Raw genomic sequence first — 56612 nt, forward strand, 5'->3', positions numbered from 1 at the left:
CCCGCCTCCAGCGCGCCAAGACCCAGACCGCCGGGCTCATCGTCCCCGCCTGACGCCCCGCCAGACAACACCCGGCGGGCGAGCACGCGACTGCTCCCCCGCCACAACGAGGTTGGTCCCGTTATCCGATGGATAACGGGACCAACCTCGTTCTCGGCGCCCTTCCGGGGCCGCAGCCGGCTCAGTCCGCCGTGACGAAGAGGTGGCGCGCGACGTCGTCCGGGAGGTCCAGGACCGTGTCGGCTCCGTCGCCCGAGACCGTGACGACGCCGTCGTTCACCGCGACGACGAGGGTCTGGCGCGGGAAGACGCCCGCCTCGGCGAAGCGCGCGAGGAGCTCCACGTCGACCTGGACCGGCTCGGCGATGCGCTGGAGGAGGACGCGCACCTCATCCCCGGCGGTCGCGCCGCGCGCGGCCAGGTGCACCGGGAGGGAGACGACGCCGTCGAGGTACTCGACCTCGGGCAGGTCCTCGCCCAGCTCGCGCAGGCCCGGGATCGGGTTGCCGTAGGGGTCGTGCGCGGGGTGGTCGAGGAGCGCGACGAGGCGCTGCTCGACGAGGTCGCTCATGACGTGCTCCCAGCGGCAGGCCTCGGTGTGCACCTGCTCCCAGTCGAGCTTGATGACGTCGGTGAGCAGCCGCTCGGCGAGGCGGTGCTTGCGCATGACGCGCACCGCCGTCTGCTGCCCGAGCGTCGTGAGCTCGAGCTGGCGGTCGCCGCCGACGACGACGAGGCCGTCACGCTCCATGCGCGCGACGGTCTGGGAGACGGTCGGCCCCGAGTGCCCGAGGCGCTCGGCGATCCGCGCGCGCAGCGGAGGGATCCCCTCCTCCTGCAGCTCGTAGATCGACTTCAGGTACATCTCGGTGGTGTCGATCAGGTCGGTCACTCGGCCTCCCGCGGCAGGTACGCACTCTTCTCTGGAACCGTTCCAGTCTAGCGCTCTCGCGTCGACACGATGATGTGCGCCTTGCGCATACTGTGCGACACACACTATGGTGTGAGACATGACCGATCCCGAGATCTTCGCCGGGCACAGCCAGGAGGTGCGTCGCGGCTCCGTCGTCGTCGCGAGCCTGCTGCTGCTGCGCACGCCCGGCTACGGCTACGGGCTCCTCGAGGCGCTCGCCGCGGCGGGCGTCCCCGTCGACGCCAACACGCTCTACCCGCTCCTGCGCCGGCTCGAGAAGCAGGGCCTCCTCGTGAGCGAGTGGAACACCGACGAGGCGCGGCCGCGCAAGTTCTACCGGACCTCCCCCGCGGGCGAGCGCTTCGCCCGCGACCTGCTCGACGAGTGGCTCGCGATCGCGCGGAGCCTCCGCACCCTCGACTCCCAGGAAGGCACGTCATGACGCTCACCGACCGCTACGTCGCCGCCACGCTGCGCCGCGTCCCCGCCGACCAGCACGCCGACCTCGAGCAGGAGCTCCGCGCGTCCGTCGCCGACGCCGTCGAGGCCAAGGTCGAGGCCGGCACCGACCCGGCCCGGGCCGAGACCGACGTCCTCAACGACCTCGGCGACCCCGACCGCCTCGCGGCCGACCTCGCCGGTCGCCCGCTGTACCTCATCGGGCCCACGCTCTACCTCGACTGGCTGCGCCTCCTCAAGGTGCTGCTCTGGGTCGCCCTCATCCCCGGGGCGATCGTGCTCATCACGGACCTCGTCGACGGCGGCCCCGTCGGGTCGGCCATCTGGAGCGGCATCTGGACGACCGCCTCGGTCGCCCTGCAGATCGCGTTCTGGACGACGCTCGTCTTCGTCCTGCTGGAGCGCTACGGCTCCCCGCGAAGCCAGGACGAGCTCACCGGCCCCTGGACGGTCGACCGCCTCCCGACCGAGCGCGCTCCCCGCGAGGTGACGCTCGTCGACACGGTCGTGTCGGTCGGCCTGCTCGTCCTGGTCGCCGCCGTGCTGCTCCTCCAGAACGTCGCGACCTACCATGGCCCCGACGGCACCGCGGTGCCCGTGCTGCACCCCGACCTGTGGCCGGTCTGGACCGGCGTCCTCGTCGCGCTCGTCGCGGCCGAGATCGCCCTCACGATCCTCGTGTACGCGCGCGGCCGGTGGACCGTCGGGCTCGCCGCCGTCAACACGGTCATCGGGGCCCTGTTCGCCGGGGTGGTCGTGTGGCTCGCGAGCGCCGACCGCCTCGTGAACCCGGCGTTCCTCGAGGTCACGGGCGGCGACTCGCTCACGTGGCTCTCGAACGGGATCATCGCGGCGACCGTCGTCATCGCGGCCTGGGACGTCATCGACGTCTGGGTCAAGACCCTGCGTGGTCGCCGCGCCTAGGCTGACCCGGTGACCAGCCGCCGCCTCGACCGCGTCCGACGCGCGGTCGAGGCGGCGGCCGCGCGTGAGGGGTTCTCGCTCGACCCGGACCAGTCCGCGCTCCTCGATCGGCTCGCCCGGCTCGGCGACGAGCTCGCGGGGGCCCGACGGCGCCCCGTCCGCGGGCTGTACGTGTGGGGCCCCGCGGGACGCGGGAAGTCGTGGCTGGCGGGGGCGTTCTTCGCGGCCGTCGCGGCCGGGCTCCCCGCCGGCGCGACCAAGCGGGTCCACGTGTACGACCTGTTCCGCGCGCTGCACGCGGCGATCCACGCCCAGCGGGTGAGCGCCCTCGCCAGGCCGCGGTCCGCCGTCGGGCAGGGTGGCCCGACACGCGGGTGGCGCACCCGGGCGACCGCGCCGGTCGCGGAGCCGACGCCGCCCGGGCCGCCCGAGGAGTCGCCGGAGCCACAACCTGGCGCCGTCGACGCCGCGATCGACGACCTCCTGCGCGGGACGAGGCTGCTCTACCTCGACGAGCTCCACCTCCACGACACCGGCGACGCGACCCTGCTCACCCGGCTCCTGCGACGGGCGTTCGCGTCGGGGGTCGTCGTGCTCGCGACGTCCAACTACGAGCCGGGCACGCTGCTGCCGAACCCGCTGTGGCACCACGTCGCCGAGCCGGGGATCGCGCTCCTGCGGGCGCACCTCGACGTCGTCGAGCTCGCCGGGCCGACCGACTACCGGACGCTCGGCGGTCGCGGGCGCGGAGGGTTCGCCGCGGGCGCGTGGCTCCGCCCCGGCACGACGGCGCAGCTCGCCCACCGCGGGCTCGTCGCCCCGGCCCAGGAGGCGCGGGCGGTCGTCCGCACCGGGACGCGGTCGTTCGAGGTGACCGCCGCACGGGTCGACGGCGAGGGCCGCGAGGGCGAGCTGTGGGTGACGTTCGACGACCTGGCAGGACGCCCGACGTCGACCCTCGAGTACCTCGACTGGGCCGCGCGGTTCCGCCGCTGGGTCGTGACCGACGTCCCGCTCCTCACCGACGTGGACCGCGAGGCGCAGCAGCGGTTCATCGCGGTCGTGGACGTGCTCGTCGACGCCGACGTCGAGCTCGTCGTCACGTCGCACCACTCCCTCGACGCGTTCCGCACGACGATGCCGGACCGGCCCGACGCCTTCCGGACGGCCAGCCGGCTCCAGCTCCTGGCCGAGGTCGTGGACGGCCCTCGCCCGTCCGCGGGCACCCCGCCCGGCTGAGCCCGGCACGCCCGGACCCGGCAGAGCGGTCCCGGCGTGTCGTGGGCGGCGGCTACGATCGGCCGCAACCGACTGGACTGGAGGCACCCGGTGGCACGCACCGACGGCACCGACGACACGCGCGGACAGCGCGGTCCGCGCGCGGCGGACGCCCTCACGTGCTCGTTCTGCGGCAAGTCCCAGCGCCAGGTGAAACGGCTCATCGCCGGGCCCGCGGGCGTCTTCATCTGCGACGAGTGCGTGGCGCTGTGCCTCGAGATGGTCGAGGAGGACCGCGAGGCCGAGAGCGCGTCGCAGGACGTCGTGACCGGTGACGGGCCCCTCCCGACGCCGCACGAGATCTTCGCGCACCTCAGCCGCTACGTCGTGGGGCAGGACGGCGCCAAGCGCGCCCTGGCCGTCGCGGTGCACAACCACTACAAGCGCGTGCGTGCCGCCGCTGCCGCCGAGGAGGCGGGCGAGGCCCTCGCCACCGACGACCCGGACTACGTGGAGCTGGCGAAGTCGAACATCTTGTTGATCGGTCCGACGGGGACGGGCAAGACGTATCTGGCGCAGACGTTGGCGCGGATGTTGAACGTGCCGTTCGCGATCGCGGACGCGACGGCGCTCACCGAGGCGGGGTATGTCGGTGAGGACGTGGAGAACATTCTGTTGAAGCTGGTGCAGGCGGCGGACTTCGACGTGAAGAAGGCGGAGACGGGGATCATCTATATCGACGAGATCGACAAGGTGGCTCGTAAGGCGGAGAACCCGTCGATCACGCGTGATGTGTCGGGTGAGGGTGTGCAGCAGGCGTTGTTGAAGATCATCGAGGGCACGTCGGCGTCGGTGCCGCCGCAGGGTGGTCGGAAGCATCCGCATCAGGAGTTCATCCAGGTGGACACGTCGAACGTGTTGTTCATCGTGGCGGGGGCGTTCGCGGGGTTGGACGACATCGTGGCGGCGCGGGCGCGTAAGCGGGGTGTGGGTTTTGGTGCGCCGATCGAGTCGGGTGCGGGGGAGGATCTGTTCGCGCAGGTGCGTCCGGAGGATCTGCATCGGTTCGGGTTGATCCCGGAGTTCATCGGGCGCCTTCCGGTGATCGCGTCGGTGTCGGCGTTGGACTCCGAGGCGTTGGTGCGGATCTTGACGCAGCCGCGCAATGCGTTGGTGAAGCAGTATCAGCGGATGTTCGCGATCGACGGGGTGGAGCTGGAGTTCACCGAGGGTGCGGTGGAGGCGGTCGCGGAGCAGGCGTTGTTGCGTGGGACGGGGGCGCGGGGGTTGCGCGCGATCATGGAGGAGGTGTTGCAGCAGGTGATGTTCGACGTTCCTTCGCGTGATGACGTGGAGCGTGTGGTGATCACGCGTGAGGTCGTGCTGGACAACGTGAACCCCACGATCGTGCCGCGCACGTCGACCGCGCGCAGCCGTACCCCGCGGGAGAAGTCCGCCTGACCGGCCACCCACCGGGGTCGAAGCGTCGTCGCGCGAGGCCACGTTCCTACGTCGGCAGCACCGGAGGGCGGTAGGCCGGGCCGGCGAAGTGGCGCAGGGCCGTGTCGAGGTCGCGCCCGACGGGGACGTCGAGGTCGGCCGTGAACGGGACGGTCGACAGCAGGCGCTCGTGCGTGAACGGCTCGGGGAGCACGAGGTGGGCGAGGGTCGCCAGGTGGTCGGCGTCGTCGCTACCGGCGCGCGGGCGCCACAGGAGCGAGACCGTGACGGAGCTCGCCGGGCCCTTCGGCATGAGGTGGGTGCTCGCGGGCCGGACGGCGGTGACGTGGACCGCGACGGCCTCCAGGTCGGCCCAGTCGAGCCGCAGGGTGCCTGCGCCGAGCGCCAGGCCGTCGGGTCCGACGGTCACGGTCTGGCGCGGCGCCCGCACGAAGGCCCAGACGGTCGCGGCGCCCAGCCCGCCGAGGAACGCGACGACGAGCGTCACGAGCACCACCGCGACCGGGAGGGGCACCCGCACCGACTCCGGGTAGAGCACGACCTGGCGCAGGACGAGCACGGCCGCGGCGATCAGCCCGAGCCCGAGGACGAGGAAGAACGGCCGCCGCCGGGCGAGCGGCAGGACCAGGGGGCGGTCGCCGTCGGGCACCCAGGCACCCTGCCCCCGCGCGCCGCCGGCGGCCGGGGACGCCGCGCTCACGGACGGGCGTCGCGGTCGTCGCCGGCGAGCCACTCGCGCGCCGCGCCGACGAGCAGGGCGACGCCCAGGTCGAGCGTCGGCTCGGGGACGGGCGCGAAGAACGGGGAGTGGTTCGGCGCGACGCCGTCGGGCAGGTTGCCCATGCCCGTCGCGGTCGCGAGGTCGAACGCGGCGAACAGCGCCGGGTCGAACCCGCCGAGGTTCCAGTAGACGAGCGGGACGTCCGCCGCGGTAGCGAGGTCGCCGACGTCCTCGGAGCCCGGCAACGGGGGCAGCGCGACGACGGCGGGCCGGCCGCCGGCAGCCTCGATGCGCTCGCGCTGCTCGTCGAGCGTGCGCGCGAGGACGACCCGCGTCCGCTCGGCGGCGACAGGGTCGTTCACCATGAGGTCGAACGTCGAGACCTCCTCGTAGTCCGGCGCGGCGGGCGCGCCGGAGGCCGCCGCCTCGGCGTCGACGATGCGGTGGATCGCGGCGAGCACGCGGCGGCGGACGTCGGGCGTGAACGACCGCACGTTGACCAGCAGCTCGGCCGAGCCGGGGATGATGTTCGCCTGGGTGCCGGCGCGCAGGGCACCGACGGTCACCACAGCCGACTCCCCCGCCCCGACCTCGCGCGACACGACGCCCTGGAGCCGCATGACGGTCGCGGCCGCCATGACGACGGGGTCGACCGTCGACTCCGGGCTCGACCCGTGCCCGCCCTTGCCGTGCAGGGTGACGCGGAACGAGTCGGTGGCGGCCATCGCCGGCCCGGCCGTGAGGTTGACGACGCCGACCGGGAGCGGCATGACGTGCTGGCCCAGGACGACGTCGGGCCGCCCGCCCGTACGGTCGAACAGGCCGTCGGCGACCATCGCGCGCGCTCCCCCGCCCACCTCCTCGGCGGGCTGGAACACGACGACGAGGGTGCCGCGCCAGGTGTCGCGGTGGGCGGCGAGCTCCGCGGCGGCGCCGAGCAGGCACGTGACGTGCACGTCGTGCCCGCACGCGTGCATCGTCCCGGACTCGTGCCCGTCGGGCGTGGTCGCGGTGTCCGTCGACGCGTACGGCAGGCCGGTGCGCTCGGTGACGGGAAGACCGTCCATGTCCGCGCGGAGCAGGACGCGCGGGCCGGCGCCGTTCGCGAGGACGCCCGCGACGCCCGTCCCGCCGAGGCCCTCGTAGACCTCGTAGTCCCATCCGCGCAGCCGCTCCGCGACGATGCCGGCGGTGCGGTGCTCGGCGAACGCGAGCTCGGGGTGCCGGTGCAGGTCGGTGTAGACGTCGGTGAGCTCGGCGGTCGTGAGCGGGGTCGCGGTCATGCACGCATGATCGCGCGCCGGGCCGCCCGGGGCGAACCCGGGCCCGCCGCCGCACGACGCTGCGGCAGGTCCAGGGTCAGCACCGAGCAGACGCGCCGTCAACCCACGAAGACGCAGAAGGGGTGGCCCGCCGGGTCGGCGTAGACGCGCAGCGGCTCCTCGGGGTCGTCGGACCGGTCGTGGAGCAGGCGCGCCCCGAGCGCGAGGGCGCGCTCGTGCTGCCGGTCGAGCTCCGCGACGTCGGGCACGGTGCAGTCGAGGTGGAGCTGCTGCGGCACGCCGTCGTCCGGCCACGTCGACGGAGGCAGCGCGCCGACCTGCTGGAACGCGAGCTGGACCCCGCCCGGCGTGGAGCGCAGCACGAGCCAGTCCGCACCTGCCGGGTCCGGCTCGCCCGCCGGTGGCGGCTCGTCGCCCGCGCGGTACTCGAGCCCGAACAGCGCGCGGTAGAACTCCGCGAGCGCACGGGCGTCGGTCGTGTCGAGCACGACCTGGGCGATCCGGGGGAACACGTCGGCCACGGCGACCACCTCCGCTCGCCACCGTCGCCCGGCGCGCGGGCGCTCGCAAGCAGGTCGACGCCGCGCGCGGGAGGATGGGCCGGTACGAAGACTGATGACCATCCGGCAGGAGGCGACGTGACCGACCAGGACGCGCGGCTCGCGCGGCACGTCGCCGAGGCGGCGGACGCGTGGCTCCGCGACCCGCTCGACGCGGGCGTGTACCGGCGCCTCGTCGACGCGACGCTCGCCTGGCGTGCGGGCGGCGGCCGCGTGGTGCCGGGCACGACGGCGGCGCCCGCCCCGTTCCCCACCGCCGCCCCGCGAGCGGGACCGGCGCCGGCGCGGCGACCGGCGAGGCCGACGACCCGGATGACGACGCGCGCTACCTCCGCCCCGAGCGCGCGCCGCGCGCGGTGGGCAGCACGCTCGCGGACGTCGCGAGCATGCTCCGCGCGAGAGCCGGCGCCGCCATCTCGGAGAGCAAGACCTCGACAGGCAGCCCGCAAGAAGACGACGACCACCCCTGACGGCGACGTAGGGTGAGGTCATGACGCGCATCCTCGTCACCGGTGCCGACGGCGGCATCGGCCGCGCGACGGTGCGCCACCTCCTCGACCGCGGGTACGAGGTCACGGCGCTGTCCACCGCGTTCGAGCACCCGTGCCCCGCCGACCGGATCGTCGTCGGAGACGCCCGCTCCGCGCAGGACGTGGGCCGCGGGCTCGAGGACGCGGACGCCGTCGTGCACCTCGCGGCGATCCCGCACCCGAACCTGGGCACCCCGCTCGAGGTGTACGCGACCAACACGACCGCGACCTGGGCCGTGCTCTCGCTCGCGGGCGAGCGGGGCGTGCGGCGCGCGGTGGTCGCGAGCAGCATCAACGCGTTCGGCGTGCCCATGAACCCGCACGACGTCCGTCCCGCCTACTACCCGCTCGACGAGGACGTGCCCGCCGACGTCGCCGACGCGTACTCGCTCTCGAAGCAGGCGGACGAGGCCGCGGCCCGGGCGGCGTGGCGGCTGTGGGGCATCGACGTCGTCGCGCTGCGCTTCCCGCACGTGCGCGACGCCGCCGGCCTCCGGGAGACCGCGGCCGCCGTCGCCCGCGACCCGCGCGTCATGGCGCGCGAGGGCTGGGCCTACCTGGACCTGCGCGACGCGGCCGGGGCGATCGAGGCCGGGCTGACGGCCGACCTCACGGGCGCGCACGTCGTCGGGCTCGCCGCCGACGACACGCTCCTGGACGCCCCGACCCCCGAGCTCCTCGCCCGGTACGCGCCGGAGGTGCCCCTCGCCCGCGCGATCGGCCCGAGCGACGGCCTCGTCGACACCCGCCGCGCGCGCGAGCTGCTCGGCTTCCGCCCACGGCACTCGATCCACCGCCCCGACGCCCGACCCACCCCGGAGACCCCGTGACCGACGTCCCGCTGCCCACCGTCGACCCCATGGACCCGGCGTTCGCGAACCCGTGGCCCGCGCGCGACGGCACGCGCATCACCGGCGTGCGCGCGATCGTCACCGCCCCGGACGGCATCCCGCTCGTCGTCGTGCGCGTCGACACGAACGTGCCCGGCCTGTACGGGCTCGGGTGCGCGACGTACACGCAGCGGTGGCACGCCGTGGCCGCGTACGTCGAGCAGCACCTGGAGCGGATCGTCGTCGGTCGCTACCCCGGCGACATCGGCGACCTCGTGCGCCTCGCGCGGCTCGCGCCCTACTGGCGCGAGGGGCCCGTGGGGAACAACGCGATCTCGGGCCTCGACATGGCGCTGTGGGACATCGCCGGCAAGCGCGCGGGCATGCCCGTGCACGAGCTGCTGGGCGGCAAGGTGCGCGACGCCGCCGACACCTACCTCCATGCGAGCGGGCGGACCGTCGAGGAGACGATCGACGACGCGGCGCGGATCGTGGACGCCGGGTGGCGGCACGTGCGGATCCAGACCGGCCAGCCAGGCCTCGGGCACTACGGCACGGCCGCGGACCCCGAGCCCGGCTACCCCGCCGCGCCCAACCCCCACGGGTGGAGCGTCGAGGAGTACCTGCGCCGCACGCCGCGACTCTTCGCGGCGGCGCGCGAGGCGCTGGGCGAGCAGGTCGAGCTGCTGCACGACGTGCACTCGCGCCTCACGCCCAAGCATGCCGTGATGCTCGCCCGGGCGCTCGAGCCGTACCGCCCGTTCTTCCTCGAGGACGTCCTCGCGCCCGAGCACTGGGACCGCCTGCCCGAGGTGCGTGCCGCGTCCCCCGTCCCGATCGCGGTGGGGGAGCTCGCGACGTCGTTCCCCGACGCCGCACGGCTCGTCCTGGGCGGCGGCGTCGACCTGATCCGGTGCCACATCAGCGCGATCGGCGGGCTCAGCGCGGGCCGGGCGCTCGCGACGGCCGCCGAGCTGGTCGGGGTGCGGACGGCCTGGCACGCCCCGGGCGACACGTCTCCGGTGGGTGCCGCGGCGAACGTCGCGCTCGACGTCACCTCGACCGCGTTCGGCATCCAGGAGGGCCACGTGTACTCCGACGCCGTGCACGAGGTCTTCCCCGGCACGCTGCGGATCGTCGACGGATGGCTGCGCCCGCACGACGCGCCGGGCTTCGGCGTCGACCTCGACGAGCGCGCCGCGGCGCGCTACCCGGCAGATCTCGCGGGGCACGACGCGTGGGCAGCGGGCGTCCGCGCGCCCGACGGCGGCCTGGTCGCCCCCTGAGGGATGGTCACCCCGCGGCGCACGTGGGGGTCGGGGGCTCGCCCGCCAGGCGCGCCTCGGTCCACCGCACGAGGTCCGGGGCGAGCGGGGATTCGGCCTGGACGAGCCCGACATGGTCCCGCTCCGGGTACACGCGGTAGTCGACCGGCTGCCCGGCGGCGCACCGCGCGCCGACGTACGCCTCCTGCGCCGTGGGGAGGATCAGCGTGTCGGACGCCCCCTGGGCGACGAGCAGCGGCGCGGCGACCGGACCCGTCGGCACGTTCTCGGCCAGGCGCTCCCCCAGCGGGCCGGTCGTCGGGTCGGTGGTCCACAGCGGCTGGTCCATCGACAGGGCCTCGGCGACCGAGACGAGCGCGCTCGGCTCCGACAGGCAGCGCGACGCCATCTCCCGCACGACGAACCGCGCACCCGGGCGGACGTACCCCGCCGCGTCGCTGTCCGGGTAGATCGCGTCGTACGCCTCGACGACGAACGACGCGAAGACGCTGCCGCCGGTGACGCTCTCCAGGTGGGACACGAGGCCGGTGAGGTCGCTCGCCGGCGCGAGCGCGGCGACGCCCGCGAGCGGGACGTCGGGCGCGTACTCCGGGGCGACGGCCCCGGTCCACAGGGCGGCGTGGCCGCCCTGCGAGTGGCCCCAGACGACGGTCTGCTCACCGAGCGTCGCGCCGTCCAGCTCGCGCGCGGCGCGCACGGCGTCGAGGACGGACCGCGCCTCGCCCTGGCCGACGAGGTACGGGTGGGGGCCGTCGGTCCCCAGGCCCACGTAGTCCGTGGCGACGAGCGCCCAGCCGTGCGCGAGGACGTCGTCGAGCAGGAAGAACGCACCGGACTCGAAGGGCTCGTCGAGGACCGACGGCGCGCAGCCGCGCGCGGAGCCCGTCGTCCCGTGGGCCCACGCGATCACGGGCGGCGCGGCGTCGTCCCGGAGGGCGTCCGGCACCACCACGATCCCGCTCGCCACCGCGGGCTCGCCCTCGTCGCGGGTGGTCGTGTAGAGGATGCGCCACGCCGTCGCGCCGTCGGGGATCTGCCGCGTGAACGGCTCGGCGCGCACGAGGCGGCCGGGCTCGTCCGGGACCGACGCGGGCGGGTCGTAGAACGCGTCGACCTGCGGCGCCGCACGATGCAGGCCGACGCTGACGGACGCGAGGGCCCCGGCCGCGACGACCGCGAGGACCGCGCCGACGAGCGCGACCCGGCCGTGGCGTCGGGGCCCGGACGGGTCGGGCGCTGCGGAGGTGCTTCCCGGAGCGACGGCGCGGGCGGCTTCGTGATGGGTCCGGCTCCTGCGGACCCCGGCGACGAGGAGGCGGACACCGAGGATCACGACGCGGACGCCGAAGACCACCGCGACGACGAGCACCGTGACGTCCGGCCACACGAGCGCCAGCACGCCCAGCACCACCGAGGCCACGCCGAGCGCGAGGCGCGTCCAGCGGTCGGCACCGGACGAGGGCACCCCCTCGACCCCGTCCAGGACGCCCGCGACGACGAGCCCGACGCCGACGAGGACCGCGACGACGACGATCGACGGCGCCGGCCACACGACGACCGCGACCGCGAGCGCCAGGAACACCAGGCCGCGCGCGACGTGCGGCCAGCGCGGGGCCCGCGGTGCTCCGGGTGCGCGGGGAGCGGACTCGCCACCCCGGTCGGGCGACCGACCGGCGACGAGCTCCGTGACGCCGAGGACGGTCGCCCCCACGACGACCGCGACCACCAGCAGAGCGAGCGACGCGAACGGCCGCAGGACGAGGGCCGCGCCGACGACCGTGCACACGACGCCGAGCGTGACGAGGACCCACGGCGGGACCCTCTCCCCCGCGGCGGCGGCGGACGCGCGCATCCTGGCTCCGAGGCGGCTCACGCCGCGAACGTACCGGGCGCGGTGCCGCTCCGCGCGCCGGCCGTCGCCGACGTCGCGCGCTGACGGCGGGCTCAGGCCGGGGGCGCGGCCGCGTGCGCCGGGCGGCGCGTCCAGCGAGGCAGGCCCGGCCCGACGCACGGCCGCGGCCAACGTCGATGCAAAAAGCAAACGACCGATCGCAATATCGCTACAGAGTCTTGCGCTCCCTGCGACCTCGTCCTAGTGTTCCGCACGGAACGACCCTGCGCGGAGGTGCGACCGCGCAGCGGGCCGGAGGGTCAGCACGCCCTCCGGTGAGCACGGAGGCGGACCGCCTCCCGAGAGAAGACGGGTCAACGATGATTCGCAGCACGAACCACCCCGCGGCGCGTCGGCGCGCCCGGGTCGCGGCCGCCACGGCCGTCGCCCTCACGCTCGTCGCGGGCACCGCCTCGACCGCCCTCGCGCACGGCAAGCCCCAGCCCCCGGCTCCCGCCGTCGTGACGCGCGCCGCGGTCGACCCGGCGCTCGTCGAGGGACGCGGCGCCACCGTCCCGTTCCTCGAGCAGGAGGCGGAGAACGCCGTGACGACGGGGACGGTGATCGGGCCCGGCCGTGACGCCTACACGATCGAGGCCGAGGCATCGGGTCGCTCGGCCGTGCGGCTCGCGGCGGGGCAGAACGTGGAGTTCACGCTCCCCGCGGACGCGAACGCGATCACGGTCAGGTACTCGATCCCCGACTCCCCCACAGGCGGCGGGATCACGTCGCCGCTCGACGTGTCGGTCCTCCGCGGCGGCAAGAAGGTCGGGCTCGACCGGCGCATGACGCTCACGTCGGCGTACTCCTACCTGTACAACCAGTACCCGTTCACCAACGACCCGACGGCGGACCTCCTCCAGCCCGGCTGGTGGGTCACCGAGTGCGCGTGCGTCCCCGCGGAGACGTCGCCGACCCCGACGTTCGAGAAGCCGTTCCGCCCCATGAAGTTCTACGACGAGCAGCGGCTGCTGCTCGGCCAGACGTACAAGAAGGGCGACGTCGTCCGCCTCACGGTGCCCACGCGTGGCGCGGCGGAGTGGACCGTGGTCGACCTCCTCGACTCCGAGAAGGTCGCGCCGCCGAAGGTGCGCCTGCTCGCCGCGAACGCGCTGCTCTTCGGGGCCGACCCCACGGGCCGGCGCGACTCCGCCGACGCGCTCGACAAGGCGATCGCGTTCGCCAAGAAGCACCGGCTCGAGGTGTACGTCCCGCCGGGCGTCTACCAGGTGAACCGGCACATCGTCGTCGACGGCGTGACGATCCAGGGCGCCGGGAGCTGGTACACGATCTTCCGGGGCACGGAGGTCGCGCTCGACGCTCCCGCGCCCGACGGGTCCGTGCACACCGGGGTCGGGTTCTACGGGAAGTACGCCGACGAGGGCGGCAGCCGGAACGTGCACCTGCGCGACTTCGCGATCGTCGGGGACGTGCGCGAGCGCGTCGACACCGACCAGGTCAACGGCGTCGGCGGCGCGCTGAGCGACTCGTCCATCTCCGGGCTGTACCTCCAGCACACCAAGGTCGGGCTGTGGTTCGACGGGCCGATGGACAACCTGCGCGTGGAGGACACCGTGATCGTCGACCAGATCGCCGACGCGCTGAACTTCCACGGTGGCGTGACGAACTCGGTCGTCCGAAACGTCTTCGTCCGGAGCACGGGCGACGACGGCCTCGCCATGTGGTCCGAGAAGCTGGCGAACAGCGGCAACGTGTTCGAGAAGAACACGATCCAGTCCAACACCCTCGCCAACGGCATCGCGGTCTACGGCGGCACGGACAACACCGTCCGCGCGAACCTCGTCGCCGACCCGGTGCGCGAGGGCAGCGGGCTGCACGTCGGGTCGCGGTTCGGGGCGGAGCCGTTCGCGGGCTACCTCCACCTGACCGACAACACCGCGGTCCGGGCGGGCACGTACGAGCTCAACTGGAACATCGGGCTCGGCGCGATCTGGTTCTACGCGCTCGACCGCGACATCGACGCCGACGTCCGCGTCACCGGCGACCACTACCTCGACAGCACGTACAACGCGATCATGCTGGTCTCCGACTGGGGCGTGAAGGACCAGGTCGCGATCGAGGGCGTCGCCTTCAAGGACGTGCGGGTCGACGGCACCGGCACCTCTGTGGTGAGCGCGCGCGTGCGCGGCGGCGCGTCGTTCGAGAACGTCGACGCGCGCAACGTCGGCTGGGCGGGCGTGAACAACTGCGGCGCCTTCAACTTCCCGGACGGAGGCACCGAGTTCACGCTCACCGACCTCGGCGGCAACGACGGCACGTCGCTCAGCCCGTGGGAACCCGGCACGGTGAACTGGCTCGGCCGGTTCGTCCCCAGCGCGCCGAGCTGCAACGACCGCCCGCCGGTCGTCGCTCCCCCGGCGCCCTCCCCCTGGGTCCAGCCGGTCGGCTGACGCCACCCCGCTGAGCGCAGGAAGCAGTCGCGGTCGGAGCGATTCGGCCGCGACTGTCTCCTGCACTCACGGGCAGGGTGGCGGGTAGGGTCCTCCGGTGGCTCTTGTCGGACCGGACGACGACGTCGTCGCGCGTCTCGGGCGCGTGCCGGGGCGGATCGCCGTGGCCGGGGTGTCCGGGTCCGGGAAGACGACGCTCGCGCGGCGCCTCGGCGCGCGGCTCGGGATCCCGCACACCGAGCTCGACGCGCTCCACCACGGGCCGGCGTGGACGCCGCGGCCCGCGTTCCTCGACGACGTCCGGTCGCTCGTCGCGCAGGACGCGTTCGTCACCGAGTGGCAGTACACGGCCGCGCGGCCGCTCGTCCTCGCGCGGGCGGAGGTCGTCGTCTGGCTCGACCTGCCGACACACGTGACGATGCGGCAGGTGGTCGTGCGGACGCTGCGCCGGTCGGTCCGACGCGAGGTGCTGTGGAACGGGAACGTCGAGCCACCCCTGTGGCGCACCTGGTACCGGGCGCCCGAGGAGAACATCGTCCGGTGGGCGTGGACGACGCGCCACAAGTACCGCGACCTGCCCGCGGAGGTCGGGCGGGACGCCCCGGACGTGCTCGTCGTCCGGCTGCGGTCGCGGCGCGAGGTCGAGCGGTGGCTCGCCGCGCTCCCGGTCGTCGACGGCGCCTGACGACACCTCAGGACGCCGGCACGGGGTACCGCGTCAGACCGCCTCGGCCGCCACCTGGCGCGCGAGCGCTTCGACGATCCGCACGTCGGCGTCGAGCCACGGCACGGTCAGCCAGCTCCCGGCGTCGAGCCACGTCAGCTCGTCGTGCTCCACGAGGGGCTGCGGCTCCCCCGCGGTGATGCGAGCGAACCACAGGCGCATGACGTGCCGGTCCGTGATGATCCACGTCCCGTGGTCGGGCCCCACGAGCTCCTCACCGAGCTCGACGGCGACCCCCAGCTCCTCGCGCAGCTCGCGGTGCAGCGCCTCCGTGGGCGTCTCTCCGGGGTCGACCTTGCCCCCGGGGAACTCCCACCGACCTGCGAGGTGCGACGGTCGTGACCGGCGCGCGCTGAGCAGGAGCCGCGGAGCGACGAGATCGTCGACGATCGCCGCGGCCACCACCAGTCTGCGCAGAGTCATACGCGGAGTGTCGCACGGCCTCGTGTCGTGCGGGTGACGCGGTCACGCCCACGGTCCGGCGGGACCGTCGACCCCGTCGGTCAGCGCAGGCCGGCCGCCCGCGCCCAGGCCACGGCCTCGGCGCGCGTCGAGACCCCGAGCTTGCGGTAGAGGCTCCGGACCTGCGACTTGACCGTGTTGCGCGTGACGAAGAGCTTGGTGGCGATCTGCTCGAGCGTGACGTCCTCAGACAGGTTCGACAGGACGACCCGCTCGCGGCGGGTCAGCGGGGCGATCGGCGTGGCGATCAGCTCCGACGGGGCCGCCATGGGGCGGACCAGCTCGATGGTGCTCATGTTCTCCTCCAGGTGCTCTCCGGTCACGTCATCCCCACGTGGCGAGTTCCGGTGTGGTGCTACATGAAGGGATGGGGCAGGAGTCGATTCATGACGCGACTTCTCGCGACGAATTTCAGGACGTCGGTCCCGAGCGGGGCAGATCGCCCGATCGCGCGTGTTTGCCCAGGTCAGGAGGCGTGCGCGTAGGAGAGGAGCAGAAGGGCGACCGCCGTGAAGTCCTCCGCGGACCCCACCGGGCGCACCACGACGCTCACGCTCATCTGCTCGACGGTGGGAACCATGCCTTGGGCGAGGTCCTCCTGCAGCGTGCGCTCGACCGCGTCGCTCAGGGCGGCCATGGCCGCGTCGACGGAGTTCTGCGGCCCCGACGAGAGATAGGTCGGCGTCGGCACGCGCGGGCCGCGGTGCTCGCGAGAGAACGTGCGGTCGGGTGCCGTCACGGTGTCGATCATGGGATTACCCCCTGACTGTCCGGGGGGACCGTCCCCTCCGTACGAACCACGGTGGAGGGCCGCCCTTGAGGGAATCGCACGGCCTCCGCAGGAGAACCTCAGGATTTGCTCAAGACCCGGGGTCGCGGACGTCGCCCACGCCCGTGGTCAGCGCGCGCAGGCGGTGCAGGGACGGGCCGACGGCGCGATGCTCGCCCGCGCGCAACGCCGTCTCGAGGGCGCGCGCGGCGGCGGTCGTCCGGTCGTCCCCGAAGGTCCCCGCGGAACCGGCGACCGCGTGGCAGAGGGATGCGGCCTCGAGCACCGCCTCGGGCGTCGGCGGGCCCGCGGCCCCGCTCCGCAGGAGTCGGGTCACGTTCTCCACCCGCTCGGCGTTCCGGGCGCGCGCACGCTCCCGGAGCACGCGCAGCACACCGTCGAGACGGTCCTCCTCTCCCCCGGACGCCGCCGTCACGACGACCACCCGAGGAGAGCAGCCAGCCGAGGGGCGAGGTCGAGCGCGTCGAACGGCTTGGTGATGACCCCGGCCGCGCCCAGCCCGTCGAGACGGGAGATCTCGCCCGCCCCGACCTTGGCCGTGAGGAACACGACCGGCACGTCGCGCAGCGCCGGACGCATCCGCAGCCGTGCGAGGACGGTCGGCCCGTCGACCACCGGCATCATGACGTCGAGCACGATGGCGTCCGGCAGGACCCGCTCGGCGATTTCCGCGCCGCTGTCACCGTCCTCGGCGACGTGGACCTCGTACCCGCCGACCGCGTGGAGCGCGAGCTCCACCACCTCGCGGATCGACGGGTCGTCGTCGATCACGACCACCCGCCGCCTGCTTGCCCCTGCCGCCTCCATCATCACGACGCTAGCGGACAAGCGCTCGCCAGGCAGCGCGCGCGCCACGGAGGTCCCCTACGCTCGACGCATGGAGGCACAGCGGGGGGACGCCGAGCGCGTGCACGACCCGTTCGTCCTCTGGTGCTGGGCGGTCGGCGCGCTGCTCGTCCTGCTCGTCGTCCTGCTGGCGAGCCCCCTCGACGAGTCGACCCGGCGCGGCATCTCGCAGGTCTCCATCGTCGTGGCCGGCGCGACCGCCGCCGCGAGCTGCGGCTGGCGGGCCGCACGCTCGACAGGACGTCGGCGGCGGGCGTGGAGCCTCCTGTCCATCGGTGGCGCGATCGGCCTCGTGGGGAACCTCTACGCGGGGCTGGTCGCCGACCCCACCACGGGCGACGTCGCGTACATCACGGCACTGCTCCTGGGCGTCGTCGGCCTGGCCTTCTTCCCGACCGTGCGCCCGCGCGGCAAGGAGATCGGCCGGATGCTGCTCGACAGCGTCGTCGTGGGCGGGTCCGTCCTGTACATCGCCCTGTACGCCGTGACGATCGGCCCGGACGCCGGGTCCGGCTCTGGCTCCGCGGCCGTGACCGCCTACCTGCTGCCGGTGGTGGACGCCCTGCTCGCGACGTTCGCCGTCCTCGTCATGACCCGGTCGAGCGCGTCCGAGCGGGTGCCCCTCGTGCTCGTCGGGAGCGGCTTCGTGCTCTACGCCGTGGCCGACGTCGCGTTCGCCCTGCTCTCCGCCGACGGGACCTTCACGTTCGGCAGCCCGATCGACATCGGCTGGGTCGGCGGGTACCTGATGATCGCTCTCGCCGCGCGGCACCGGACCGCCTCCGGGAGCCCCGTCGCGGACCAGCCCGCCGAGGGGTCGGCGGTGCTCGGCACGACCGTGACGTTCTGCCTGTTCCTCGCCGCGGCGCTCGTCCGCGTGGCCCAGTCGTCGACGGGCGTCTCGTGGGCGCCCAACGCCCTCTGGGTCGTCGTGCTGGTCGCGGTCGTCGCACGCCAGGTGCTCGTGGTCGCGGACAACGAGTCGCTGCTGCACGGTCTGGAGCGCCGGGTCGAGGAGCGGACCTCCCAGCTGCGCGCCCTGGCGAGCGAGCGCGCCCGCACGCTCGAGTCCGTCGCCGACGGCATCTACGGCGTCGACCCCGACGGCCGGGTCACGTTCGTCAATCCCGCCGCCTCCCGGACGCTCGGCGCCAGCCAGGAGGCCCTCATCGGGCAGGGCGCGCACGCGCTCTTCCACGCGCCGGACGCGGACGGCAACGCCTACCCCGCGGAGTCCTGCTACGTCACCGAGGCCGTGCGCGACGGCGTCACCACGGTCGCGGAGCAGGACGTCTACCTCCGGGGGGACGGGTCGGAGGTCGCCGTCGAGGTCACGGCGAGCCCGCTCAAGGACGACGGCCGCACGCTCGGAGCGGTGGTCGTCTTCCGAGACATCACGGACCGCCGGGAGGTCGAGCGACTCAAGGACGAGTTCGTCTCCGTGGTGAGCCACGAGCTGCGGACACCGCTGACCTCCATCCGCGGTGCTCTGGGCCTGCTCGACAGCGGGACGCTCGGCCCCCTGCCCGAGCGGTCCGCACGCATGGTCCACGTCGCGCGCCTGAGCAGCGAGCGGCTCAACCGGCTCGTGGACGACATCCTCGACATCGAGCGCATGGACTCCGGGACGACGCCCCTCGAACGCGCCGACCACCGCGTCGAGGACCTCGTCACGACGGCCGCGGAGCAGGTCGGGCTGCTGGCGCGCGAGGCGGGGGTCGAGATCGTGCAGAAGCGCACCGACCAGGTCGTGAGCGTCGACGGCGACCGCATCGTGCAGATGCTCACGAACCTGCTGAGCAACGCCGTGAAGTTCTCGCCTCGCGGGACGACCGTCCGCGTGTCCGCCCGGGGCGCGGGCGACCTCGTCGAGCTCCAGGTCGAGGACGAGGGCCGCGGCATCCCGCCCGACAAGCTCGAGGCGGTCTTCGGCCGGTTCGAGCAGGTCGACGCGTCCGACTCGCGCGAGCGGGGCGGGAGCGGCCTGGGCCTCGCGATCTCGCGGAGCATCGTCGAGCGCCACGGTGGACGGCTCTGGGCCGAGAGCAGCGGGGAGGGAACGGGCTCGACCCTCCGTGCGACGCTCCCGCCGGCCACGCCGCAGGCGGACCACCCGCCGCGCGTCGTCGTGGTGGACGACGACCTGTACGTCGTCGACGTCCTCCGGTCGGTCCTCGAGTCGCGGGGGTACGACGTCGTCGGGGTGACCGACAGCGCGCAGGCGTTCGCCGCCATCGAGGCCGCCCGGCCCGCCGCTGTGGTGCTCGACCTCGCCATGCCAGGTCGCGACGGGCACAGCGTGCTCGACCGGGTCCGCCGTACTGCCGCGACGGCCAACGTGCCCGTCGTCATCGTCTCCGGGTCGCAGCCCTCGAAAGCGGTCACGACCGCCTCGCTCGCCGACCGGTGGCTCGTCAAGCCGGTCGACCCCGCCGAGCTCGAGCGCACCGTCCGGGAGGTCATCAGCCTGCGCCCGCACCACGAGCACGTCCTCGTGGTCGAGGACGACCCGGACCTCGGGGAGGTGCTGCGCACCCTCCTGCAGGGCGCCGGGCTCGTCGTGACCCTCGCGCGGAGCGTCCGGGAGGCCCAGGACGTGCTCGCCACGCCGGAGGAGCCGGCGCTCCTCGTCCTCGACCTCGCGCTCCCCGACGGCGCCGGCCGCGAGGTCGTCGCGGCGCTCCGGCGGGACGGACGCCTGAGCCGCGTCCCCCTGGTGGTGTACAGCGGGGCGCGGCTCGACGCGCGCCAGCGTGCGGGGCTCCGGCTGGGAGATACGGTCTTCCTGCGCAAGGGGAGCACCTCCCCCGAGAAGCTGCTGGAACCCGTGCTCGAGCTGCTGGACACGGCCGCGGGCCGGACGAGCACCGAGCCAGGACGACCAGGCGAGAGCCTGAGGACGGAGGACGAATGGCGCCCCGGGGCCCCACCATCTACGTGAGCCACGGCACGGGCACCGGGAGGACCGATCTCTCGGCCTTCGACGCCGCGCTCGCGGACGCCGGTGTCGGCGACTTCAACCTCGTCCGGCTGAGCTCGGTCGTCCCGCCCGGGTCCCAGGTCGTCGAGGTGGACCGGCTCGAGCAGGGGTACGGCGACCACGGAGACCTCCTCTACTGCGTCTACGCCGAGGCGCACGCCGTCATGCCGGGCCACGAGGCGTGGGCCGGCGTGGCCTGGTCGCTCCGGGACGACGGGAGCGGCGCCGGGCTCTTCGTCGAGCACGAGGCGCCGTCGCACGAGCAGCTCGAGCTCGACCTCACGCTCAGCCTCGAGGACCTCTCCGCGACGCGCGGGCACCGCTTCAGCCCGGCGGGACGACGAGTCACGGGCGTGCGGTGCGAGACCTTGCCGGTGTGCGCCGTGGTCGTCGCGGCCTACCGGCGTCAGGGCTGGGACGGAGCGGAACGGTGACCGGCGGCGCGACGGCTGCCGGGCGCGCCGCGGTCACCTTCGAGACGGCCGTGGACGGCGACCTCGCCGACCGGTTCTGGGAGCTCTACCTCGAGGCGTTCGAGCCGCTGCGGACGCGCGCGGCCGCCCGGCACGTGCTGCACCGCGAGGAGTTCGACGAGGAGATGAGCGACCCGCGGGTCCTCAAGCTCCTCGCCCATGACCACGACGGGACCGCGGTCGGGCTCACCACCCTGGCGACCGACCTCGCGGCCGTACCCTGGGTGAGCCCCGAGTTCTTCGCTGCGCGGTACCCCGAGCACGCCGCGCGGGGCGCCGTCTGGTACATCGGCTTCACGCTCGCCCACCCGGGTCGCCGCGCCAGCCGGACGTTCATGGACATGATCGACGCGCTCGTCGAGCACCTCGCCGCGCACCACGTCGTGTGCGCGTACGACGTCTCGCGGTTCAACGACGACTCGCTCCGCTTCGCGGAGAACCTGCGCCGTCATCTCGAGCGGACGCAGGACGTCCGGGTCGAGACGGTCGACCAGCAGACCTACTACGCCACGACGTTCCACTGATCCTCGCGGCGCAGGCTCGTGCCGGGGCGGTCCTCACCGCCCCGGCACGGGCGTCAGCTCCCGACGTGCGCCGCGTACTGGTCCGGGGTGAGCAGGTCGCCGGTCTCCACGACGTCGACCTTGAACAGCCACCCGTCGGTGTACGGGTCGGAGTTGACGACCGCCGGGTCGTCGATCGCGGCCTGGTTCACCTCGACGACGGTGCCCGTGACGGGCGAGAAGAGCTCCGACACGGACTTGGTGGACTCCACCTCGCCGATGACGCTGCCCGCGGTCACCTCGGAGCCCACCTCCGGCAGCTCCAGGTAGACGATGTCACCGAGCGCCTCGGCAGCGGTCGCCGTGATGCCGACGACGGCCGGGTTCGAGCCGTCGATCCACTCGTGCTCCGCCGTGTACTGCAGGTGGTCCGGGAACTGGGCCTCGGTCATGGGGTTCTCCTTCGAGCTCTCTGGGACGGCTGGGCGGGTCAGGACTGCTGGGGACGACGGTAGAACGGGAGCGGCACGACCACCACGGGCTCCGCGCGGCCGCGCACGTCGACCGCGAGCTCGGTGCCCTCCGCCGAGAGCTCCGGCGTCACGTACGCGAGCGCGATCGGGTGGCCCAGCGTCGGCGAGGGCGACCCCGAGGTCACGGTGCCCACCCGGCGCGCGGACTCCCCCACCGCTCCCCCGGGCTCGGCGTCGGTGAGCACGACGGCGTAGCCCGCCCGAGCGGGACGGCGCCCCAGGCCCTTCAGGCCGACGAGCACGCGCGCGGGCGCGGACGCCCGGCGCGCCGCGAGCGCGGCCCGACCGACGAACTCGAGCGGCGTGCCGTCGTCGGCGACCTTGTCGAGCTTCACCACGCGACCGAGTCCTGCCTCGTACGGCGTGGTCGTCGTGTCGAGCTCGTGCCCGTACAGCGGCATGCCCGCCTCCAGGCGCAGCGAGTCGCGCGCGGACAGGCCCGCGGGGACGAGGCCCAGCGGCGCGCCGGCCGCGAGCACCGTGCGCCACAGGTCCGCGGCACGGTCCGCGGGCACGAACAGCTCGAAGCCGTCCTCCCCCGTGTACCCGGTCCGCGCGACGAGCGCGTCGACCTGTCCTGCGTCGGTCCGCAGGGCCAAGGGTGCGGCGGCGTAGTACTTGAGGTCACGCACCGTCTGCGCCGCGGCGGCGTCGCCCGGGTCGGTCAAGCCCGCGACGATCTCCTCCGCACGGGGACCCTGCACGGCGACGAGGGCCGTGTCCGCACCCTGGTCCGTGACGGTGGCGTCGAAGCCGACGGCGCGGGCCACGAGCTCGCGCGCGACGAGGTCCGCGTTCCCCGCGTTCGCGACGACGAGGAACCGCTCCGTACCCAGCCGGTACACGACGAGGTCGTCCAGGACGGCACCGTCCTCCTGGCAGATCATCGTGTAGCGCGCTCGGCCCGGCGCGACGGCGGTGAGGTTGCCGACGAGCGCGTGGTCCAGCGCGGCCGCCGCCTGCGGGCCGGCGACCTCGATCTCCCCCATGTGGGAGAGGTCGAACAGGCCGGCCGCCTCGCGGACGGCGCGGTGCTCCGCGAGGTCGGACGTGTACCGCAGCGGCATGAGCCACCCGCCGAAGCTCGTGAGGTTCGCACCCAGCGCGACGTGCTCGTCGTGCAGCGGGCTGTGCCTGTCGGTCGGCCTGTCGGTCGGCCTGTCGGCCGGCTGGTCGCCGGGCAGGTCGATCGGGTCGGTCGGCTGGTCGGTCATGCGAGCTCTCCCGTCACGTAGGACTCCACAGGGGGGCACGAGCAGACCAGGTTGCGGTCGCCCCGCGCACCGTCGATGCGGCGCACCGGCGGCCAGTACTTCCCGGCGCGCAGGCTCGCGACCGGGTACGCCGCGAGCTCGCGCGAGTACGGCTTGTCCCACGTCTCCGCGACGAGCGCCGCCGCCGTGTGCGGGGCGCCGCGCAGCGGCGACTCCTCCACGCTCCAGCGGCCCGAGGAGACGGCGTCGATCTCGCCGCGGATCGCGACGAGCGCGTCGACGAACCGGTCGAACTCGGCGAGGTCCTCGCTCTCGGTCGGCTCGACCATGAGCGTGCCCGCGACCGGGAACGACAGCGTCGGCGCGTGGAACCCGTAGTCCATGAGCCGCTTCGCGACGTCCTCCGCCGTCACGCCGGTCTCCGCCGTGATCGGTCGCAGGTCGAGGATGCACTCGTGCGCGACCAGGCCGTTCGGCCCGGTGTAGAGCACCGGGTAGTGGTCGGCGAGGCGGCTCGCGACGTAGTTCGCCGTGAGGACCGCGGTCTTCGTGGCCTCGGTGAGCCCGTCCGGACCCATGAGGGCGACGTACGCGTACGAGATCGGCAGGATCCCGGCCGACCCGTACCGCGTCGCCGAGACGGGCGTCGCGGTGGACGCGCCCGGCGCGAGCGGGTCCCCGGGCAGGAACGGGACGAGGTGCTCGGCGACCGCCACCGGGCCGACGCCAGGTCCTCCCCCGCCGTGCGGGATGCAGAACGTCTTGTGCAGGTTCAGGTGCGAGACGTCGCCGCCGAACTCGCCCGGGCGCGCGAGGCCGACGAGCGCGTTGAGGTTCGCCCCGTCGATGTACACCTGACCACCCGCCTCGTGTACGAGGTCGCAGACCTCGCGCACGTGCTCCTCGTAGACGCCGTGCGTCGAGGGGTACGTGATCATGATCGCCGCGACGCGGGGCCCGTGGTCGGCGAGCTTTGCCCGCAGGTCTCCGAGGTCGACCTCGCCGCTCTCCGCGGTCTTCACCACGTCGACCTTCAGACCCGCCAGCGCCGCCGACGCCGCGTTCGTCCCGTGCGCCGACGCCGGGATGAGGCACACGTCGCGCTCGGTGTCACCGCGCGACACGTGGTAGTCGCGGATCGCCAGCAGGCCCGCGAACTCGCCCTGCGACCCCGCGTTCGGCTGCACCGAGACCCCCGCGTAGCCCGTGATCTCCGCGAGCGCGGACTCCAGGCCGCCGATGAGCTCTGCGTAGCCGAGCGCCTGGTCGGCAGGCACGAACGGGTGGAGGTCCGCGAACTCCGGCCAGGAGATCGCCTCCATCTCCGCCGTCGCGTTGAGCTTCATGGTGCACGAGCCCAGCGGGATCATCGTGCGGTCCAGGGCGAGGTCCTTGTCCGAGAGCCGGCGGAGGTAGCGCAGCATGGACGTCTCGGAGCGGTGCAGGTGGAAGATCGGGTGCTGGAGGTACGGCGTCGCGCGTCGTGCCCACGACGGGAGCTCGCGGTCGGTTCCGGCGGGGGAGACGGCCTCGCCGTTCGCCTCGCCACCGTTCGTGACCAGGCCTCTACCTCGCGAGGTAGAGACCTGGTCCGACGAGGTAGAGGACTGGTCCGTGAGGCCGAAGGCCCGAAGCACCGTGGCGAGAGTCGCGGAGGTGGTGGTCTCGTCGCAGGCGATCTGTACATGGTCCGCGTCCGGGTTGTACAGGTTCACGCCCGCGGCCGCCGCGGCAGCGACGACCGCGTCCGCGCGGCCGGGGACGCGGGTGCGGACGGTGTCGAAGAAGGTGTCGTGCTCGACGGTGACGCCGCCCGCACGCAGGGCGTCCGCGAGGCTGGTGGCGTGCGCGTGCGTGCGCTCGGCGATCGCGCGCAGGCCGTCAGGACCGTGGTAGACGGCGTACATCGAGGCCACGATGGCGAGGAGCGCCTGCGCGGTGCAGATGTTGCTCGTCGCCTTCTCGCGGCGGATGTGCTGCTCGCGCGTCTGGAGCGCGAGGCGGTAGGCGGTGTCGCCGTCGGCGTCGATCGAGACGCCCACGAGGCGGCCGGGGAGCGAGCGCTCCAGACCCTTGCGCACGGCCATGAAGGCCGCGTGCGGGCCGCCGTAGAACAGCGGGACGCCGAACCGCTGGGCCGAGCCCACGGACACGTCGGCGCCGAGCTCGCCGGGGGAGACCAGCAGCGTCAGGGCCAGCAGGTCGCTCGCGACGGTGACGAGCGCGCCCGCGGCCTTGGCCTCCGCGACCACGGGACGCCAGTCCACGACGCGTCCCGACGCCCCGGACTGCTGGACGACGACGCCCACGAGCTGCGCGTCGTCGTCCACCCCGGCGGGGAAGGCCCCCGCCGCGCGGGCCGCGGCGAGGCCGGCGTCCAGGCCACCCGACAGGTCCGCGACCACGACGGGCAGGCCGACGGCGTGCGCGCGACCGAGCGTCACCGCGAGCGTCTGGGGGAAGAGGTCGGCGTCGAGCGCGACGTAGCCGCTCTTCGCGCGCGACGCCCGCCACATGAGCGCGACGGCCTCGGTGACCGCGGTGGCCTCGTCGAGGAGCGACGCGTTCGCGACGTCCAGGCCCGTGAGGTCCTCGACCACCTGCTGGAAGTTGAGGAGCGCCTCCAGACGACCCTGCGAGATCTCCGGCTGGTACGGCGTGTACGCGGTGTACCAGGCGGGGGACTCGAGGACGTTGCGGCGGATCACCGGGGGAGTGACGGTGCCGTAGTAGCCCAGCCCGATCATCTGCGTCTTGACGACGTTCTTGCCGGCCAGCGCGCGCAGGTGCTCCAGCACCTCGGTCTCGGTGCGCGCCGCGGGCAGGTCGAGCGGACGCTCGGAGCGGATCGACGCCGGGACGGCCGCGTCGACGAGCGCGTCGAGCGAGGCGAAGCCGAGCTGGTCGAGCATCACCCCGACCTCGCGCCCGCGCGGGCCGAGGTGGCGCGGCGCGAACGCGCCGGTCGCAGCGGTGTGCCGTGAGCTGGGGTCGAAGGACGGCTGGGTCACGAGGGACTCCCGGTGGAGGGGACGACGGCGGGTCCCTCCCCGCTCTGTCATCGGACGCACGCGTCGACCTGAGAGTTTTGCCGGTCCGCCGTGCCACGAGGGCCGGGGCGCGCCGACTTGCACCGTCGGTGGGCCGAGGCCGCCGGGGGTCCGACGGGCGCACGGCCGCTTTCCAGAGTTGCCTCACCTCGACGGTACGGGGGCCTGAGAGATTCCCGGGGAGGGTTTGCTCCTTCGGCGCCGGCGCCGGTCCGCTGGACCGGGTACCGAGCTCTCCCGTCGTGGTTCGGGCGGCAGTACTGCGTTTGTGGGCTCGATCATACCGGTCGCGACGTCGCGCGCGCCGAGGCGTGCGCTCCGCCGTCGTCTCACGTCGCAGGTAATAACTACGGACCCCGAACGATCCGCGCTAGCGTCACGGCGGACGAAGCGACGACGCGACGTGGGTGGGGGAGTCATGACGACCGAAGGTGCGGCCTCGATGCCGCCGCTGGGGGAGCGGGTCCGACGCTGGACGACCATGTGGGGGCTGCTGGCGCACGCGGGCGTCCCCCTCGTGGCGGTGGGCCTCGCGCTGAGCGTCCTCCTCGCCCTCCTGCCGCTCGTGTCCGTCGTCGCCCTGGGGCGCGTGCTCTTCCTCCTCCCGAGCATGACCGACGGCGCGGCGAGCGCCGGGTGGAGCGACCTGCTCGCGGTGCTCGGCGTCGCGGTCGGGGCGCTCGTCGTGCAGCAGCTCCTCGCGCCGTTCCAGACCGGGATCGTCGAGACGATCGGGCGTCGGGTCGACCAGCGCTGCATCGACCGTCTCCTCGGCGCAGCGCTGTCCGACGCCCCGCTCGCGCTCCTCGACGACGCCGAGGTGCTGGACGTCGTCGCCGACGCCCGCGCGGCGTTCGCCCGGCAGAACATGAGCCCCGGCGACGCGGCCGGGGCGCTCGTCCCGCTGGTCGGCCGGTACGTGCAGCTCGTCGGCGCGGCCGTGCTCGTCGGTGTCGTCGTCTCGCCCCTCGCGGGTGCCGTGATCCTCGCGACGGCGCTCGTCATGCGCGCCGGGGTGCGGGGCACGTTCAGCAAGCTCACCCCGATCTGGAAGACCCTCCACCCCCAGCGGCGCCGGATGTACTACCTGCGAGAGCTCGCGACGACGCCGGGGATCACCAAGGAGGTGCGCCTCCTCGGCGTGCTCGGGTGGCTGCGCGAGCGCCTGCGCCGGGAGACGATGGCCTACCTCGAGCCGCAGTGGACGGTGAACCGTCGGCTCCAGCTCTGGCCGTTCGTGGGCTTCTCGGCGATCGGCCTGGTCGGCGGCACGATCGTCCTGGTCCTGGTCGCGCTCGACGACACGCTCGACCTCTTCGCGCTCGGCGTCGCGATCCAGGCGGTGCTCATCCCCCTGCGGTTCGGGGTGTACTTCCCCGAGTGCGACGTGCGCACGCAGTTCGGCCTGCTCTCGTTCGAGGCGCTCGAGCGGTTCGAGCAGCGACTGCGGTCCGCCACGCCCGAGGCAACCCGGGAGGGCGGCGACGCCCCCGTCCCGCACGGCGTGATCCGCTTCGAGGACGTGTGGTTCCGGTATGCCGACGACGGCCCGTGGGTCCTGAAGGGCCTCGACCTCGAGCTCGTCCCGGGCACGTCGACGGCGATCGTCGGGCTCAACGGCGCCGGCAAGACGACGACCACCAAGCTCCTCGCGCGCCTGTACGAGCCGACGCGGGGGCGCATCACGGTCGACGGCGTGGACGTGCGCGACCTCCCGCTCGAGGCGTGGCGGCGCCGCCTCGCCCTGATCTTCCAGGACTACCTCCGCCTCGAGCTCTCCGTCACCGACAACGTCGGCCTCGGCGCGTCCGAGCTGCGCGACGACGCCGCCCGGCTGCGCGAGGCGATCTCTGCCGCGGGGGCGGACGGCGTCGTGGACGGCCTCGCCGACGGCCTCGACACGGTGCTCTCGGGCGGGTACGCGGGTGGCCGTGACCTGTCGGGCGGCCAGTGGCAGCGCATCGCCCTCGCGCGCGCCCTGCTCGCCGTCTCGGGCGGAGCGGACGTCCTCGTCCTCGACGAGCCCACGGCGCAGCTCGACGTCCGCGCCGAGGCCGAGTTCTTCGAGCGCTTCCTCGCCCGCGGCGCCGTCGCGACGGTGGCGCGCGAGCACGCGGTGACGTCCGTCGTCATCTCGCACCGGTTCTCGACGGTCCGCCCGGCGGACCAGATCGTCGTCGTCGCGGAAGGGCGAGTCGTCGAGCAGGGCACCCACGACGAGCTGCTCGCCGCGGACGGCCGCTACGCCGAGCTCTTCGTCCTCCAGGCCCGCCGGTTCCGCAGCGACTCGCCCGACGACCCGGACCCCGACCCGCACCTCGACCCGGACCCCGACGCGGCCAGCCCCGAGACGGCCCTGACCTCCGGAGGTACCCGATGAAGCGCGTCGCGCTCGCCGCCCGGTTCATGCTCGCCCTCGCCTGGCGGACGGACCGGCGTCGCCTGCTCGTCGCGGTCGTGCTCCTGACGATCGGGTTCCTCGCGGGCCCCCTGGTCGGCGTCGGGCTGGGGCTCTTCACCGACGCGCTGGTCGACCAGGACGTCGCGCGCGCCGTCGGGCTCGCGTGCGCGGTCGCGGCCCTCGTCATCGCCGAGCTCATGCTGGGCCACTTCGCCCACCTGTCGTACTTCGAGGTCGCGGACCTCCAGCAGCTCCACCTGCTGGACGAGGTCGCCCAGCTCACGCACGGCTCGGCGGACCTCGCCGAGCTCGACGACCCGGACCGCGTCCGCCTCCTCACCGCGGTGACGGAGGGCCTGCAACGGGTCCGGCTGGCCCTCGAGGGCACGCTCCAGCTCGGCGGCATGGTGCTCCAGGTCCTGGTCACCACGGTCATCCTCGGTCTCGTCGAGCCGTGGCTGCTCCTGCTGCCCCTCGCGGCCCTGCCGCCCGTCTGGCTCGCCGACCGCGCGCAGCGGGTGCTCGACGCGGCGCGCGACGTCACCGCCGACGACGTGCGCCTCTCCCGGCACCTCGTCACCGCGGGGACGACGGGCTCGTCGGCCAAGGAGATCCGGCTCTTCGGCGCACGTCACCTCGTCGGGGACCGGCAGCGCGCGGCGTGGGACCGCACGACGGCGGTCCTGTGGAGCGCGCACCGCCGCTCCGCGCTGCTGCGCGCGGCGGGCCAGGTGTGGTTCGCGCTCGCCTACGGGGCCGCGGTCCTCCTCGTGCTCCGCAGCGCCGCGTCCGGCACGGCGGCCATCGGCCAAGTCGTGCTCGTCGTCACGCTCGCCATCCAGGTCAGCACCCAGGTCGCGGGCGCGCTCTCGCTGTTCGGCAACCTCCAGGACGCCGGGCGGACGGTCGAGAAGCTCCTTGAGCTGCGCGCGACGGCGACGCTCCCCGGGCGCGCCACCATCCCGGGGGGCGCGCCGGCCGAGGTCGCGCCCGCCGTCGGGCAGCTCCCCGCTCGCCTCGAGCAGGGCGTGCGCGTCCAGGACCTCACGTTCACCTACCCCGGAGCGGACCGACCCGTCCTCGACGGCGTCACGCTCGACCTGCCCGCCGGAGCCACCGTCGCGCTCGTGGGAGAGAACGGCGCCGGGAAGTCCACCCTGGTCAAGCTGCTGTGCGGGCTGTACCGGCCGACGTCGGGCCGCATCCTCGCGGACGGCGTCGACCTCGCGGACGTGGCGCCCGCCGCGTGGCAGTCGCGCGTCGCGACGCTGTTCCAGGACTTCGCGCGCCTCGAGCTCTCGCTGCGCGAGGACGTCGGGATCGGGCGCGTGGACGCGCTCCACGACGACGAGGTCCTGTGGGCCGCGCTCGACGAGGCCCGCGCCCGCCCGGTCGTCGAGCGATCGCCGGACGGCCTCGACCAGATCCTCGGCACGGGCTACGCCGACGGCGCCCAGCTCTCGGGCGGGCAGTGGCAGACGCTCGGGCTGGCCCGCACGCTCCTGCGCGCCGACCCCCTCCTGCTCGCGCTCGACGAGCCCGCGTCCGCACTCGACGCGATCGCCGAGCACGCGCTGTTCGAGCGGTTCACCGAGACGGCACGGCGGACCGGCACGACCTCCGGCGGCGTCACGCTGTTCGTCTCGCACCGCTTCTCGACCGTGCGCGACGCCGACCTCATCGTCGTGCTCGACGGCGGCGCCGTCGCCGAGCTCGGCACCCACGAGGAGCTCGCCGCCGCGGGCGGGTCGTACGCCGAGATGTACGCGCTCCAGGCCCGCGCCTACCGGTAGGCGCGCGCCGGCACCTCGGCGGTCGTGACAGGGTGGGTGCCGTGAACGCCGACACCTGGGCCGACGTCGTGCTCCTGCTCGTGCTCGCGGGGGCGGGTCTCCTGCTCGTCTGGTGCGCCCGGGCGACGGCCGACGGACGCGTCGGCCGCAACCAGGTCGCCGGGATCCGCACCGCGACGACGCTCGCGAGCGACGAGGCGTGGCGGACCGCCCACCGTGCGGCCCGGCCGCTGAGCGAGGCCGCGGGCTGGGTGCTCGTCGCCGCCGCCCCGGTGCTGTTCCTCGTCGACGACGACGCGGGCCTCGTCGTCGTCCTCGTCGCGGCGGGACTGACGCTCACCCTCACGGTCGGCGGGCTCGTCGTCGGGACCCGCGCCGTGCGGCGCGAGGCCGACCGCAGCCTCTGACGCTCGCTCAGGTCGGGCGGGATCGCGTCAGGCGGGCTCGGAGACCAGCTCGCGCTCCGCCGTCGGGCCGGGCTGCGGCTCCTGGACCCCACGGCGCGCCGCCGGGCGGCCGTAGGTGAGGTAGAGCGGGAGGCCGGTGAGGAGCAGGCCGCCGACGAGGTTGCCGAGCACGGTGGGGATCTCGTTCCAGACGAGGTAGTCCATGATCGTGAACTCGCCCCCGAGCAGCAGCCCGGACGGGAACAGGAACATGTTGACGATCGAGTGCTCGAACGCCATGAAGAAGAAGAGCATCACGGGCATCCACATCGCGATGGCCTTGCCGGGCACGTCCTTCGCGATCATCGCGCCGACGACGCCCATGGACACCATCCAGTTGCACAGCATGCCGCGCACGAACAGCGTGAGCATGCCCGACGCCCCGTGCTCCGCGTACCCGACCGTGCGGCCCTCGCCGATGTGCCCGATCGCCTGACCGACCTCGTTGGGCGGGGTGTCGAACCCGTAGGTGACGACGATCGCCATCATCACCGCGACGGCGAACGCGCCGAGGAAGTTCCCCACGAACACGAGGCCCCAGTTGCGCAGGACGCCGCGCACCGTGACGCCGGGTCGCTTGTCGAGCCAGGCCAGCGGGCCCAGGACGAACATGCCGGTGAGCAGGTCGTACCCGAGCAGGTACAGCAGGATGAACCCGACCGGGAAGAGGACGGCGCCGAGGATCGCGTGGCCCGTCGTGACCGTCACCGTCACCGCGAACGCGGCGGCGATCGCGAGGATCGCGCCGCCCATCGTCGAGCGCACGAGCGTGTCGCGCGTGGACAGCAGGACCTTGTTGGCGCCGGCGTCGATGATCGTCGGGACGAGCTCGGCAGGCTTGACGTAGGACATGGGCGGGCTCCGGTCTCTGAGGCGACGTCGCGGCAGGGGAGCGCCCGACGGCGCGTCCCACGCTAGGAACCCGCGGTTTCGACCGCGTTCCCGCCGGGGAGCGACCTCGTTACCGGGGTCGCTCAGCGCGCGGCGCCGCCCTGTGAGAACTCGGTGCCCGGCGCGGGCTCGACCGCGACGGAACGGACCGTCGCGAGACGCCGGACCGCGCGCTCGAGGGCCCGCGTGCGGCGCGGCGTCGCGCGGAAGGTCACGACGATCCGGCCGGCCCGGCCGTCGTCGTCCACCGGCTCCGTCGCGAGCGAGTCGAAGCTGACCCCGCGCGTCGAGAACACCCCCGTGAGCGCCGTGAGCGTGCCGGGCTGGTCGAGGCCGTGCACGGTCGCGACCCACGCGGCCTCCGCCCCGGCCCGGCCCGACGGCGCCCGGTCGCCCGTCGGGGCCTGGTCGCCCGCGCTCCCGCGCGGTTCCTCGCCCGCTGCGTCGTCGCGCGCCGTGCTCGCCGCGACCATGCGCCCGACGCCGTCCGCCGCGTGCGCGAGGCGGCGCGCCTCGTCGTCGGGCAGGTCGTCGAGGAGCACGCGCGTCCACCCGCCCGGGCCGAGGACCACGGGGACGCCGAGCACGCCGCGGTGCGGGGCGCCGTCGGGCCCCGAGAGCTTCCCGTCGAGCCGTCCGTCGAGCTCGCCGTCGAGGGCCACCTGCCCCGCGACGACGATCTCGCGCCCGTCGAGGATCACCTCGAGCAGGTCCACCGTCGCGCTGGCCGTCCCGGCGGGCGTCTTGGCGCCCGACTGGTGCGTCATCCAGGGCCGCGTGACCAGGCGCAGGTCCGCCGGCCACGTGTCGATGAGGTCGAACGCCGCGCCCATGTCGTCGGCGGCGACGCGCGCGAGCTCGTCCTTCGCGGCCGCGATCTCGGCGGGCAGCGCGTCGAGCGTGCGGCCTCTCCGCAGCGCCGCGACGGCCCGTGCGCGCTCGTCGGCGTCGAGCCCGCTCACCCGGACCGTCGACCACAGCGGCACGGCGTCCTCGCCGTGCTGGCCCCCGACGAACCCGCCGACGCGGTGCCGCCGCACGCCCAGCTCGACCGCGAGCTCGCGCCGGAACCGCAACGTGTCGAGCCACGCGCCCATCCCGAGCACGCGGTGCCGCCCCAGACGCTCCGCCATGACGGCGACACCGAGCTCCACGGGGTTGGTCACCACGACGACCACCTCGTGCCCCGACCCGTGGCGCGCGATGGCGTCGGCGTACTCCGCGAGCACGGCGCCGTTCGTGGCGGCGAGGACCCGGCGGTCGGGATCGGCTCCGGTCCGGGCCGGGGGCGTCAGGCCCGCGGCGACGACGATCACGTCCGCCGTGACGTCCTCGGGGGAGTGCGCGACGTCGAGGAGCGGCGCGTGCTCGTCGTACGCGTCGACGAGGTCGGCGCGCAGCCCGTGCACCGCCCGGCCCGACGCCCCGCCGGCACGGCCCACGAGCTGGAGGCGCGCCGTCGGCGGGAGCACCCGCCGCTCGACGATCTGCGTGCACACCTGCCGGCCGACGTCTCCCGTCGCCCCCACCACCGCTACGTCCACCCCGGCAGGCTACGTCCCGACCGATGAGTCCGGGCGCCCCGGCGCGTCGTGACAGGTGAGGACGCACCGGGACGAGAGGAGCAGGACGATGACGACCGCCGACCCGACGGTGAAGAACCTCGACGGCTACGGCACGCCGCCGATCGAGTGGGCGCGCGTGCACGACACGCTGTTCGGTCGGCTCCCGCAGGAGCCCGGCGCGGGCGGCCCGAACCGGCACACGACGTGGCTCGCCACGACGGACCCTGACGGGAAGCCGCACGTGGTGCCGTTCGGCGCGCTCGTGCTCGACGAGGAGATCTTCCTGTGCTCCGGCGAGGGCACGCGCAAGAACCGCAACCTGCACCGCGACCCCCGGTGCACGCTCACGGTCGCGACGGAGCCGTTCGACCTCACCGTCGAGGGGCGGGCCGAGCGCGTCACGGACCCCGACACCCTGGAACGTGCGGCGGCAGGCTTCCGCGCCGACGGGTGGCCCGCGACCGTCGACGGCGACGCCCTCACCGCGGAGTTCAGCGCGCCGTCGGCCGGGCCGCCGCCCTGGGCCGTCTACCGCCTGGTCCCCGAGCGGGTCTTCGCGTTCGGCACCGCGGAGCCCTACGGCGCGACCCGCTTCGACCTCCCGCCGAGGCAGAGGCCAGGTCACGCGAGGTAGAGGCCCGGTCGCGCGAGGTAGAGGCCTGGTCGTGACCACGGCTCTCCCTCGGCGTCAGGCGAAGGCGATCTCTGCCGCGGCGGCGACCATCTCGTCGAGCACCGCGGAGACGACGGGCCGCGGCTCGTGGCGGGTGGCGCGGTGGCGCGCGACGAGGCGACGTGACCCGAGGCCGGGCAGGCCGACGACCGTGACGCCGTCGGGCACCTCGTCCGACGCGCCGCCCTCGACCGCGAGCGCCGGGAGCATCGCGACGCCGAGCCCGGCAGCGACGAGAGACAGCGCGACGTCGAAGTCGTAGTAGTTGTGCCGCGTGCGCACGGTCCCGCCGAGACCGCGGGACAGACGGCGCAGGGCGCGCGCCGCGGCGGTGCCGGGCTCGGGTCCGAGCCAGACGACGTCGCGCACGTCGTCGAGGCGGGTCGGGGTGGGCATGCTCGCCGGGACCACGAGCCGCCACGGCTCGTCGAGCAGCACGATCTCGCGCGTCCCGCGCGGCGCGGGGGAGTCGGCCTCGTAGTCGCGCTCCAGGAGCACGACGTCGAGCTCGCCCGCGCGCAGGAGGCGCAGCGCCTCGGTGGGCTCGCGCTCCTGCACGTCGAGCTCGATGCCCGGCGCCGTCTCCGCCAGTCGCCCGGCGACGGGCGCGACGACGGCGCGGATCGCCGTCTGGAACGACCCCACGGCGACGCGGCCGCTGACCTCGTCGCCCAGCGCCGCGAGCGCCTTGCGCGCCTCGACGAGCTCGGTCTCGATGCGCTCGGCGGTCTCGGCGAGCACGCGCCCGGCCGGTGTGAGGGTCACCCCGCGCGGGCCGCGGTCGAGCACGGCGACGCCCTCCTCCGCCTCGAGCCGCTGGATCTGCTGGGAGACCGCGGACGGGGTGACGTGCAGGAGATCTGCTGCCGCGAGAATGCCCCCGCCACGGTGCACGGCAAGGAGGAAGCCAAGTCTGCGTGGGTCGGTCGCCATGTAGAGATGCTAAACGGCCGGTGCAGAATCCTTCGATTGTGCTGAAGCCCCGGAGGCCTCACACTTGTCGTGGCGCCGGTCGGTTACCTCCTCCTCCTTACGGGTCGGCGCCCGAGCTTCCGCACCACCCGCGCCACCAGCCACCGGCCCGGAGCGCACAGCCACCGCAGCGTCGCGGTACCCCCCTCCACCCCTCTTCGTCACCGGAGTACCGCTGTGCCCGTCACCCTCGACGCGTTCGTCATGTTCCTCGGCTGGATCGGCGCCGCCGCCGGCGTCGTCGCCTACGCGATGGTCAGCCGCGGCCGCTGGGCCGCGTCGTCCGCCCCGTTCCAGCTCACCAACCTCACCGCCGCCGGCCTCATGGGCATGGTCGCCGCCGCGAACGGGGTGTGGCCGTCGGTGGCCGCCAACATCGTGTGGATCCTCATCGGCGTGCAGGCGATCGTCGTGATCGTCCGCGCGCGGGCGCGCCGCCGCGCGACCGTCGTCGACGAGGCGACCCCGGCTGCGGTCGTCCCGGGGGCCGCCACGACCGTCGTCGCCGACCCGGTCCTGCCCGACGGCGACCCCTCGCCGCGCGAGGTCGGGCTCGCCGCCTGACTACACCCCGGCGGGCGTGATCAGCCCGATCAGCAGGCCCATCACGAGCACGGTGACCAGCTCGTGCGCGGCGTTGAGGACCGTGAGCCCCGCCGGCCGGCCCTCGAACGCGTCGTGCGTGACGAACCGCGCGGCGGTGAACCCCGCCCACAGCACGAGGGCGGTCAGCAGGGCGTTGCCGAGGTAGCCGCCGCCGTAGAAGGACCACGCGAGGTACGTCGCGCCCGCGAGCACCCACGCCGTGACGAAGCTGACCACGACCGTGACGACGATCGGCACGACGGCGTCCCGGCCCTCGCCGGACAGGTCGACCTTCGCGACGCGCATCCAGTAGGTGCCGAACACCTTCGGCGTGTACCAGACGGAGCCCACGACCATGCTCGACACCGTCGCGGCCAGCACCGCCCAGTAGTTGATCTCCGGAACCATCGGACCGCTCCCTCGCGTCGACGCCGTCGCTCGGAGCGTAGCGCTCAGGCGGTGGCGCGCGCCTGCGGTTCGACGACCACGTCGACCACGACCGCGCGGTGGTCGGACAGGCCCGTGTCGACGGCGGTCGCGGGGCCGAGGGCCCGGACCGTCGCCTGCCCGGGGACGGAGTCGGCGAGCACGTGGTCGATCTGCCGGGCGGGCCGGTCGACGGGGTGGGTCAGCACGTCGGCGAGCGACGTGAACCCGGTGATCTCCGCGGGCTCGGGCGCCCGCAGGTTGAGGTCGCCCAGCAGCACGAGCGGGCGGGGGAGCGGCGCGCAGGCCCCCGCGAAGGACCGGAGCTGGTCGGCCGTGAACTCGGGTCGGGACGTGGTGTGTGCCGTCACCACGGTCAGCGGCCCCCACGGCGTCACGACGGCGGCGGCGAGCGCCGCGCGGGGCTCGTCCGGGACGACGCGGAAGGGGACGAGGCGCGCGGCACCGGTGGTCGTGCCGGGCGTGCGGCGGCGGATCCGCGAGCGCCACGGCATCCGGTCGAGCTCGAGCCGCGACCACCGCGCGACCGGGAACCGGCTGACCAGCCCGATCCCGTAGGACGCGACGCCGGGCACGCGCCGCACCCCCGCGCCCGGTCGTGCCGCGCGGACCCACGCGCCGGAGACGCCCCGCAGGGTCGGGGAGAAGTGCCGGTGGTCGGCGCGGAGCGCGTCCGCCGCGACGGCGACGAGGTCGGCGCGCTGCGAGCGCGGCGAGTCGCGCTCGACCTCCTGCAGCGCGAGCACGTCAGCGTCGAGGTACGCGACCGCGCGCGCGAACCGTTCGACGTCGACCGTGCCGTCGAGCGCGGCGCCGTGCAGGGCGTTGAAGGTCGCGAGGCGCAGCGCGCCGTCGGGTCGCGGGGGCAGTCCGGGAGCGGCGGGGTCGGTCGGCACCGCACGATCCTCGCGCGAGCCCGCGACGGTCGCGACCAGACGCGTCAGAGGGTGCGCCGCCAGGCGACGATCCGCTCCACGGCCTCGGCGACCGTGGCCGGGGCCGCTGCGAAGGAGAGCCGCACCCAGTCACCGCCCCGGACGCCGTCGAAGTCGGTGCCCGGGGTGAGCGCGACGCCCGCCTCGGCGAGCAGCCGCTCGCACCACGTCACGGAGTCGAGCCCGTCCCCGGAGACGTCCGCGTAGACGTAGAACGCGCCGTCGGCCGGGGCGACGCGCGACCACCCGAGGTCGTCGAGCCGCGACAGCACGAGCTCGCGCGACGCCGCGTAGCGCGCGACGTTCTCCGCGGCGGCCGCGTACCCCTCGGGCGAGAACGCCGCGACGCCCGCGTGCTGCGCGAGCGCGGGCGGGGACAGCGCGACGTTGCCCGCGAGCGCGTCGACCGGCCCGACGAGCTCGTCCGGCAGCACGAGCCACCCCAGTCGCCAGCCCGTCATCGCCCAGTACTTGGAGAACGAGTTGACGACGACGGCGCCCTCGCCGACGTAACGCGCCGCGGTCGGCAGCGCTGCGGGAGTGGCGCCCGCCGCGTCGTCGTACGTGATGCCGTGGTAGATCTCGTCGCTCACGAGGCGGACGTCGTGGTCGGCGCACCACGTCGCGACGGCGTCGAGCTCGGCGGGCAGGATCATCGTCCCCGTCGGGTTCGCCGGGCTCGCGACGACCAGGCCGTCGAGGCCGCCGTCGTAGTACGCCTCCATGAGCTGCGACACCGTGGGCTGGTAGCGCGTCTCCGGCCCGCAGTCGAGCTCGACGACCTCGCAGCCCAGCGCGCGCAGGATGTTCTTGTACGCGGGGTAGCCGGGGCGGGCCAGCGCGACGCGGTCGCCGACGTCGAACGCCGCGAGGAAGGCGAGGAGGAACCCGCCGGAGGACCCGGTCGTCACCGCGACGCGCGCCGGGTCGACCTCGACGCCGTACCAGCGGTCGTAGTGCTCCGCGATCGCCCGTCGCAGGGCCGGGACGCCGAGCGACTCCGTGTAGCCGAGGTCGCCGTGCTCCAGCAGCTCGATCGCCCGGCGGCGCACGACGTCCGACGCCCCCGTCGACGGCTCGCCCGCGCACAGGTTGAGGACGGACGCCCCCGCGTCGCGCAGGCGGTTCGCCTCCGCGAGCACCTCCATGACCGCGAACGGCGGCACGTGCGAGCGGCGCGAGACCTTCATCGACCCAGACATGAGGCCATCATGCCGGTTCCCCCGCCGCCGACCGCCGCCCAGCCTGGTGCTGGGGGCGCCCCACGGCGCCGAACCCGGGGTTGCGGCCGGGCTCGACGGCCGAGACGCCCACAGCCCCGGGTTCGACGCGGACCGGGTCATTCCTTCGAGGGATGGCACCCTGCCTCAGCGCGCGGGGTCGGTCGTCCGGGCGACGCGCGGTCGTCGGGCGGCGGGGTCGGATGGACGGCATGACCGAGGACGTGTGGGACGACGGCTCCGACGACCGGGCGCGGGGCGATCGCTCTGGGGGCGGTCGTGGGCCCGACGGCCGCGACGAGGCGTTCCGGCCGGTCCGGGGGTGGGGCGTCTTGTGGCGCAGCGCGTTCGTGCTGTGGCACGGCGGGCACGAGTACGTCGTGGACGTGGACTTTCTCGACTGGGACGAGCGGATCCGGCTCTACCGCGACCGCCGCCTCGTCGACGAGCAGCGGTCCCGGGCGCGCTTCGACCTCCCGGGTGTGCGGATCGAGGCCCGGATGAGCCTCTACGGGATGCGGTACGTGCGCGTCGTCGACGCCGTGGGAGACGTCCGGGACGTCCCGCCGATGCCCGGGACGGCCGAGGCGTGGCGCGACCGCATGGACCGCGAGCGCCCGACGGCGAGCCGCGCCGTCGGCATCGCCGCGTGGGTCGTGCTCGTGGTCGCGCTCGTGACGCAGGTGCCGCAGCTCCTCGACCTCGTCTCCGGGGTCACGGGCTGGACGCCACCGTTCGTACCCGACCTGCCCGCTCCCGTGAACACCGTGCTGTCCGTGGCGGGCGTGGTCGCCGCCGTCGACCGCGGGCTGCGCCGTCGCTACCACCCGCTCCTGGACGGCTGACCACCCGCTCGTCCCGCGCCGCCGCGCGTGCTTAGGGTGGAGGAACGCCGACAGAGGAGGTTCTCGTGTTCCGACGACGGTCCCGCAGCGCCCCCGACGACGACCCGGTCCGGCGCGCCGCGCAGTACCGGGTCGACCGCGAGACCGCGCGCGAGGCGTCGGAGCGCGACGACCCGGGACACGCGGACGTGCCCGGTCCCGCCGGGGACGAGGCGCCCGCCGCCGAGTCCCCGGTGCCCGACGATGACGCTGCGCCCCGCGGCCCGCGGCGTGTACGACCCGAGGACCGCGCGTTGTACGTCGACACGGTGATCGATCAGGCCATCCGACGAGGGGAGTTCGACGACCTCCCGCTCGCGGGCAAGCCGATCCCCGGCCTCACCGGGACGCACGACCCCGACTGGTGGCTCAAGTCGGTCATCGAGCGCGAGCAGCTCACGGGTCTGGGCCCTCCGGCGATGCTGCTCAAGCAGGAGGACCGAGAGCTCGACGACCGGCTCGACCGCGAGCTCGACGAGACGACCGTCCGCGAGATCCTGGCGGACTTCAACGCGCGCGTCGTCGACGCCCGCCGCCAGCTCCTGGGCGGGCCGCCCGTGGTCACGCCGACGCGCGACGTCGAGCACGAGGTCGCACGCTGGCGCGCACGGCGCGGCCGGACCGCCTAGCCCGACGATCTCGCCCGCCCGCGGCCCGACTGCCCGCCGTCGAGCACGACATGGGGGCCGCTATCGGGCTGATAGCGGCCCCCATGTCGTGCTCGGCGGGAAGCGGGCGTCGGATCGGCTAGCGGCCCTGGAGCGCGCGGACGTTGTCCCCGAACGTCCAGCCCTTCGATCCGTCCCAGTTGATCGACCACGTCATGAGGCCCTTGAGGCGCGACGCGTACGGCTGGTACGCCTGGGTCACCAGCGACGGCGCCATGTAGCCGCCGCCCGCGCCCGCCTGGGCGGGGAGCCCCGGGACCTGCTTGTCGTAGGGCACCTTCACCGTGACGCCCTGGATCGTCAGGCCGGCGTTCAGGCAGTCGGTCTGCGCCTGGAAGCCCTGGACGGTCCCGGCGCTGTACGAGTCGCCGCTGCATCCGTACATCGAGCCGTTGTAGTACTGCATGTTGAGCCACCAGAGGCGGCCGTTGTCGACGTACTTCTTGATGATCGGCAGGTACGAGCCCCAGATCGAGCCGTACACGACGCTGCCTCCCGTGACGTACGCGGTCTCGGGCGCCATCGTGAGGCCGAAGGTGCTCGGCATCTCCGCGAGGACGCCGTCGATGATGCGGATCAGGTTCGACTGCGACGTCGACAGCGTGCTGATGCTCCCGCTGCCGGACAGCCCCGTCTCGATGTCGATGTCGATGCCGTCGAAGTGGCTGTCGCGCAGGATCGGCACGACCGTCTCCACGAAGCGGTCCGCGACGGCCGGGCTGGACAGGTCGATCCCGGCGGTCGCGCCGCCGATCGACAGGAGCAGGCGCGTCCCGTCCGCCTTCGCCGCGCACATCTCGGCGGGTGTGGGCACGTCGACACCGACGTCCATGCCGTCCTCCCACAGCACGGTGCCGTCGGAGCGGATCACCGGGAACGCGAGCGTGACGACGTTGTAGCCGTGCGCGGAGATCCGGGCGTCGTCGATCGGGATGCGGCCGAGACCCGGGTGCACGCCGTTGGACGCGCCGTCCCAGCTCTCCCAGTACCCCTGGAGCACCTTCCCCGCCGGCTTGCCCTGCACCGCGCAGTCCGTCGGGTCCGTGGGGTCGGTCGGGTCCGTGGGATCCGTCGGGTCGGTGGGATCGGTGGGATCCGTCGGGTCCGTCGGGTCGCACGCCCCGCCGTCGGTCCACAGCGTCGGGGTCGAGGCAGGGTTCCAGCCCGTGCCGACGTAGGCCGTGTGCGTGACGCGCGCGGTGTACGTGCGCCCGCCGTACGTGACCTGGGCACCGGCGGCGTACGTCGAGCCCTCGGCCCACACGGTGGTCGAGCACTGGGCCGCGGCCGCGGGGGCGAGCGCACCCGGGACGACGGCGGCGCCGCCCACGAGGGCCGCCGCCAGGGCGACGGTGGCCGCTCCGGCGAGGAGCGGGGTCGGACGAGATCTCACGGGGCACCTCGGGTGGTCGCACGGCGGCCGAGGCGGGCGCCGTCGGCCGATGATGCCGCCAGTCTGCAAGCGCGCGACGGCGTCGCGCATGAGGGAGAACCACACGATCCGCACCGTTCACCGGGGCCCGGAACCCCGCGGGATACGGGTGGTCACGGACCTCGCGGCCGCGGCGGGCCGGCCCACGCGCGGCCGGGGCCGGGCGCGCGGCGAGCGGCCTGCGGCCCGCGCGCCTAGGGTCGGCGGCATGGTCGACTGGCAGCCCGACGTCCTCGGGGACGACTACGAGCAGCTCACGCTGCCGCTCGCCCCCGACGACGAGGGCGACGTCGTCGCCACGCTCGTGCGCCGCCGTCGGGCCGGGGGAGACGACGCGGACGGGACCGGCCAGCACCTCGACGTCCTGTACGTCCACGGGTGGTCCGACTACTTCTTCCAGACCGAGCTCGCCGACTTCTGGGAGGCGCACGGCGCGCGCTTCCACGCGCTCGACCTGCGCAAGTACGGGCGCAGCCTGCGGCCCGGCCAGACACCGGGGTACGTCACGGACCTCGCGACGTACGACGAGGACATCGCGGCCGCGCTGGCGGCGATCGGCCACCGCGGCGACGGGCGCTCGCCGCGCGAGCTCGTGCTCATGGGCCACTCGACGGGCGGCCTGACGCTCAGCCTCTGGCTCGCCCGGAACCCCGGCCGCGCGGCGGCGCTCGTCCTCAACAGCCCGTGGCTGGAGTTCCAGACGCGCGAGGTGGGGCGCCTCCTGCTCGAGCCCGTGATCGGGGCCCGGGCGCGCCTCACGCCGACGCGACCGCTGCCCAACGTCGATCTCGGCTTCTACACGCGCTCGGTGAGCAAGGACTTCGACGGCGAGTGGACGTACGACCTCGCGTGGCGCCCCCAGCACGGGTTCCGCACCACGCCCGCATGGCTGTCCGCCGTGTTCCGCGGGCAGCAGACGGTCGCGCGCGGCCTGACCATCGGAGCGCCGGTGCTCGTGCTGCTCTCCGCGCGGAGCACGCTGCTGCCCCGCTGGACGCCCGAGATGATGCACACGGACACGGCGATCGACGTGGACGGCGTCGCGCAGCGGTCCGTCCAGCTCGGCGACCTCGTCACCGTCGCGCGCCTCGACGGCGCCCTGCACGACGTCGTCCTCTCCGCCCGGCCCGTGCGCGCGCTCGCGTACGGACGCATCGCGCAGTGGGCCGCCGCGTACCTCCCGCGTCCCGCGCCCGTCGTGCCCGACGACGACGCCCCCGCTCCCGACGCCGCACCGCCCGCGTCGCGCCGGCTGGGCCCGCTGCTCTCCCGCCTCGGCGCGGGCGCCCACCGCGCCGGGCGCGCCGTCGCGCGCACGGTCGGCTCCGCCGTCGGGACGCTGCGCGGCACGCGTGCCGGCCGCCGGTGAACGGAGTCCGCACGAGACCGGCCCACGACGTCGCGCCCCCCGCCCCGGGCGTCCCGCCGCACCGAGCGGGGTCGGGGGCCTACGGTGGGCACGTGAGCCAGGCACTGGACGAGGGGCCGTTCTTCCACGGCACGAAGGCCGATCTCCGGACGGGCGACCTGCTGACCGCGGGCTTCCGTTCGAACTACCGCCCCGAGGTCACCATGAACCACGTGTACTTCACCGCGCTCGTCGACGGCGCCGGCCTCGCCGCCGAGCTCGCAGCCGGCGACGCGGCACCTCGGGTCTACCAGGTCGAGCCGACGGGTCCGTTCGAGGACGACCCCAACGTCACCGACAAGAAGTTCCCGGGCAACCCGACGCGGTCGTTCCGCAGCAGCGCGCCGCTGCGGGTCGTCCGCGAGGTCACCGACTGGCCGCGGCTGAGCGAGGAGGCGCTGGCGTCCTGGCGCGCGCGGCTGACGGCTCTGCTGTCCGACGAGCGGGGCGAGATCATCAACTGAGGGCTGCCAGGCATCGGGCAGGGGTCCTCTACCCCCGCAGGGGGAGGGCGCCGGGTCCGGGTTCGCCCCGTCGGTGGATACCCCGGCGGCGGGGCGCCGCTACCGTCGGCGACGTCGTGCGTGGCGTCGCCAGCTGAAGGAGCGGTTCGAGTGTTTCGCGAGGTCCCTGTCCTCCCCGTCGTGGTCCCGCTGGGGGCGGTGGTCCTGGCGGTGCTGCTGTGGCGTCTGCGCCGGGCCGGGCGGCTCACCGTGCCGCGGGCCGCCGTCGCGCTCGCGCTCGCCGTCTACGCGGCCGGGGTCGTGGCCAACACGGTGTTCCCGATCTTCCTCGACAAGCCGGTGGGCAGCGCCCCGTGGAGCGCTCACCTGGCTCTCGTGCCCCTGGCGGACTACGAGGTCGCCGACGCGGTGATGAACATCCTCGTGTTCGTGCCGCTGGGGATGCTCCTGCCGCTCCTCCTGGCGCGGACGTCGTGGTGGCGCGCCGTGGCGGCGGCGGCGGCCTTCAGCCTGACGATCGAGGTCGTCCAGTACGTCACCGCGCACCTGCTCGGGGGCGGTCACATCGCCGACGTGGACGACCTGCTCTTCAACGTCGTGGGCGGCGTGCTCGGCTACGCGCTGTTCACCCTCCTGTGCCGCGTCCCCGCGCTCGACGCGTTCCTCGACCGTTTCCGCTGGACCCCGGGTGCTCCTGCTCAGGCGTCGAGCTGGGTGCGCACGAACTCCACGATGCCGTCCGCGGCGGCCTCCACCTCGGCGAGGCAGTCCTCGAAGTCCTGCTGACCGCCGTACCAGGGGTCGGCGATGTCGAGCACGTGCTCGGGCTCGCCCGGCGCGACGCGGGGCGCGGCCGGGTCGAACGAGCGGTACATCCGCACCGGGCCGGCGCCGTCGAGGCGGCGCAGGGCGCGCGCGTGCTGGGACGTCATCGCGAGCACGAGGTCGCGCGCGGCGAGGTCGCCCGCGCGCACCTGGCGGGCACGGTGCGTCCCGTCGACGACGTACCCGTGCTCGGCGAGGACGCTGCGCGCGCGGCGGTCGATCGGGTTCCCCCGCTCCTCGTCGCTGATCCCCGTCGAGTCGACGACCACGCGGTCGCCGAGACCGGCCGCCTCGAAGCGGTCGCGCAGGACCACCTCGGCCATGGGGGACCGGCAGATGTTGCCGGTGCAGACGGTCATGACGCGGTAGGGCGCGGGGGCCTCGGCACTGGTCATGGGCCCATTCTGCGCGAGGCCCGCGCGGTCCTCACGTGCGGTCGGTCGCCGGGCGACCCGCGACCGCCGCGTCTACCGTGAGGACATGATGATCGGGGCGCGGTCGGGGCGGATCGCCGTGACGGGCGCGAGCGGGATCCTGGGGTCGAAGCTCGCGTTCCGCCTCGCCGCCGAGGGCGCGAGGCAGCGGCTCGTCGTGCGCGACGCCGCGCGGGCGCCCCGCCTCGGCGACGACCCGCTCCCGGAGTCGGACGTCGCCGTCGTCGGCGGGTACACCGACACGCGGGCGATGGTCGCGGCGTTCACGGACGTCGACACCGTGTTCCTCGTCTCCGCCCGGGAAGACCTCGACCGCGTCGCGCAGCACCGCGCGGCGGTCGACGCCGCCATCGCGGCCGGGGTCGGGCACGTCGTCTACGTGTCGTTCGTCGGCGCGGCGCCGGACGCCGTCTTCACGTTCGCCCGCGACCACTGGCGCACCGAGGAGTACATCCGCGCGACGGGCGTGCGCCACACGTTCCTGCGCGACAACCTCTACCACCGCGGGCTCGCGCTCATGGTCGGCGACGACGGCGTGATCCGCGGGCCCGCGGGCGACGGACGGGTCGCGTCCGTGTCGCACGACGACATCGCGGACGTCGCGACCGTCGTCCTGCTCGACGCCGACGCGCACCGCCACGACGGGGCCACCTACGACGTCACAGGGCCCGAGGCCCTCACGCTCGGCGAGGTCGCGGAAGCCCTGACCGCCGCGACGGGCCGCGACATCAGGTACCACGCCGAGGCGCTCGACGAGGCCTACGCGTCGCGCGAGCGCTACGGGGTGCCGCGGTTCGAGGTCGACGGCTGGGTGTCGTCGTACACGGCGATCGACGCGGGCGAGCTCGCGCACGTGAGCGACACCGTGCCCCGGCTCGTCGAGCGCCCCGCGCAGTCGTTCGCCGCGTGGCTCGACGACTACCCCGAGGAGTGGGCGCACCTCCGTCCCGCCTGAACCTGGCGCGCCACCGCGAGATCGACCCGCACGTCCGAGATCGACCCTCGGTGGGTCGATCCGGCGACGGGTGGGTCGATCTCGGCGTCTCCACGCCGTGCGCGAAATCCCCTGGCGCGGTCCGCAGGGGCGGACGTACCGTCGTCGTACACGCGAAAGGAGGTGGTCCTGGAAGTGAAGATTCTTCGGACTCGTGAGGTGGTTGCGCGCTAGTCGTCGCGCAACCGATCCAGCAACGGACCGGATGCGGTGAGCCCGTGAACCGGGCGGGGTCTCCCGAGGGGAGGCGCCCGACGGCGAGCGAGTACCACGCAACCACCGGAGCCCGCGGGTGTCGTGCCCTCGTCCAGCACGACAGGAGGAACCCTCCAGCCCGCGGGCTTCTCGCTGCCCACCCCCGCGCTGAGTGCGTGAAATAGTCGCGTCCGGACGTGGCGGACGCGACTATTTCACGCACTCAGCGGGTGGCGGGGGTCGGCTCGGGGTCCGCGAGGTCGGACTCGGCGGCCGGGACGGCGGCGACCGGAACGGCGGGCGAGGCCGGATCCTGCAGGACGCGGCGGCGGCGCGGCGCGCCCATCGCCACCGCGGCGAGGGCGAACGCCGCGACGGGCACCCAGAGCGCGGTGTGGAACGCAGCCAGGCCGGCCTCACGGCCCGTGCCGTCCCCGAGCGCGACGACGCTGACGGCCGTCGCCGCCGAGATGCCGATCGCCGCGCCGAGCTGGAACGCCGTGTTGAGCACCCCGCCCGCCACGCCCTGCTCGGCGTCGCTCACGCCCGTCGTCGCCGCGATGGCGATCGGCCCGTAGACCAGCGCGAAAGCCACCCCGACGAGCGCCAACGACGGGACCATGACGGCATACGTCCAGTCGAGCCCGGACGCGAGGAACCACGCCGCCGCGAGCGTCCCGGCGACGAGCCCCCCGACGATCACGCGCGGCACGCCGAAGCGCTCCACGAGGCGCGGCGTGAGGACGGGCGCCAGCACGACGTCGATCGCCATGAGGAGCATCGCGAGACCGGTCTGGAGCGGCGTCCAGCCGCGCAGCTCCTGGAGGTAGAGCGTGAGGAGCACCTGGAACCCGTAGAACCCGCCCGCGAAGAGCACGGCCGTGACGTTCGCCCGCACGAGCTCGGTCGAGCGGAAGAGCCGCAGCGGCAGGAGCGGGTGCGGCGCCCGGCGCTGGCGGGCGACGAACGCCGTGAGGAGCGCCGCCCCGCCCGCGAGCGCACCGACGGTCCACGCGACCCCCTCGCCCGGGTGCTCGAGGCGCACGATGCCGACGGCGAGCAGGACCATGGCGCTCGTCGCCAGCACGGCGCCGAGCACGTCGAGCGCGCCACGGTCTCGGGTCGTCGGGTCGCGCGGGACCGTCACCAGGGCGAGCGCGAGGAGCACCACGGCGAGGAGCACCGGGGCGAAGAAGACCCACCGCCAGTGGATCGCGGCCAGGAGCCCGCCCACCACGAGCCCGAGCGAGAAGCCCGCCGCGCCCGCGGCACCGTAGACGACGAGCGCGCGGTTGCGGCGCGGGCCCTCGGCGAACGACGTGGTGATGAGCGACATCCCGGCCGGCGTGAGGAACCCTGCCGCGACGCCCGTCACGAACCGCGACAGGAGGAGCATCCACCCGTCGGTCGCGAAGCCACCGAGCCCGGAGAACACGAGGAACACGAGCAGCCACAGGACGAACATGCGGCGTCGGCCGTAGAGGTCGGCCGCGCGCCCGCCGAGGAGCATGAACCCGCCGTACCCGACGACGTAGGCCGTCACGACCCCGCCGAGCTCGCCCGTCGCGAGCCCCAGGTCGGCGCGGATCCCGGGGAGCGCGACGGAGAGCATCGCGATGTCGCTGCCCTCGAGGAAGATCGCCCCGCACAGCACGAGGAGCAGCCCCCAGTCCCGGAGGGTGAAGCGTGCGGCCGCCTGCGCGCTCTCGTGGCGGCTCGTGGTCCCGTCGGTCATGGACGTCCCCTTCCTCCGGAGCACCTCTCGGTACTCGGTTACCTCTTGATACCGAGCCCATCGTGGGACAGGATCAGGAGGCATGGAAGACGGCACATTCGACGTACCTGGTATCACCGGAGATACCGTGGCGGCGCAGCAGCGGCCCGAGGTCGGTCCCGGAGGCGCGCACGACGACGTCGCCGCGGCCGAGGTCTGCGACCCGCGCCCGCCGTCGAGGTGGGAGAGCGACGTCGACGTCTGGCAGTGGGACGCGCGCGAGGACTGCGAGGTGCGCCAGATCCTCGACCGCATCGCGGACAAGTGGTCGCTGCTCGCCATCGCGCTGCTCGACCGCCGGGTCATGCGGTTCACGGAGCTCAAGCGTGAGATCGACGGGATCAGCCAGCGCATGCTGTCGCGCACGCTGCGCCAGCTCGAGCGCGACGGCATCGTCGAGCGCACGGTCTACCCGACGGTCCCGCCACGCGTCGACTACGCCCTCACCGAGATGGGGCGCTCGCTCCACGCGACGACCAAGGCGCTCGTGGTGTGGACCGAGGCGCACCAGGAGCGCATCGCGGCCGCGCGCAGCGCCTACGACGAGCGCGAGGCGTCGCTCCAGGACCTCTGACCTGCCCCGTGAGGGGATGCACACCCGTCGAGTGCGGAAAATGGTCGCGCCCGGCACGTCCGGACGCGACCGTTTCCGGCACTCACGGGGTGGTGAGGTGGGGTTCGACGAGCTCCACGTAGCGGCGGGCGAGGGTCGCGACGACGTCCGCGCCGCGTGCGGCCCAGACGTCGGCGTGGAAGATCTCGACCTCCACGTCGCCCGTGTAGCCCGCCTGGGCGACCGAGCGCGTGAACGCGGTGAAGTCGACGTGACCGTCGCCCATCATGCCGCGGCCCAGCAACGTGTCCGCGGGCAGCGGCGTGATCCAGTCGCACACCTGGTAGCTGACGATCCGGCGCGCCGCGCCCGCCCGGGTGATCTGCTCGTGGACCTTCGGCTCCCACCACAGGTGGTACGTGTCGACGACGACGCCCACCTCCTCGGGCGCGTACGGCTCGGCGAGGTCGAGGGCCTGCTCGAGCGTCGAGACGACGCCGCGGTCCGCCGCGAAGATCGGGTTCATCGGCTCGATGCCGAGCGTCACGCCCGCGTCGCGCGCCGCCGGGACGAGGGCGGCGATCGCCTCCGCCGCGCGCGCCCGTGCACCGATCAGGTCGCGGTCGCCGTCGGGCAGGCCGCCCGGGACGAGGACGAGCGTGGGCGCCCCGAGCGCAGCCGCCTCGGCGATCGCGGCGAGGTTGCTCGCGTGGGCCGCGGCGCGCGCGTCCGGGTCGCTCGCGGTGAAGAAGCCGCCGCGGCACACGGACGACACCCGCAGCCCGGCGTCCCGCACCCACCGCACCGCGGTGTCGAGCCCGACCTCCGCGACCGGCTCGCGCCAGACGCCGATCGCGGGGAGCCCCGCGGCGACGCACCCGTCGATCGCCTCGCGCAGCGACCAGTGCGCCGTCGTCCGCTGGTTCAGGGAGAGCCGCGCGAGCCGAGGATCGCCGGGCTCCGGCGTCGGCACCCGCGCGGCCACCCCGCTCGGCACGTCCACGAGGCCCGCCCCGCCGAACAGGTGGTCCTGGTCCGTCCCGCCACCAGCACGAGCCAAGACCACCTGGTCGGCGGAAGACCGGGGGCCGGAGGACGGGAACTCCGAGATCTCGGTGCTCATGCGACCACCTCGTCGACGTCGGCCCGGGCGGGCGCGGCAGTGGCGGACGCCGCTGGACTCGTTGCGGAACCGACCTCGGTGCCGACCTCGATGCCCGCCGCCGCGAGCACGAGGCCGAGGCGGTGCGCGGCGAGGTCCGGGTCCGGCAGGAGGCGTGCCTCGTTCGCGAGCTCGAAGGCCCGCGCGAGGTGGACGACGCTCCGCGCCGACTGGAGGCCCCCCCACCATCGTGAAGCCGGGCTGATGACCCGACAGCCACGCGAGGAACGCGATGCCGGTCTTGTAGTAGTACGTCGGCGCCTCGAAGACGTGCCGGGAGAGCGCGAGCGTCGGGGCCATCTCGGCGTCGTAGCGGTCGAGGTCGCCGTCGTCGAGCGCCGTCAGCGCGGCCGAGGCGGCGGGCGCGACGGCCGCGAACGCGCCGAGGAGCGCGTCGGAGTGCCGCTCGCCGTCGCCCCGGATGAGCTCGGGGTAGTGGAAGTCGTCGCCCGTGTACAACCGGACACCCTCGGGAAGTACGGCGCGCAGACCGACCTCGTGCGCCGCCGAGAGCAGGGACACCTTGACCCCGTCGACGCGGTCGGCGTGCGCCCGCACGAGGTCGACGAACGTCGCGGTCGCGGTGTCGACGTCCCCGGACCCCCAGTACCCGCGCAGGTTCGGGTCGAACGCCTCGCCGAGCCAGTGCAGCACGACCGGCTCGCGCACCTGGGACAGGATCGCGTCGTACACGCGCACGTAGTCGTCGGCCGACGTCGCGACGCGCGCGAGGTGCCGCGACGCCATGAGGATGACCTGCGACCCCGTGCCCTCGACGAACTCGACCTGCTCGGCGTACGCGCCGATCACGTCGTCCACGGTCCGCAGGTCCTCGGGCGACCGGTGGTCGGTCCCCGCGCCCGACGCGATGCGCGCGCCGAGCTCGTGGGCCTGCGCCGCGCTGCGCGACACGAGCTCCTGGACCGCGGGCCAGTCGAGACCCATGTTGCGCTGCGCGGTGTCCATCGCCTCGGCGACGCCCAGCCCGTACCGGAACAGGTGCCGCCGGAACGCGAGGGTCGAGTCCCAGTCGACGACGGCGGGCGCGCCCGGGACGTTCTCGCCCCGCGGGTCCGCGACGACGTGCGCCGCCGCGAACGCGACGCGCGAGGCGTACGGGCCGGGGTGGTCCGCCCACTGGCGGGGCGCGCGCAGCTCGACGAGCCGCGTACCGCCGTCGGCCAGCGGGATCCGCACCCCGCCGGCGCCGCTCACGCCCCGGCCCCGGACGCCGCGCCCAGCTCGACCCGCCGCCCCTCGCGCGACGACGTGTACCCCGCGTCCACGAGGCGCAGGCCGCGCACGCCGGCGTCGAAGTCGTAGGGGTGCGGGCGCCCGGCGTGGACGTCGCGCAGGAATTCCTCCCACTGCGCGCGGAACCCGTTGACGAACTCCTGGTTGTCCGGGATCTGCTCCCACTGGGCACGGAAGTCCTGGTCGGTGGGCAGGTCCGGGTTCCACACGGGCTTGGGCGTGCGGGCCCGGGACTGGATGCGGCACCCGAACAGCCCTGCCACCGCGGACCCGTGCGTCCCGTCGACCTGGAACTCGACGAGCTCGCCCCGGTCCACGCGCACCGCCCACGACGAGTTCACCTGCGCGAGGATCGGGCCGTCCGCCCCGGCGAGCTCGAAGATCCCGTACGCCGCGTCGTCGGCCGTCGCGGCGTAGGGCTTGCCGTGCTCGTCCCAGCGCTCGGGGATGTGGGTCACGGCCTTCGCCATGACCGCCTCGACCGGCCCGAACAGGTTCTCCAGCACGTAGTTCCAGTGGCAGAACATGTCGAGGACCATCCCGCCGCCGTCCTCGGCGCGGTAGTTCCAGCTGGGGCGCTGCGCGGGCTGCCAGTCGCCCTCGAACACCCAGTACCCGAACTCGCCGCGGACGGACAGGATGCGGCCGAAGAACCCGCCGTCGATGAGCCGTTTCAGCTTGAGCAGGCCGGGCAGGTACAGCTTGTCGTGCACGACGCCGTGGATCACCCCGGCCGCGCGCGCCGCCTCGGCGAGCTCCTCGCCCTCGGCGACGGACTCCGCGATCGGCTTCTCCGTGTACACATGCTTGCCGGCCGCGAGCGCCTTGAGGATCGCCTTGGTCCGTTCCGACGTGACCTGCGCGTCGAAGTAGATCGTGGCGGTCGGGTCCGCGAGCGCCGCGTCGAGGTCGGTCGTGTACTCGGCGACGCCGTGGCGCGCGGCGAGCTCCGCGAGCTTGGCGCGGTTGCGGCCCACGAGCACGGGCTCGACCTGGAGGCGCGTGCCGTCGTCGAGCTCGACGCCGCCGTCGTCCCGGATCGCGAGGATCGAGCGCACGAGGTGCTGGCGGTACCCCATGCGCCCGGTCACGCCGTTCATGACGATGCGCACGGTGCGGGTGGTCGGTCGGTCGCCCCCTGCGGCGTCCGTGGTCTGGCTGGTCATGCTGGCGGTCATCCGTTCTGCGAGAGCGAGCGCTCGGCGGGCCGGCCGCCGAGGTAGAGCTCGGAGAGCTGGGGGTCGGCGAGGAGCTCGGGCGCGGGTCCGGTGATGTGGACGCGGCCGAGGTCGAGCACGCACCCGATGTCCGCCGTCTCGAGCGCGCGGCGCGCGTTCTGCTCGACGAGCAGGACCGCGACGCCGGCGTCGCGCATGCGCACGACCTGCTCGAACACCGTCGACGTCGTCTTGGGGTCAAGGCCCATCGACGGCTCGTCGAGCAGCACGACCTCCGGGTTCACCATGAGCGAGCGTGCGAACTCGACCTGCTTCTGCTGCCCGCCGGAGAGCAGGCCCGCGAGCTGCTTCCACCGCTCGCCCACGATGGGGAAGAGGTTCTGCACGAACGCCACGCGCTCCGCGATCTTCTGCTTGTCGCGCAGGGTGTACGCGCCGAGGAGCACGTTCTCCGCGACCGTCATCTCGCGGAACACGCTGTGGCCCTGGAGCACGTGCGCCAGTCCGGACGTGAGCATCTCCTGCGGCCCCTGGCCCGTGACGTCGCGCCCGCCGACGAGGATGCGGCCCGAGCGCGGCTTGAGCAGCCCGCTCGCGACCTTGAGCACCGTCGACTTGCCCGCGCCGTTGGGCCCGACGAGGCACACGACCGTGGCTGCCGGGACCTTGATGGTCAGCCCGCGCAGCACCATCGCCGCGCGGCCGTACCCGGCCTGGATGTCGTCCAGCTCGAGGAGGTACTCCTGCTTCGCCCCCGTCCCGGGGGTCGGGTCAGACACCAAGGTAGGCCTCCAGCACTCGCGGGTCGGCTTGCACGACGGCGGGGGTGCCCTCGGCGATCGGCCGGCCACGGTCGAACACGATGACGTGGTGGGACAGGCTCATGACCATGTCCATGTTGTGCTCGACGACGAGGAACGTCTTGCCCTCGGCGTTGAGCTCCTGCACGAGCGTCCCGATGCGCCCGATGAGCGCGGGGTTCACGCCGCCCGCGGGCTCGTCGAGCATGATCGTGTCGGGGTCGCCCATGAGGACGCCTGCGAGCTCGAGCAGCTTCTGCTGCCCGTAGGACAGGTTGCGCGCCTCGACGTTCTCCAGGTGGTCGATGCCGACGCGCACGAGCAGCGCTCGCGCCTTGTCGATCTCCTCGGGGTTGCGCGCCCCGGCGAGCAGCTCGCGCACCGTCGTGCGCCGGACCGCGACGAGCATGTTCTCGAGGACGGTCATGCGGGGGAACACGCGGCAGAGCTGGAAGCTGCGCCCGATCCCGGCGCGCGCGATCTTGTGCGGCGCGCGCCGCGTGATGTCCTCGCCGCGGAACGTGACCGTGCCGGAGTCCGGCTTGATCATGCCCGTCACGCAGTTGAAGAACGTCGTCTTGCCCGACCCGTTCGGGCCGATGAGCGCGTTGATCTTGCCGTGCTGGAACGTGACCGTCGCGTCGCGGACGGCGTGGACGCCGCCGAACGACTTGGTGAGGCCGACGGTCTCGAGGTTGCGGGTCGTCGGGGGTGCGGTCGTCGTGCTCATCGGTCCTTCTCCTCTCCCGTGCCCTCCGCGGTCGGCTCGCCGTCCGCGTGCTGTCCCTGCTGCGTGACGGCGGCGGTCGGCTCGGCCGTCGGCTCGGCGGCCGCGGCGCGGTTGCGCTCGAGGAGCTCGGCCGCGGTCATCTCGCGGATCGAGGAGTCCTGCGGGCCGAAGCGCTTGAAGAGGGCCTGGGCCGCGGGGATGATCCCGTCCGGCATGAAGAGGACGACGACCCCGAGCAGCAGGGCGGTGGCGACGAGGTGGAACTGGGTGTCGCCGAACTCGAGCTTGAAGTACTCCAGCCCCGTGCCGACGACGACGGCGCCGAGGAGCGGGCCGAAGAGGTGCCGGACGCCGCCGAAGAGGGCCATGAGCACCATGTAGGAGCCGAGCATGATGGAGAACTGGAAGATCGGGTCGAGGTCGCCGAACCACAGGGCGTACATGCCGCCCGCGAGGCCGGTGAACGTCGCCGAGACGACGTAGGCGACGAGCTTGTAGTTGCGCGTCGGGACGCCGAGCGCCTGGGCCTTGTCCTCGTCCTCGCGGATCGCCTTGAGCCCGGTGCCGAAGCGCGAGCGGTCGATCGCCCACCACGCGACGAGCATGACGACGAGCAGCGCGGCGAACAGGTAGAAGAACGTGCGGTGGTGCTCGGGCCGCAGAAGGTCCGGGAACGGGCGCGGGACGACGAGGCCGTCGGAACCGCCCGTGAAGGACCCCCACGCCTGGAAGACGAGCAGCAGGATGAGGACGAACGAGATGGACACGATGACGAACGACGCGCCGCGCACGCGCAGCGCCGCGATCCCCACGGGGATGGTGACGAGCAGGACGAGCGCGCCGGCGACGAGCCACGCGACGAAGCTCGGGAGCCCGACGTCGCGGATCAGCAGGCCCGTGCCGTACGCACCGAGCCCGAAGAACGCGGCGTGGCCGAGCGAGACGTACCCCGTGAAACCGCCCATGAAGTTCCAGGCGGTCGCGGTGCACGCGTAGCTGAGGACGACGATGCCGGCCGACAGGATGTACGCGTTGGGCGCCATCGTCGGGAAGGCCAGGACGAGCACGGCGAGGACGACGAGCGCGGCGAGGCGGACGACGCGGCCCCAGGGGCGGCGTGCGGTGGGTGCGACGACGGCCGAGGCCGTGCTTGCGCCGTCGGGCACCGTGCGTGCGGCCGCGCGGCGGCTCGCGGGACGGGTGTCAGAAGCGTTGGGCAAGGCGACCTCCGAAGAATCCCTGGGGCCGCAGCATCAGCGTCGCGAACAGCGCGACGTAGAAGATGGTCTGCGCCCACGTGGTGCCGAGCGGCACCTGGAGCAGGCTCTGGCCGATGCCGAGCACCATGGCGGCGATCGCGGCGCCCGGGATCGACCCCAGGCCGCCGACGACGATGATCGCCATGAGCGGGCCGATCCAGTGCCAGTGCAGCGACGGGTAGATCGTCGCGTCGAGCGACAGCGCGGTCCCGCCGATCGCGGCGGTCGCGAGGCCGAGGCCGAAGCCGTAGCCCGCGACGCGGTCGGTCTTGATGCCGACGAGCTGCGCGGCCTCGCGGTGCTGGATCGTCGCGCGCAGCGCCTGGCCGAACCGGCTGTGCTTCATGAGCAGGTACAGCAGCGCGAGCGAGAGCGCCGCGAGCCCGAAGGCGACGAGCTTCACGACGGCGATCCGCGCCCCGAAGAACTCGATGCTCGCGCCCGAGTAGGGAAGCTGGATGCGCCGCTGCGTACCGCTCCAGACGAAGCCGATCATGCCCTCGATGAAGAGCGCGACGGCGAACGTGAGGAGGACGGACATCATCGTGAGCGTCGCGGGCCGCAGGCGCGTGATGAGCAGGCGCTGCATGCCCACGCCGACGAGGAAGAACAGCGGCACGGTGACGACGAGCGACAGCAGCGGGTCCATGCCGGTCTGCTGGTTGAAGAACCAGGCGAGGTACGCGGCGAGGATGAGGAACGCCGAGTGGGCGATCATCACGACGCGCATCACGCCGAAGTACAGGGTGAGGCCCGCTGCCAGGAGGGCGTAGAGCCCTCCCAGCAGCACGCCGAGCACGAGGCTCTGGAAGAGGAGCGTTCCTGTCACGAGGCGATCACCAGGCCGGCTTGGGGAAGACGAACTCGGCTTCCTTGGCGTCCTGCGGCAGGACGATCTGGATCTCGCCGTCCACGTACTGCTGGATGAGGTGGGCGCCCTGCGGCTTGCCCGTCTCGTCCCAGGTCAGCGGCCCGACGACGGTCTCGACCTCGTTGCTGCGCAGCCACGAGATGAGCTCCTGCTGGCACTCGCCCTGCTCGGCGCAGCCCACGGCCTCGACCGCGGCGGCGACGACCTGGCCGGTCGTGTACGCGTTGGCCTCGTCCTCGCCGGGCGGGTTGCCGTGCAGCTCCGTGTACCGCTCGACGAAGTCGACGTTGGACGGCCAGCTCGCGGTCTCGGTGTAGCCGGTGGGCGAGAGGATGCCCTCGGTCTTGGAGCCGATCGCCGCGGAGAACTCCGGGTTGGTCGGCGCGGTGGAGAACGCCGCGAGCTGCGGCTGGTAGTTGAGCTGCTGGAGGGCCACGATCAGGTTCACCGCGTCCTGGTACTGCGTGCCGCCGATGACCATGTCCGCGCCCGAGTCGTTGATCTTCGCGGCGATCGAGGAGAAGTCGGTCGTGTTGGGCGGGTACACCTCGTCGACGACGATCTCGAGACCGGCGTCGGCGAGCTTGTCGCGCAGGCCGTAGGCCGTGCCCTGGGCGAAGGGGTCGTCCATCGAGGCCACCGCGACCGTCTGCGGACGCTCGCCCTCGGGCATGTCGAGGATGTGGTCGGCGAGGTAGTTGTAGTGGTCGTCGGCGACGGCGGGGGCGGCGTAGAAGAGGTTCTCGAAGCCCTGCTCGAAGACCTCGTTCGCGGCGCCGGCCGGCTCGACGAAGAGCATCCCGTACTCCTCGGCGACGCGGGCGCTCGGCACGACCAGGCGCGTGGAGAACGGCCCGAACACGAGGTCGACCTCGTCCTGGGCGATGAGCGCCTCGTAGTCCTGGACCACGCGGTCCGCGTTGGACTGGTCGTCGAGGATCTTGAGCTCGACCTGCCGTCCGAGGAGGCCCCCGTCCTCGTTGACGAACTGCGCCCAGGCCTCGTACCCGCGCTGGACGCCCTTGCCGGGCTCGGAGAAGTCGCCGGTGAGCGGGAGGGAGATACCGATGACGATCGGGTCGTCGGACCCGCCGCCTCCGCCCTCGCCGTCGGACCCGCCGGAGCACGCCGTGAGGACGAGCGCCGTCGCGGACACGCCGGCCGCGAGGGCGAGCGCGCGGCGTGAACGGGGGCGGGTGGACATCCGTGGAGTCGACCGAGAATGCATGGACGTGACTCTCCCTACTTCGTCGTAGTGAAGACCTGAGGCCGTACTGCTCCGTACGAGACTGCTTGTTTGCGAAAGCGCTTTCGTAAGCGCTTCCGCTAGAGTACGGTGCGGACAGTGGATGTGGCAAGCGTCACGTCGGGGAGGGCCCTCGGGCCGCCGACCGGGCGACGCACGGACGAGCGGAGCAGGGGTGCGTCGAGAGGGTCGGACCACGAAGGGCCGGAGCGCGCTGCGGCTGGTCGACGTCGCCGAGCGCGCGGGCGTGTCGCTCGCGACCGCGTCGCGCGCGCTGTCGGGCAGCGACGGCGTCTCGGAGGTGCTCGCGGAGCACGTCCGCGAGGTCGCGACGGAGATGGGCTACATCGCCAACCCGCACGCGCGCACGCTCGCCGGGGGCACCACGTCGGTCGCGGGCCTGCTCGTCTACGAGATCGGCGACCCCTACTTCTCCGAGATCGCGAGCGGCGTCGTGCGCGTCGCGACCGAGCACGGCTGGAGCGTCCAGA

General features: G+C 73.9%; 53 protein-coding genes, 1 pseudogene and 1 riboswitch (1 of these 55 running past the window's edge). Of the genes and pseudogenes, 24 read left to right on the plus strand and 30 right to left on the minus strand.

The annotated features are described in order from the left end of the window. Positions 1-181 precede the first annotated feature (181 nt). Entirely contained in the window at positions 182-892 is a 711-nt protein-coding gene (locus FB00_RS00005) for a metal-dependent transcriptional regulator (protein ID WP_047230839.1), read from the minus strand. Between the two features lie 118 nt (positions 893-1010). Between FB00_RS00005 and FB00_RS00010 the strand changes: the two genes are divergently transcribed. The 4 genes from FB00_RS00010 to clpX all read left to right on the plus strand — a co-directional run bounded on the left by FB00_RS00010 (position 1011) and on the right by clpX (position 4975). Then, the gene (locus tag FB00_RS00010) at positions 1011-1355 is read left to right on the plus strand and encodes a PadR family transcriptional regulator (protein ID WP_047230840.1); all 345 of its coding nucleotides are present in this window, start codon (positions 1011-1013) and stop codon (positions 1353-1355) included. After that, complete coding sequence (locus tag FB00_RS00015) at positions 1352-2296, plus strand: permease prefix domain 1-containing protein (RefSeq protein WP_047230841.1); 945 nt, start codon at positions 1352-1354, stop codon at positions 2294-2296. The genes FB00_RS00010 and FB00_RS00015 overlap by 4 nt, the downstream gene beginning before the upstream one ends. Before the next feature lie 9 nt (positions 2297-2305). Next, positions 2306-3535: an AFG1/ZapE family ATPase gene (zapE, locus tag FB00_RS00020; RefSeq protein WP_047230842.1), complete on the plus strand. Its 1230-nt coding sequence runs from the start codon at positions 2306-2308 to the stop codon at positions 3533-3535. Positions 3536-3625: 90 nt separating this feature from the next. Then, a complete protein-coding gene (gene clpX / locus FB00_RS00025; RefSeq protein ID WP_047230843.1) occupies positions 3626-4975 on the plus strand; it encodes an ATP-dependent Clp protease ATP-binding subunit ClpX in 1350 nt (449 codons plus the stop codon). Between the two features lie 46 nt (positions 4976-5021). On the opposite strand, the gene FB00_RS00030 is transcribed toward clpX, so the two are convergent. From FB00_RS00030 to FB00_RS00040, 3 genes are all read right to left on the minus strand, one after another. After that, complete coding sequence (locus FB00_RS00030) at positions 5022-5624, minus strand: hypothetical protein (RefSeq protein WP_156186236.1); 603 nt, start codon at positions 5622-5624, stop codon at positions 5022-5024. Positions 5625-5671: 47 nt separating this feature from the next. Continuing rightward, positions 5672-6979, minus strand: coding sequence for an amidohydrolase (locus tag FB00_RS00035; protein WP_047230845.1), 1308 nt, complete (start codon positions 6977-6979; stop codon positions 5672-5674). Positions 6980-7077: 98 nt separating this feature from the next. Then, positions 7078-7500 carry a VOC family protein gene (locus tag FB00_RS00040; protein WP_047231164.1) on the minus strand — a complete coding sequence of 141 codons (423 nt, stop codon included), beginning with the start codon at positions 7498-7500 and terminating at the stop codon, positions 7078-7080. Between the two features lie 529 nt (positions 7501-8029). Between FB00_RS00040 and FB00_RS00045 the strand changes: the two genes are divergently transcribed. Both FB00_RS00045 and FB00_RS00050 read left to right on the plus strand, forming a co-directional pair. Beyond that, on the plus strand, positions 8030-8899 hold the full coding sequence (locus FB00_RS00045) for an NAD-dependent epimerase/dehydratase family protein (protein WP_047230846.1): 870 nt from the start codon (positions 8030-8032) through the stop codon (positions 8897-8899). Then, positions 8896-10185 carry an enolase C-terminal domain-like protein gene (locus tag FB00_RS00050; protein ID WP_231581638.1) on the plus strand — a complete coding sequence of 430 codons (1290 nt, stop codon included), beginning with the start codon at positions 8896-8898 and terminating at the stop codon, positions 10183-10185. The genes FB00_RS00045 and FB00_RS00050 overlap by 4 nt, the downstream gene beginning before the upstream one ends. 7 nt (positions 10186-10192) lie before the next feature. On the opposite strand, the gene FB00_RS00055 is transcribed toward FB00_RS00050, so the two are convergent. Next, positions 10193-12058, minus strand: a complete 1866-nt coding sequence (locus FB00_RS00055; protein ID WP_231581639.1) for a lipase family protein — start codon at positions 12056-12058, stop codon at positions 10193-10195. Positions 12059-12396: 338 nt separating this feature from the next. Here FB00_RS00055 and FB00_RS00060 point away from each other — a divergent pair, with 338 nt between their 5' ends. Together FB00_RS00060 and FB00_RS00065 are read left to right on the plus strand one after the other, a co-directional pair. Further along, complete coding sequence (locus FB00_RS00060) at positions 12397-14487, plus strand: glycosyl hydrolase family 28-related protein (RefSeq protein WP_047230847.1); 2091 nt, start codon at positions 12397-12399, stop codon at positions 14485-14487. 97 nt (positions 14488-14584) lie between these two features. Further along, on the plus strand, positions 14585-15172 hold the full coding sequence (locus FB00_RS00065) for an ATPase AAA (RefSeq protein WP_047230848.1): 588 nt from the start codon (positions 14585-14587) through the stop codon (positions 15170-15172). Positions 15173-15205: 33 nt separating this feature from the next. Here FB00_RS00065 and FB00_RS00070 read toward each other — a convergent pair whose 3' ends face one another. From FB00_RS00070 to FB00_RS00090, 5 genes are all read right to left on the minus strand, one after another. After that, positions 15206-15634, minus strand: a complete 429-nt coding sequence (locus FB00_RS00070; protein ID WP_047230849.1) for a (deoxy)nucleoside triphosphate pyrophosphohydrolase — start codon at positions 15632-15634, stop codon at positions 15206-15208. A gap of 80 nt (positions 15635-15714) precedes the next feature. Next, positions 15715-15969 carry a helix-turn-helix domain-containing protein gene (locus FB00_RS00075; protein WP_082140876.1) on the minus strand — a complete coding sequence of 85 codons (255 nt, stop codon included), beginning with the start codon at positions 15967-15969 and terminating at the stop codon, positions 15715-15717. 170 nt (positions 15970-16139) lie between these two features. Continuing rightward, positions 16140-16424: a hypothetical protein gene (locus FB00_RS00080; protein ID WP_047230850.1), complete on the minus strand. Its 285-nt coding sequence runs from the start codon at positions 16422-16424 to the stop codon at positions 16140-16142. Between the two features lie 109 nt (positions 16425-16533). Then, positions 16534-16887, minus strand: coding sequence for an Hpt domain-containing protein (locus FB00_RS00085; RefSeq protein ID WP_047230851.1), 354 nt, complete (start codon positions 16885-16887; stop codon positions 16534-16536). After that, positions 16875-17240, minus strand: a complete 366-nt coding sequence (locus FB00_RS00090; RefSeq protein WP_231581640.1) for a response regulator — start codon at positions 17238-17240, stop codon at positions 16875-16877. The genes FB00_RS00085 and FB00_RS00090 overlap by 13 nt, the downstream gene beginning before the upstream one ends. 100 nt (positions 17241-17340) lie before the next feature. Between FB00_RS00090 and FB00_RS20770 the strand changes: the two genes are divergently transcribed. The 3 genes from FB00_RS20770 to FB00_RS00105 are packed head-to-tail and all read left to right on the plus strand — an operon-like array spanning position 17341 to position 21286. Continuing rightward, positions 17341-20250 carry a response regulator gene (locus FB00_RS20770; protein ID WP_052877316.1) on the plus strand — a complete coding sequence of 970 codons (2910 nt, stop codon included), beginning with the start codon at positions 17341-17343 and terminating at the stop codon, positions 20248-20250. Further along, positions 20247-20723 (plus strand): pyruvoyl-dependent arginine decarboxylase, encoded by a 477-nt coding sequence (locus tag FB00_RS00100; protein WP_231581641.1) that lies wholly within the window; start codon positions 20247-20249, stop codon positions 20721-20723. Before FB00_RS20770 ends, FB00_RS00100 begins: the two co-directional genes overlap by 4 nt. Then, entirely contained in the window at positions 20720-21286 is a 567-nt protein-coding gene (locus tag FB00_RS00105; RefSeq protein ID WP_047230854.1) for a hypothetical protein, read from the plus strand. The genes FB00_RS00100 and FB00_RS00105 overlap by 4 nt, the downstream gene beginning before the upstream one ends. Positions 21287-21339: 53 nt before the next feature. Here FB00_RS00105 and gcvH read toward each other — a convergent pair whose 3' ends face one another. The 3 genes from gcvH to gcvP are packed head-to-tail and all read right to left on the minus strand — an operon-like array spanning position 21340 to position 26074. After that, positions 21340-21717, minus strand: coding sequence for a glycine cleavage system protein GcvH (gene gcvH, locus FB00_RS00110; protein WP_047230855.1), 378 nt, complete (start codon positions 21715-21717; stop codon positions 21340-21342). Positions 21718-21755: 38 nt separating this feature from the next. Next, the gene (gcvT, locus tag FB00_RS00115) at positions 21756-23012 is read right to left on the minus strand and encodes a glycine cleavage system aminomethyltransferase GcvT (RefSeq protein ID WP_082140805.1); all 1257 of its coding nucleotides are present in this window, start codon (positions 23010-23012) and stop codon (positions 21756-21758) included. Continuing rightward, positions 23009-26074, minus strand: a complete 3066-nt coding sequence (gene gcvP / locus FB00_RS00120) for an aminomethyl-transferring glycine dehydrogenase (RefSeq protein ID WP_082140806.1) — start codon at positions 26072-26074, stop codon at positions 23009-23011. The genes gcvT and gcvP overlap by 4 nt, the downstream gene beginning before the upstream one ends. Before the next feature lie 131 nt (positions 26075-26205). Then, positions 26206-26312, minus strand: a riboswitch (glycine riboswitch). A 168-nt stretch (positions 26313-26480) separates the two neighbouring features. Between gcvP and FB00_RS00125 the strand changes: the two genes are divergently transcribed. From FB00_RS00125 to FB00_RS00135, 3 genes are read left to right on the plus strand one after another with little or no spacing between them, the layout of a single operon-like run. Further along, complete coding sequence (locus FB00_RS00125) at positions 26481-28442, plus strand: ABC transporter ATP-binding protein (protein WP_197088701.1); 1962 nt, start codon at positions 26481-26483, stop codon at positions 28440-28442. Beyond that, on the plus strand, positions 28439-30256 hold the full coding sequence (locus FB00_RS00130) for an ABC transporter ATP-binding protein (RefSeq protein ID WP_047230857.1): 1818 nt from the start codon (positions 28439-28441) through the stop codon (positions 30254-30256). Before FB00_RS00125 ends, FB00_RS00130 begins: the two co-directional genes overlap by 4 nt. 41 nt (positions 30257-30297) lie before the next feature. After that, entirely contained in the window at positions 30298-30663 is a 366-nt protein-coding gene (locus tag FB00_RS00135) for an SdpI family protein (protein WP_197088702.1), read from the plus strand. A 27-nt stretch (positions 30664-30690) separates the two neighbouring features. Here the strand turns inward: FB00_RS00135 and FB00_RS00140 are convergent, their stop codons facing one another. Beyond that, positions 30691-31554: a formate/nitrite transporter family protein gene (locus FB00_RS00140; protein WP_047230858.1), complete on the minus strand. Its 864-nt coding sequence runs from the start codon at positions 31552-31554 to the stop codon at positions 30691-30693. 122 nt (positions 31555-31676) lie between these two features. Continuing rightward, positions 31677-33137, minus strand: a complete 1461-nt coding sequence (locus FB00_RS00145; RefSeq protein ID WP_047230859.1) for a lactate/malate family dehydrogenase — start codon at positions 33135-33137, stop codon at positions 31677-31679. Positions 33138-33225: 88 nt separating this feature from the next. On the opposite strand from FB00_RS00145, the gene FB00_RS00150 reads away from it, so the two are divergent. Beyond that, the gene (locus FB00_RS00150; protein WP_047230860.1) at positions 33226-33792 is read left to right on the plus strand and encodes a pyridoxamine 5'-phosphate oxidase family protein; all 567 of its coding nucleotides are present in this window, start codon (positions 33226-33228) and stop codon (positions 33790-33792) included. 54 nt (positions 33793-33846) lie between these two features. On the opposite strand, the gene FB00_RS00155 is transcribed toward FB00_RS00150, so the two are convergent. Continuing rightward, positions 33847-34764, minus strand: coding sequence for a LysR family transcriptional regulator (locus tag FB00_RS00155; RefSeq protein WP_047230861.1), 918 nt, complete (start codon positions 34762-34764; stop codon positions 33847-33849). A gap of 216 nt (positions 34765-34980) precedes the next feature. On the opposite strand from FB00_RS00155, the gene FB00_RS22215 reads away from it, so the two are divergent. Next, the gene (locus FB00_RS22215) at positions 34981-35367 is read left to right on the plus strand and encodes a CBU_0592 family membrane protein (RefSeq protein WP_052877318.1); all 387 of its coding nucleotides are present in this window, start codon (positions 34981-34983) and stop codon (positions 35365-35367) included. On the opposite strand, the gene FB00_RS00165 is transcribed toward FB00_RS22215, so the two are convergent. From FB00_RS00165 to FB00_RS00175, 3 genes are read right to left on the minus strand one after another with little or no spacing between them, the layout of a single operon-like run. Beyond that, a complete protein-coding gene (locus FB00_RS00165) occupies positions 35368-35796 on the minus strand; it encodes a DUF1761 domain-containing protein (protein WP_047230862.1) in 429 nt (142 codons plus the stop codon). A 44-nt stretch (positions 35797-35840) separates the two neighbouring features. Beyond that, complete coding sequence (locus FB00_RS00170; RefSeq protein WP_231581642.1) at positions 35841-36731, minus strand: endonuclease/exonuclease/phosphatase family protein; 891 nt, start codon at positions 36729-36731, stop codon at positions 35841-35843. A 44-nt stretch (positions 36732-36775) separates the two neighbouring features. Beyond that, on the minus strand, positions 36776-37960 hold the full coding sequence (locus FB00_RS00175) for an aminotransferase class I/II-fold pyridoxal phosphate-dependent enzyme (protein WP_047230863.1): 1185 nt from the start codon (positions 37958-37960) through the stop codon (positions 36776-36778). 242 nt (positions 37961-38202) lie between these two features. Between FB00_RS00175 and FB00_RS00180 the strand changes: the two genes are divergently transcribed. Beyond that, entirely contained in the window at positions 38203-38835 is a 633-nt protein-coding gene (locus tag FB00_RS00180) for a hypothetical protein (protein WP_156186238.1), read from the plus strand. 65 nt (positions 38836-38900) lie between these two features. Further along, positions 38901-39503, plus strand: a complete 603-nt coding sequence (locus FB00_RS00185; RefSeq protein ID WP_047230864.1) for a DUF1992 domain-containing protein — start codon at positions 38901-38903, stop codon at positions 39501-39503. A gap of 118 nt (positions 39504-39621) precedes the next feature. On the opposite strand, the gene FB00_RS00190 is transcribed toward FB00_RS00185, so the two are convergent. After that, positions 39622-40935, minus strand: coding sequence for a carbohydrate-binding protein (locus tag FB00_RS00190; RefSeq protein ID WP_047230865.1), 1314 nt, complete (start codon positions 40933-40935; stop codon positions 39622-39624). A gap of 247 nt (positions 40936-41182) precedes the next feature. On the opposite strand from FB00_RS00190, the gene FB00_RS00195 reads away from it, so the two are divergent. From FB00_RS00195 to FB00_RS00205, 3 genes are all read left to right on the plus strand, one after another. After that, complete coding sequence (locus FB00_RS00195) at positions 41183-42343, plus strand: alpha/beta hydrolase (protein WP_082140807.1); 1161 nt, start codon at positions 41183-41185, stop codon at positions 42341-42343. Between the two features lie 92 nt (positions 42344-42435). Continuing rightward, positions 42436-42846: an NAD(+)--rifampin ADP-ribosyltransferase gene (gene arr, locus FB00_RS00200; RefSeq protein WP_047230866.1), complete on the plus strand. Its 411-nt coding sequence runs from the start codon at positions 42436-42438 to the stop codon at positions 42844-42846. 150 nt (positions 42847-42996) lie between these two features. Continuing rightward, a complete protein-coding gene (locus tag FB00_RS00205) occupies positions 42997-43632 on the plus strand; it encodes a VanZ family protein (protein ID WP_082140808.1) in 636 nt (211 codons plus the stop codon). Here FB00_RS00205 and FB00_RS00210 read toward each other — a convergent pair. Beyond that, the gene (locus tag FB00_RS00210; RefSeq protein ID WP_231581643.1) at positions 43545-44066 is read right to left on the minus strand and encodes a low molecular weight protein-tyrosine-phosphatase; all 522 of its coding nucleotides are present in this window, start codon (positions 44064-44066) and stop codon (positions 43545-43547) included. The two genes, FB00_RS00205 and FB00_RS00210, sit on opposite strands and share 88 nt — an antisense overlap. An 85-nt stretch (positions 44067-44151) precedes the next feature. Here FB00_RS00210 and FB00_RS00215 point away from each other — a divergent pair, with 85 nt between their 5' ends. Next, positions 44152-45060, plus strand: coding sequence for an SDR family oxidoreductase (locus tag FB00_RS00215; protein WP_047230867.1), 909 nt, complete (start codon positions 44152-44154; stop codon positions 45058-45060). A gap of 457 nt (positions 45061-45517) precedes the next feature. Here the strand turns inward: FB00_RS00215 and FB00_RS00220 are convergent, their stop codons facing one another. Further along, positions 45518-47029 carry an MFS transporter gene (locus tag FB00_RS00220; protein WP_047230868.1) on the minus strand — a complete coding sequence of 504 codons (1512 nt, stop codon included), beginning with the start codon at positions 47027-47029 and terminating at the stop codon, positions 45518-45520. An 82-nt stretch (positions 47030-47111) separates the two neighbouring features. On the opposite strand from FB00_RS00220, the gene FB00_RS21435 reads away from it, so the two are divergent. After that, positions 47112-47642 (plus strand): winged helix-turn-helix transcriptional regulator, encoded by a 531-nt coding sequence (locus FB00_RS21435; RefSeq protein WP_082140809.1) that lies wholly within the window; start codon positions 47112-47114, stop codon positions 47640-47642. 82 nt (positions 47643-47724) lie between these two features. Here the strand turns inward: FB00_RS21435 and FB00_RS00230 are convergent, their stop codons facing one another. The 8 genes and pseudogenes from FB00_RS00230 to FB00_RS00265 form a co-directional block, all read right to left on the minus strand. Beyond that, positions 47725-48594 carry a sugar phosphate isomerase/epimerase family protein gene (locus tag FB00_RS00230; RefSeq protein ID WP_231581666.1) on the minus strand — a complete coding sequence of 290 codons (870 nt, stop codon included), beginning with the start codon at positions 48592-48594 and terminating at the stop codon, positions 47725-47727. A gap of 146 nt (positions 48595-48740) precedes the next feature. Then, positions 48741-49980: pseudogene (locus FB00_RS00235) on the minus strand (dihydrodipicolinate synthase family protein). A 14-nt stretch (positions 49981-49994) separates the two neighbouring features. Beyond that, the gene (locus FB00_RS00240; protein ID WP_197088703.1) at positions 49995-51203 is read right to left on the minus strand and encodes a Gfo/Idh/MocA family protein; all 1209 of its coding nucleotides are present in this window, start codon (positions 51201-51203) and stop codon (positions 49995-49997) included. Between the two features lie 8 nt (positions 51204-51211). Continuing rightward, positions 51212-51994: an ABC transporter ATP-binding protein gene (locus tag FB00_RS00245; RefSeq protein WP_231581644.1), complete on the minus strand. Its 783-nt coding sequence runs from the start codon at positions 51992-51994 to the stop codon at positions 51212-51214. After that, positions 51987-52745, minus strand: coding sequence for an ABC transporter ATP-binding protein (locus FB00_RS00250; RefSeq protein ID WP_047230870.1), 759 nt, complete (start codon positions 52743-52745; stop codon positions 51987-51989). The genes FB00_RS00245 and FB00_RS00250 overlap by 8 nt, the downstream gene beginning before the upstream one ends. Then, positions 52742-53965 (minus strand): branched-chain amino acid ABC transporter permease, encoded by a 1224-nt coding sequence (locus FB00_RS00255; protein ID WP_231581645.1) that lies wholly within the window; start codon positions 53963-53965, stop codon positions 52742-52744. Before FB00_RS00255 ends, FB00_RS00250 begins: the two co-directional genes overlap by 4 nt. Beyond that, positions 53949-54833: a branched-chain amino acid ABC transporter permease gene (locus FB00_RS00260; protein ID WP_047230871.1), complete on the minus strand. Its 885-nt coding sequence runs from the start codon at positions 54831-54833 to the stop codon at positions 53949-53951. The genes FB00_RS00255 and FB00_RS00260 overlap by 17 nt, the downstream gene beginning before the upstream one ends. A gap of 7 nt (positions 54834-54840) precedes the next feature. Continuing rightward, positions 54841-56079: an amino acid ABC transporter substrate-binding protein gene (locus tag FB00_RS00265; protein WP_172820070.1), complete on the minus strand. Its 1239-nt coding sequence runs from the start codon at positions 56077-56079 to the stop codon at positions 54841-54843. A 217-nt stretch (positions 56080-56296) separates the two neighbouring features. On the opposite strand from FB00_RS00265, the gene FB00_RS00270 reads away from it, so the two are divergent. After that, positions 56297-56612: the 5' end (the start) of a LacI family DNA-binding transcriptional regulator gene (locus FB00_RS00270; protein ID WP_047230872.1), read on the plus strand. 752 nt of this gene lie beyond the right edge of the window; only the first 316 of its 1068 coding nucleotides appear in the window; it begins with the start codon at positions 56297-56299; its stop codon lies beyond the right edge, outside the window.

Source organism: Cellulosimicrobium funkei, from assembly GCF_001019615.1.
In the GTDB taxonomy this organism is placed as follows: domain Bacteria; phylum Actinomycetota; class Actinomycetes; order Actinomycetales; family Cellulomonadaceae; genus Cellulosimicrobium; species Cellulosimicrobium cellulans_E.

Coding starts and splice junctions, on each gene's coding strand:
- FB00_RS00010 (WP_047230840.1), top strand. CDS start 1,011: ATGACCGATCCCGAGATCTTCGCCGGGCACAGCCAGGAGGTGCGTCGC.
- FB00_RS00015 (WP_047230841.1), top strand. CDS start 1,352: ATGACGCTCACCGACCGCTACGTCGCCGCCACGCTGCGCCGCGTCCCC.
- FB00_RS00035 (WP_047230845.1), bottom strand. CDS start 6,979: ATGACCGCGACCCCGCTCACGACCGCCGAGCTCACCGACGTCTACACC.
- FB00_RS00045 (WP_047230846.1), top strand. CDS start 8,030: ATGACGCGCATCCTCGTCACCGGTGCCGACGGCGGCATCGGCCGCGCG.
- FB00_RS00060 (WP_047230847.1), top strand. CDS start 12,397: ATGATTCGCAGCACGAACCACCCCGCGGCGCGTCGGCGCGCCCGGGTC.
- FB00_RS00070 (WP_047230849.1), bottom strand. CDS start 15,634: ATGACTCTGCGCAGACTGGTGGTGGCCGCGGCGATCGTCGACGATCTC.
- FB00_RS00075 (WP_082140876.1), bottom strand. CDS start 15,969: ATGAGCACCATCGAGCTGGTCCGCCCCATGGCGGCCCCGTCGGAGCTG.
- FB00_RS00080 (WP_047230850.1), bottom strand. CDS start 16,424: ATGATCGACACCGTGACGGCACCCGACCGCACGTTCTCTCGCGAGCAC.
- FB00_RS20770 (WP_052877316.1), top strand. CDS start 17,341: ATGGAGGCACAGCGGGGGGACGCCGAGCGCGTGCACGACCCGTTCGTC.
- gcvH (WP_047230855.1), bottom strand. CDS start 21,717: ATGACCGAGGCCCAGTTCCCGGACCACCTGCAGTACACGGCGGAGCAC.
- gcvT (WP_082140805.1), bottom strand. CDS start 23,012: ATGACCGACCAGCCGACCGACCCGATCGACCTGCCCGGCGACCAGCCG.
- gcvP (WP_082140806.1), bottom strand. CDS start 26,074: ATGACAGAGCGGGGAGGGACCCGCCGTCGTCCCCTCCACCGGGAGTCC.
- FB00_RS00125 (WP_197088701.1), top strand. CDS start 26,481: ATGACGACCGAAGGTGCGGCCTCGATGCCGCCGCTGGGGGAGCGGGTC.
- FB00_RS00130 (WP_047230857.1), top strand. CDS start 28,439: ATGAAGCGCGTCGCGCTCGCCGCCCGGTTCATGCTCGCCCTCGCCTGG.
- FB00_RS00140 (WP_047230858.1), bottom strand. CDS start 31,554: ATGTCCTACGTCAAGCCTGCCGAGCTCGTCCCGACGATCATCGACGCC.
- FB00_RS00150 (WP_047230860.1), top strand. CDS start 33,226: ATGACGACCGCCGACCCGACGGTGAAGAACCTCGACGGCTACGGCACG.
- FB00_RS00155 (WP_047230861.1), bottom strand. CDS start 34,764: ATGGCGACCGACCCACGCAGACTTGGCTTCCTCCTTGCCGTGCACCGT.
- FB00_RS00165 (WP_047230862.1), bottom strand. CDS start 35,796: ATGGTTCCGGAGATCAACTACTGGGCGGTGCTGGCCGCGACGGTGTCG.
- FB00_RS00175 (WP_047230863.1), bottom strand. CDS start 37,960: ATGAAGGTCTCGCGCCGCTCGCACGTGCCGCCGTTCGCGGTCATGGAG.
- FB00_RS00180 (WP_156186238.1), top strand. CDS start 38,203: ATGACCGAGGACGTGTGGGACGACGGCTCCGACGACCGGGCGCGGGGC.
- FB00_RS00195 (WP_082140807.1), top strand. CDS start 41,183: ATGGTCGACTGGCAGCCCGACGTCCTCGGGGACGACTACGAGCAGCTC.
- FB00_RS00210 (WP_231581643.1), bottom strand. CDS start 44,066: ATGACCAGTGCCGAGGCCCCCGCGCCCTACCGCGTCATGACCGTCTGC.
- FB00_RS00215 (WP_047230867.1), top strand. CDS start 44,152: ATGATGATCGGGGCGCGGTCGGGGCGGATCGCCGTGACGGGCGCGAGC.
- FB00_RS00220 (WP_047230868.1), bottom strand. CDS start 47,029: ATGACCGACGGGACCACGAGCCGCCACGAGAGCGCGCAGGCGGCCGCA.
- FB00_RS21435 (WP_082140809.1), top strand. CDS start 47,112: ATGGAAGACGGCACATTCGACGTACCTGGTATCACCGGAGATACCGTG.
- FB00_RS00240 (WP_197088703.1), bottom strand. CDS start 51,203: ATGACCAGCCAGACCACGGACGCCGCAGGGGGCGACCGACCGACCACC.
- FB00_RS00250 (WP_047230870.1), bottom strand. CDS start 52,745: ATGAGCACGACGACCGCACCCCCGACGACCCGCAACCTCGAGACCGTC.
- FB00_RS00265 (WP_172820070.1), bottom strand. CDS start 56,079: ATGTCCACCCGCCCCCGTTCACGCCGCGCGCTCGCCCTCGCGGCCGGC.